Here is a 55,141-nt window from a genome sequence, read left to right as displayed (position 1 = left end):
CCAGTTGCGCACATCCTTGTAGCGCCACACCCATGGTTCATCATGGGCATAATCGGTGATCGGACTTCTGATCTGCGCCTCGGCTTCCTCGGGTGAGGCATAGTACCAGTCATAACCCTCGCCGCCTTCGATATTGCCGCGCAGATAGTCCAGATCATAGATCGAACCGTTCGAGGTTTCGATATCAAGATGAGCTTCCCCGTCACGCCAATCCGACAGCGGCATGTAATTATCGATGCCGATGAAATCGATATTCTCATCCGCCCAAAGCGGGTCGAGATGGAAGTACCGATCACCGCTGCCATCCTGCGGCTGATACCCGAAATATTCGGTCCAGTCGGCGGCGTATCCGATCTTGATCTCTGGTCCTAAAATCGCACGCACTTCGGCAGCCAGAGACCGCAATTCCGCAACCGCCACGAAACCCGATGCCCCGCGGATTTGCGTCAGACCGCGCATTTCCGACCCGATACAGAACGAATCCACACCGCCCGCCGCTTTGCACAAGGCCGCGTAATGCAAAATAAAGCGCCTCAATCCCCATTCATTGGGGCCGCTATAAGACACCGTTCCGCTGCCAACAGAAAAATGCGATGCGCGCGCAGTTCCAAAGAACGCCGCCACCTGTGCATCCGCATCCGCGCTCTGATCCGGTGACCCCGACCGCCCCGGAGCCACACTCAGCGTAATCCGCCCCCGCCACGGCAGATGCGGTTGATCGCTTGCACCAGACCAAGGATCAGGCAGGCCGTTACCTTCTGATTGCTCCATCAGGATGAACGGATAGAACATGACACGCTTGCCAGAACTCGTCAGATGCCGGATCGCCTGCACCACTGCCGCGTCAGCCGGGGTGCCGCCATAGACCGGGCGCCCATCCTCCCATTTCACCTGCCCTGCCGCCGCACGGGACAAGCCCGAAACACTCCAGGGCATGTTCTTGCCCTCGATATTTTTGCGCTCGACCTTTGGGCGGATCTGGCACTCGGCGCAGCGCAGATCATCACCAAACCACGACACGATCAACGAGGCCGCCTCGCAACCCGGCAATTCTTTATCAAGCGCCCGGGTCGAGGTCACAAGATCGGACCTTCCCGAAGGTGAATTAACATTCGCCGCCCAGCTGCGACCTCGACCTTTGGTGTAATTCACCTGAGTTGAGGCCAGCGCGTACTCGCCCGTCCCCGGCATCAGCGCTACGCCCTTGATGATCCGCGACAGCGCATCATCGGCATCCGGCATGGCGTCCTGCTCCTGTCGCACCACTTCGAACGAGAATTGAGGTACGCGATTACCATACGGGGCCAGCGCAAGATCTTCGATTACCACATAGGCAGTGCCACGATAGGCAGGAACCGTACCTGCGCCCTCAACCGCTTCGATCAAAGGATCAGGTAGTTGCTCGTGATCGCCACGATATATCCGCATGTTCAAGGTTCTGCGCTCAACCTCCTCGCCATCCGCCCAGATGCGCGTGATGTCAGCAACCGCGCCCGCGCCGACAGCAATCGCCAGAGACACCGAATAGCTGTAGCTGTGCGTTGTTGTTGTCGTCGTGACCTCAACAGGTTTTGGCTTCCCCTTGCCGCTTCCACCTCCGCCCGAGGTTTGCGTCGAAGTCGAGGTAGATCGGGTTTCCAGAAAATCCGAGGCCCAGATGACCTGACCTCCAACCCGCATTCGGCCAAACACCGTCGAAACCGGTGCTCCTTCGCCGGTTTCAGTCAGGCGAAAGCGATCCAAACGTCCGGTCTCGACCACTTCGCTGCCGCCACCCATCACTGATTGGCTCGCCATCAAGCGGTTGTCGATCACGCGCCCTAGCGTCGCCCCTACCGCGCGTCCAATCACCGCTGTCGACAGACCTGCGACCGAACCGCCGATCGAGCCACCAATTGCCGCACCGGCGGCAGACAGAAGTATAGTAGCCATCAGAGGTCCTCCAGCGGGAATTCGAAACAGGCAACAACGCGGCGACGCCACGGTTCGCTCAGCGTGTTTTCGACAACGCCATGCCCGGTATAGGCGTGGATGAACCGCATTGGGTCCCGGGCACTGACGATGCCCAGATGTTTGGCAACTGCCGCATCCCGCATCCGGAACAACAGCACGTCCCCCTTGGCCATCTTCTCGGGTGATTTCTCAATCAGATGACGGCGGGCAGCAGCCCACATGCGTTCCTCGCCCTGTGGTTCTGACCAGTCCATGCTGTAGACCGGCACCGCTTCGGGCTCATGCCCCATCACGCTGCGCCAAACGCCCCGCAGCAGGCCAAGGCAATCGGCACCTGCACCACACACCGACGCCTGATGCACGTAGGGCGTACCCAGCCATGCCCGCGCTTCTTTTACGATATCTTGCTTTGTCCGCATCACCGCCTGCTCCCCCCTTTGTGTTGGCTGCTGCGCTTGGGAACAGCCATAACCCAGTCCTCGTGCGGCAGATCGGGGAAACCTTGAAAATTCAGCATGTTATTGAATTTCAACCGACAGGTGGTCATGCGTTTGTCGCAACCCGCGGTCAGTTGGACTCGATCTCCTACTGCCAGCCCGCCGCCAATCGACGACCACAGCGTGACATTGCGCCCATCTTTGACCTGTTCATCCAGCTTGATCGAAGCCCAAAGGCCTTGTGCGGCACCGTCCAGCACATCCAACCTGTCCCGCTCGAACCACCCCCCGTCAGAGCTCTCAGCACCTCGCAAACGCAGGACCTCCCCGTCCAGCGCATCAATTTCAGCCTCGGCACGATAGCCAGGCGTATCCAAGGCAAAACGGCACGCACCATCCCCCAGCACAGCCGTACAGGGCTTCTGATAAATCCGCCCCAATGGCCGGTTCAGCAAGTCGGTCAGCCCACGCAATTCCGCGTGAAATGCCCCACCTGCGCGACGCAGTTCTCCGATCGAGCCGCGAAACTGCAGCATCCGCTGCGCAGCATCAGCCCAGTTGACCAACCAGGCCCGCACCTCTGCGCCGTCAAAGCGGCCGGCCTCTATGTCTTCTTCCCGGACCGAGGCATCAGACAACGCACCCATTGCCTCGGTGTTGTCGATCGACAGGCCGGTTGCCTGTTCGATTGCTGCTGCTGTCAGTCCGGTGCTGGCCTTGAACGCCAGCCCGTCAAAACTCAACTCCATATCGTGATCGGTGAAACCAAAGGTCTGTCCGTCGCTGCGTGTGATCGCCCAGCAGCGGCATGTCGTGGTCAATCCACTCTGCAAATGCGCCTGCAGCGCTTGTCTGGCTCCGTTCATCAGACCCGCACCTCGACCACCGGCACGTTCGGGACATCTCCGGCCTGAAAACTGGCGACACTCGTCTGGATCTTGTCGGTGTCGAACCGTACCGGCACGTCAAACTCAAACCCGGCGGTGATCTCGACCTGCTCGGGCGGTGGTGTGGTAAGGGTCACGCGCCCGGTCACAAGATCGACCTCAAAGTCCACGCCCTCGCGCTGCGCGTCCTGATCCAAACCCAGCTTTACGGTCCCCAATACTGGTTTCAGAATAGGTCTGACATAGCTGAAACCACCCGAGCTATAGGTCTTGACCAACTGAAACGAGGTCGTTTCGCCATCCCCGCGCGCAATCACCTGATCGCCCTTGTCCACCTCGACCGAGGCCGCACCGGATTTAAAATCCGACCAGTCTTTCCAGCGGAACCCAAACATCTGGCCCTGCCGCGCCTCGAAGAACGAGATCAGCGTTTCAACATCATCCAAAGACCGCATCCCCAGCCCCGCGTCATAGCGCCTGCGCGAATGCGCCCAAGGCGTGTTGCGTTCTTCAAACCCGTTGGCCAGCGTCACGATATCCGTGCGCCGTTCCGGTCCCCCGACCGAGCCAAAGCTCAGGCTGGCGGGAAATCTCACCTCGTGGAAATTCATCACCTGCTCCCCTTATCTGTTCCGATTGCCGCGACCCAAGGCTCGGCTCATCTGCGCCGCGATCTGGCCCTGCGAGCGGCGGAACCCCTGCACATCGGGCGTCGAGATATTCATCACCACGTTGACCGCCCGGCCACCGCCCTGCGTTCGAACACCCAGCTTGCCATCCGCGCCACGCGCCAGCGGCATGATCGCCTCGGGACCCGCCTCACCCATCAACCCGGTGCCGCCTCGCATCGGGAACATGGTCGGGCTGCTGACCACGCCGCCATTGGCAAACGGCATCACGCGCCCTTGCGAAAAACTGCCGCCATCCGCAAACGGCAGAATCCCCTGCACCAGACCGCCAACCCCATTTGCCAGCATCCCGCCGAAATGATCCGTCACCGGCTTGATCGCCGCAGTATAAGCCGTACGGATCATCGAACTCTTCAGCACGTCCAGCGCCCCCGACAGGTTCATCCCATCCAGCACCACGCCATCAAACGCCTTGCGCAGACCGCCGGACATGCCGCGCTCCAGCGTGGCCACATCCTTTCCGGTCTCTTCAAACGCAGCCTTGATCCGCCGCATCTGACCATCAAACGCCGAGGCCATGGTCGCGGCGTCCCCCAGCGCATCACCCAGCGCCTCCCCCCGCTCCTGCAGGTCGTCAAATCCTTCACGATCCGTCATCACGCTCTCCTTGTTCCTTGTCCGGATAGGCCGCCTGCAGCGCATCCAGCCCCGCCCGGTTCATCGCTGGCATCCCAGCGCCCTGCCCCAGCATCAGTCGCAGCTCGGCGGGGGTAAGACGCCAGAACTGCTCGGGCGTCAGACGCAAGCCGAGGAACCCGGCCCGCATCAGGACGGGCCAGTCGAACCCGCTCACTGCCCCGGCACCATGAAGGCGCGCGCCAGCAACTCTGCGGCGGCCTTGGCCCCGGCCATCGGCCCGCCTTCGATTTCCGCACGCAGCAGGTCGGCGCGCGTGACGTCAGCTCCACCGCCTCGCAGACCAGCCACGATCAGCGCCAGCACATCACCGCTGGAATAGGCCCCGCCCTCAAACCGCTGCACCAACTCCACCAGAGACCCGGCCTGCAATTCCTGCTCCAATTCCGCCAAAGCACCAAAAGTCAGCTTGAGCACCCGCCGCTCCCCATCGATGGTCAATGCCACCTCGCCCGTCCACGGATTGGCCATCAGAGCGCTGTAAAGCTCAGCGCACCGGCGCTTGCCATGCTCATCTCATAGGTCGCCTCACCGTTATGCGAGCCCGCATATTCGATGCTGCTCACCTGAAATGGGCCTTCAACGATGCCGAATTCCGGGATGATCACCTGAAATCCGGGCGTCTCACCGTCAAAGAACAGCTGACGCGCACGCTCATCCGTGCCCGCATCCTTGAACACGCCCGAGCCCGAGATCGCGGCGGATTTCACCCCCGCCCCCGACAGCAGTTCACGCCACCCGCCCTGACTTTCCAGGCTGGTCACATCCACGCTTTCCGCATTGAAACTGATCCGCGTGGCGCGCAGGCCCGCGATGGTCTCGAACAGACCGGTGCCGTTCATATCCACTTTGACCAACAGGTCTTTTCCGTTCTGGGCAGCCATATGCTCTCTCCGTTGATTGCTTAGTCGTCTTCCACGCGGGCGCGGAACTTCAGATCGATCTGGCGGATCGCACCGCCGGTTCCGGTGCGTCTGGCGCGTGCACGTTCGAACCACAGCCCCACCAGATGACCCCGGTCCAAGGACAGCGCCGCCCCTTCCAGTGCGTCACACACCGCCCCGGCCAGTGTCTTGGCCGCACCAAAACCCGCCGCTTCTGAGACGATGGAGACCGTGAACCGATGCACCGCCCCCGCGCCGGACCGGTCAGAGGCATCACGCACCTCCTCCGGGCCCAGCGTCACATAGGTCTGCGGTACCGTCCCCGCAGGCACCGCGTCATAGATCGCACCGCCTGAAAGCGTGCTGACCTGCGCGTCGCCGGAAAGCTGTTGGAACACCGCCGCCTGCAATGCGGCTGAAACGCCATAGCTCATGCCGCCACCTCTTCATCCGCAAAACAGGTCAGGTACTGGCCACGCGGGTCGCGTTCAGCCACGGCGCGAATTACAAACCGACGCGCGCCCTCGCGGAACCGCTGATCCGGCGCGGGTCGCATCGAAGATCCCTCGGGTGCACCCCGCACCACGATGCGATAACCGACACGCGAGACCGAGGCACCGCCCACTGCGCGTTCCGACCCGCTGCGCGCCGTGACTTCGGCCCAAAGCGTTCCCAGCGCGGCCCAGGTCTCGGTATAACCCCCCGCGCCATCGGCGCTGCGGACCGGAGCCTCCAGCACCAGCTTGCGGTTCAATCGCGGCGCGCTCATTGCATCACCCCTGCGCCGAAGCGCACCGTGCGATAGCGCTGGATCAGGCTGGTCACGCCAAAGGGCATGCACCCCGCACCCAGCGCCGTCTCATCGCGATATTCATAGTAATGCGCCGCCAACAGCAGCACCGCCTGCCCAAGATCAGCAGGCAAGCCGCCCCAATCCACAGCCATTCCGGCCGTGAAGACGATCTTCACCGATCCGCCTTTCTGCACCATTGGCAAGCAGGCCCCCGCCGGACGCAACCGAGGCCGTTGCGTGTCACGCTCCAATCGATAGGTCGCGGCATCCAAAACGGTTTCGGTCCCCAACGCATCGGTCAGTGTGACCGAGGCAGCCGCAACCACCGGAGACACGGGCAGTACTTCACCAGCCGGATCACGCCAGCCATTCAGGTCCCACGAGAAATCCCGCTCGATCAACACCTTGCCTGTGCGCGCCTCGATCGCTGCGATGGCCGCGCGCAAAAAGCTATTTAGCACCTCGTCCTGCACATTGCCTTGGGCAAACCCCGTGCCCAGCCGCAAATGCGCCTTGAACTGATCCACCGGCAGCGCCGCATCCGCGATGGCGGTTTCTTCGATCAACATCATCCATACTCTCCGCAATCTCGGACCCTTCCGGGGCCAACTTCAGGAAAATGACGGGCACGCGCCGCCCCACGTTGCTCGGACGGAGGGGAGCAGCTAGACAACGCAGGGGATCTCACCCCGGCCCGCGCCCGCCGTCAGAAGGGCCAATGGCCCCCCGGATTCGTCACCGCTTAGGCAGTGCCGAATTTCAGCAGTTTGATTGCAGCAAAATCGCTCACATCGCCGCCCACGCGCTTGGTCGCGTAGAACAGGACGTGCGGCTTGGCGCTGAACGGATCGCGCAATACGCGCAGATCGGGACGCTCGGCAATGGTGTAGCCCGACTGGAAATCACCAAACGCGATTGAGAAGCTGTCAGTCGCCGCATCCGGCATGTCCTCGGCAATCAGCACCGGATATCCCATCAGACGCGCAGGCTCACCCGCGGCCAGACCATCCGACCACAGGAAGCGGCCATCGCTGTCCTTCAGCTTGCGGATCAGACCGGCGGTTTTCGAGTTCATCACGAAGGTGCCGTTCACCCGGTACTGCGCCCCCAGCGCATAGACCACGTCGACAATCGCGTCAGCTTCGACGCCACCGTCAATGCCGGTTGCGATATAGCCCAGGCTGTCCCACCCCCAGCTGTCATTTTCCATCGCACGGTGGTTCATGATACCCTTTGGTTTGTCCACGCCATCCCCATTGATGAACGCGGCCGCCTCGGCGCGGGCGAACTTGTCGGCAATACGACCGGCCAGCCAGCCCTCGACGTCAAACGCACTGTCATCCAGCAGACGTTGCGAGGCTTTCGGCAGCGCGCTCAACTCGTGCAGCGGGATTGAGATACGATCAATCGACGGGGTTGCGGTCTCCGCCGTGGCCGAATTTTCATCCGCCCAACCCGCGCCAACATCAGTGTGGTCGATTAACACGTCGAACGAGTTCGCCTCGACATTCACCACCGACGCAATCGAACGGATCGAAGCCGTCGAATTCAGAACTGACTTGACCATCTCGGCGGTTTGCGGATCGACCAGATAGCCGCCATCGCTGTTGACCGCGCTGGAAAGCGATTTGGTTTCCACCTCTAGGCCACGCAGCGCGTCATCATCACCGCAACGCACATATGCGTCAAAGGCCTTCTGGTGCGGCGCGCCGTCTTCGATAGATGCCGCAAGATGCGGACGTGCCGCGATGGTTGATTTACGATCCAGCATAGTCAGTCGCTCTTCTGTCTGTTTCATATTGGTTTTAACTTTAGCCTTCAGGCCCTTGAATTCATTAACGAAGCCAGCCATCGCCTGCTTCACCTCCTGAACCAGGGGCGCACCCTCTCCGGTCAAGGCCGGGCTCTCGGTCTTGCTCATCAGCATGTCCTGTTTTTCGGTGGGGTTTGAGGCGCGCTAGGTTCGCGCCAGCTCCTGCCGGGCATCGTTGAACACCTCGGCAATACTGCGCCAGGTGTTCTCGGCCTCGGGGTCGCTCCCCTTCGCCGCCACCCGCGCACTGGGCAGCATCGGGAAGGTCACCAACGACACCTCCCACAGCTCCAGTTCGGTCAGGACCCGCTGGCCCTTATCGTTCTTCACGGCCCGTTTGGTGCGATAGCCGATCGACAGGCCATCCATCGCACCCGCCCGGATCAGCTCGGCCGCCTCACGACCCTTCTGCGTGCTCTCCAGCAGACGCCCCTTGACCCACAGGCCCTTGTCGTCCTCACGCACCTCGTCCCAGACGCCGATGGGCTGCGCCGGATCATGCTGCCACAGCATCTTGACCCGCTGACCCGCCTTGGCGAGCCCGTCAAGCGAGCTTTGATACGCCCCGCGTTGCACCACATCGCTGCCCTGATCGACCTGCCCAAACAGGCTGGCATAGCCTTCGATCACCGCATCCTCGGACACGGAAAGGCCATCGCCAAACCGCGCAAACTTATGTTCTAAATCCATGAACTTCTCCATGTAACTCACTGAACTCATGGCGTTACCACCAGCAGAGACTGAAACGCCTGCGCCAGGATCACCGCCACAACGCCGTAGACCGTCAGCCATAACCGCTTTTCCAGCCGCTCCATCATCTCTTCGATTTGATCCAACCGCCTGCACAAATGCGCATGCTGAATCTCGGCCACCCGTTCATGCGCGGCCAGACGCAGGCCGGGCGCACACTCGAACGGAGGATACCCGTCACCCATCGGCACGCTCCGGCAGCCCCAGCAATGCACGCTTCTCGGCATCGCTCAGGAAATCAGCCCCATTGACCCGTGCCCATTGCGCGTCCCGCTCCGCTGACAGCGCAGGCACCTGATCCAGATCGGGTTTCAACACCAGATCCTCACCCGAGAACCCCGCCAGCCAATCCGACACCGCCGCCGCCACCCGCGTCACCAGGGGCAGCACGGTCAGGCGATAGAACGCCCGGTTGGCCTCCTGATAGTTCGAATAGGTCGCGTCGCCTTGTATCCCCAGCAGCATCGGCGGGACCCCAAAGGCCAGCGCGATCTCGCGGGCGGCGGCTTCCTTGGTCTTTTGAAACTCCATGTCAGAGGGCGAGAAACCCATCGGCTTCCAATCCAGCCCTCCTTCCAGAACCATCGGACGACCAGCATTGCGCGCCCCGCGATAGTTCTGCTCAATCTCGTCCGAAAGGCGCCGGAATTGATCCTCGGCCATCACCCCATGGCCATTACCGCCCTTCCAGACAAGCGCCCCCGAAGGCCGCGCCGCATTGTCCAGCAACGATTTCGACCACCGAGACGCGCTGTTATGCACATCAATCGCCATCGCCGCCGCCTGCATCGGCGAGAACCCATAATGATCATCCTGCGGGTGGAACGATTTGATATGACAGATGTTTTCCGCCGCAAACCGGTGCTTCTTGCCGCCGACCGCGTAGTCATACGCTTTGGGCCACCCATCCGCCCCTGGCACCACGCTCATCCGGTCCGAGCGCAAAACGTGCAGCTCAACCGGCAAGCCTTCTTCAGCCTGTACAGCCTCAACATAGGCATTGCCCGACAGCAGCAGCTGCCCGAACAGCGCCTCCATCAACTCCGCCCGCCCCTGCGCCGCATTCGGACGGCGCATGAGGCTCAGGATCGGATGCACATCAAAGCGCTGCGCCTGATCCTGCAGCACCAAAGGCAGTGCCGCCGCCGCCTCAGCAATCAACTTGACCGAGCGGAACCCCACCGGGTTTCCCGAAAACCCCGTCCGCGTCAGCGACACCGCATCCCTGGGGCTCCACGCCACGCGCCCGCCCGTCTGCCACGCCACCACAGGCCCCGCCGCGCTCGCCTTTGCCTCGGGTGCTGCCTCAGCCGATCCACGACGCAAGAAATCGAATACCATCTGTGCTCCTTTCTGCCGCCGCTCTGCCCGGCTTGTTGAAAGGAGTTATGACGCAAAGAAGTTTAAGCCTCGGGAATGGGGCGTACGGAGGGTAGGCAACGGGTCGACATCCGTCAAAGAAATGCTCAGAGCACCAAAGGCTTAACCGCCGATGCTAGTCGTCGTCTCGCATGCCTACAAAGTAATGCCTTGTTAGACCTGCGATTACCAATGCTGTAGCCAGCAAAGTTCCCATTCTGTGCTTCCCAGTGAAGCCGGGCTGATCAAAGTACCAAAGCGCGCCGAAACACCCAAGGAGCACCAAAGTAACAAGTAAAAAATAGGTTTTTCTGTAGGACATTTCCAGCACCCTCAGATTGCACACTCCAAACCCTTTACAACTTGGCGCGCTGATGTCAATTGAGGGCCATATTCGAAAGTTCCGCGCTTTTGCAAACGTTTATAAGGATCTGAGTCTTTGATGATTAATCACGTCAGAATGGCCTCACTCCTAATTTCTCTGTTGGCCTTGAATTGCAACATGGCGCTTGCCGAAGACGTGCAATCATCGCTTGCTCAAAAGATCAAAAAATTTTCCGAAACACGACAGGTTCAAGGAGGAAACAAAATTGGCAATCGCGTTTGGTTCCCCGAAATTCGTTTCCGGCAATATATCAAATTAGACGGCTGCAATCTGACTGCCGAGAATGAAGAAACGACGACACAAGGCATACGAACTCATGGCATCACTTTTGATCTCACAAAAACTGTACTACCAGATCCCAGTGATCCGGACAGCGCGGATTGGGGTATAGTCAGTTTCACGGAGGGTGTTCAGTGGGGAGAGATAGTGTTTAGGTTTATCAAACCGTACACTCCTACTCCATATGGAACCGGAGATCTTTACGGTTCCATGGAGTTTTCTCCTGTGAAGCTCTACTTGTTTGGGATGCAAGAATTGCAGGACGTTGAGCAACCTCATCGCCTTCTGGTATTACTTCAACATTATCAAACGCAGTACTGCGCCTTTATCGGATAGCTGCGGTCTATATATTGGACTTCGAATCTTTGGTGGCGCTGTGACGTTCGTTAATGATCCTCACAAACTCCGCACCCGAGGCCGCCGATACGCCCCCGCTGGCCCCACAACCAACTCATGCAGCGCCCAGACCAGCGCGTCGACCCGGTCGGGCGAGCCCTGCCCCTCGAACCCCCGCGCGGTCATCTGGCACATCTGTTCTTCCAGCGCGCCCAGCCCGGCCAGATGCGCCACCCGCCCCTGCTCGTACAACGCCGCCACAGGCTCGGCCCGCGCCACCTTTCCGCGTGAGGCCCGCACCGCCCGATAAGGCACCAAAGGGTCCACCTGCCGCACGACCTCTTCCACCAGTTGCCCACCCTGATTGACCTCGGCAACCAACCGCTCGGCCCCAAACTCATCCATCGCGTCAATCGCCGCCTGCGCCCAGCCCGCCGGGCCAACGCCTTGCACCGTCCGGTCGGCCAGCACATAGGCGCGCCACTCCTCAGGCGGCCCCTGCAACCGCGCGCCCACGACCACGATCCCGCAGGCATCCGCATCCGCCCCCGCCGTCACCGCCGGGTCCAGCGCCACGACGATGCGATCCAACGCGGGCACCTGCGCACAGCGCGCCGCCTCCAGCATCGAACCTGTCCACAACGCCCCCTCGGCATCCGACAGCAGCACTCCGTCCAGCTCCTGCCGCCCCAGCCGCGTGCCTGCATAGCGTGTGCGCACCTCTTCCAAGAAGGAGCCCGCCAGATTTGCCCGGTTCGCTTCGGTCGGCGCATGGGTCTGCACGGTGGACGGCGACGCCAGCAAATCCTTCAAAACCTTCACATTGCGCGGCGTCGTGGTCACACAGACCCGAGGCCGATCCCCCAATCGCAAAGCAAATTGCAACATATCCCAGGTCTCGCCCGCCTTCTTCCATTTGGCCAGTTCATCCACCCAGGCCGCATCGAACTGCGGCCCGCGTAACCCCTCGGGATCATGCGCCGAAAACGCCTGCGCCTCGGCCCCGTTGGGCCAGACCAGTTTCCGTTCTGATGCTTTCCACACAGGCCGACGATCCGGCGGTGAACACTGCAAAATCCCGCTATCGCCAAAGATCATCACATCGCGCACTTGATCGAATGTCTCACCGACCAAAGCCACGCGACACGCCTCACCCTTATCCAGCGGCAAAGACCCTTCTACCACAGACCGCACCCATTCGGCCCCGGCGCGCGTCTTACCAGCCCCGCGCCCGCCCATGATCACCCATGACCGCCAGTCCCCCTCGGGCGGCAGTTGATGCGGCAGAGCCCAGAACTCGAACAGGAAAGGGAGGGCACACAGCCCCCCCTCCCCGATCTCACTCAGAAATCTATCCTGCACCGCAGCAGGCGCGGAGGCGAGCCAGCCTGCACCCGATCTCAGATCGTGCCCGATCAAGGTCGAGCGCATAACCCCCTTGGGCAATTCCGGCTTGTCTGTGATGTTGTTCGACAAAGCTTGTCTCCACTTTCTGGCAACTTCGGATCAGCCCCTCTAGCTGTCCAAGTTGCTTGCCTGTTCCGGCAAGGTCTGCATCCTCCCCGGCACCGATCTGTTTTCGCAGTTCTTCCGCTGCATTGCGCAGATCGCGAATGGACCTCTCAAGCGACACCAACAAGTCAGCCGTCTGGGAAATCCGCTCTTCCGGGGTAATCAAAGTCATGTTTGCCTGTGACCTCATGCGTGAGTTTTTCCGCACGAGAGAAACGAAAAACGGCCACCGGGTCGCCCCGGGGCCGTTGCCCACTTCTTCTAGCATGACACAAGTTATACGTGATTAAGTTCGCAAAGTCAATGTGTTACGCAACACCTACGCAACAGAGAGCGTACGGTGGTGGTTAACAATTGGTTGCCGGATGCTCTTAGTTACCACCCGTCAGGTCTTGCGCCAGCATCAGCGCATTTCTATCCGGATCATAGAAAGTGGCCGTGCTGACCATCCCTTCGACCGTTTCAGTGGCACCGTCGAATGCCACCCCGTCGGCCTCCAAAGCGCCGCGCGCCGAGGCGATATCGGCGACCTCAAACACCGGAACGCAATTGCCCGGTACAGGCTCAGCCTGTTCACCCAGACCCAGTGTCACGCCTTCCACATTGGTGCGCATCTCGCTCCAACCCGCCTCGTCTATGTGATGGGTCAGCTCAAACCCCAACTTGGCGCTGTACCAATCCGCGCTTGCATGGCGATCCCGAACTGAAATCGCAAACGTAATGGTATTTTTTAGTGAAACGAGCGGCATCAATCTTCCCTTTCGGTATAATTTATAGTTACTATACTTTATGGACATCAATCTACTTGTCAAGCTGACTTCACGCGCATGGTCATTGAACATACTCGCCCTGCTGCATTCTGGTATTGCGGGTCGGCAGGCACCTTTGCTATCCGCCACCAGCGCAGGCAGAACTGCCTTTGCGGCAAGTCTCGATCATCTTCTGCAGCTTGGACTGATCGAGCGGAATCCGGGCCATGGTCATCCGCTACGCCCGGAATTCAGATTGACTTCTGCCGGGACTCAAGCCGCGAAGATGGCCAGCGCCATCGTCAACGCAGTACCCAATGATAGCGAATTCAGGCTCATACGAAAAACATGGACCGTGCCGATCCTGGCGCTCACCGGTGCGCCATATCGCTTTTCCGCCATCAGGGCGGATCTGGTGACAATCACAGACCGGGCTTTGTCTTCTTCTCTACAACAGCTGGAGGATCGGGACTGGATTCAGCGTGACATTAAAACCACCGGGCGGATGCCTTTTCCGACTTATCGGGCAGTGAGAACCGGTTTCGCGATCAATCAGGCGGTCGGTCTGACAGTTTTTTAAGGCCCCCAGCCGCCACTTACCAATCAGAAGCCATGCTTTGCTCAAGACAGAAACGGCAACACTAAGCTTGACATTTTGCCTCTCAACCCGCATGTGCCCCTCAAACAGCGCTGAAGCGTGAGCATTGGCGGGCTGCCTTAGCCCCACAGCGCCCTATCAATCCCATAGTTCCCATTCACGCAGGGTTCTTGACGCGACGGCCAGACGCCGCAGGAAACGCCTGCACGTCCCGAGGTCTCGCACAACCCTTGCCGGCTACGCGCATCGCGTGGCCAGTACCGACTCGTCCGCTGGCAATCCTGCGGATTACAAAGGAATATTATTTGTTCGACTTCGATATGCTTGGCCTTGCGCCAGCCCTGAACGACGCACTGAAAGACGCGAAATTCACCCAACCTACTCCGATCCAGAATCAGGCCATTCCATTGGCACTGAACGGTCACGACATTCTTGGTCTCGCCCAGACCGGCACCGGCAAAACACTTGCCTTCGGCCTGCCGCTGATCGACCACCTGCTGGCCCAGCCCGGCAAACCCGCGCCCAAAATGGCGAAATCACTTATCCTTGCGCCCACCCGCGAACTGGTCAACCAGATTGCCGACAGCCTGCGCAACCTCACCAAGAACACCAGACTGCGCGTCGCCACCGTTGTGGGCGGCCAGTCGATCAACAAACAGATCATGTTCCTGTCGCGCGGCACCGACATTCTGGTAGCCACTCCGGGTCGCCTGATCGATCTGATGGATCGCCGCGCTGTTGATCTGAGTTCGGTCAAGCATCTGGTTCTGGACGAGGCCGACCAGATGCTGGACATGGGGTTCATCCACGCGCTGCGCCGCATCGCACCGGAACTGGGCACCCCGCGTCAGACCATGCTGTTCTCGGCCACTATGCCCAAACAGATGGAAGAGCTCAGCCGCGCCTACCTCACAAACCCACAACGGGTTCAGGTCTCGCCTCCCGGCAAAGCAGCGGACAAGGTCACGCAATCGATCCATTTCGTTGAAAAGCCTGCGAAACCCAGCAAACTACGCGAGATCCTCTCAGCTGATATGGACGCGCTGACGCTGGTGTTTTCCCGCACCAAGCACGGGGCCGAGAAATTGATGAAAGGCCTCGTCGCAGATGGTTTCAACGCAGCCTCGATCCATGGCAACAAAAGCCAGGGCCAACGCGACCGTGCCATCAAGGCGTTTCGCGCGGGCGAGATCAACGTTCTCGTCGCCACCGATGTTGCCGCGCGCGGCATCGACATTCCCGGTGTGGCTTACGTGATCAACTACGACCTGCCCGAAGTGCCTGACAACTATGTCCACCGTATCGGACGTACGGCCCGTGCGGGCCGTGAGGGTGAGGCCATCGCTTTCTGTTCAGCTGAAGAAGTTGATCTGCTGCGTCAGATCCAGAAGCTGATGAAGACCGAGATTCCGGTGGCCAGTGGTGTGATGCCCGAAGCCATCGCACCCAAGAAGCCCGCGCGCCGTCAGAACAACAATCGTCGTGGCCCGAAACCTCAGCATTCCGGTGCGCCCAAACCGGGCGGCCAGAAACGCCGCCGCCCGCGTCGCGCCAAAGCGGCCTGAACATGAAACGGCCCGGTCGATTGACCGGGCCGCTACTTTGTTAAGGTTGGAAATCCAAGTTGTACAAGTCAGACAAAACGCCGTTCTAAACCTGTACAACTCAGACGATCAGATCAGTTTCCCGAATTCCGCTCAGCCTCGATCTCGCGCCACTTTGCAACGTTGCGATTGTGCTCCTGCAAGGTTTCGGCGAAGGCATGACCACCGGTCCCATCAGCAACAAAGAACACAAAGTCAGTGTCGTCCGGTGACACCGCGGCCTCAAGGCTCGCAAATCCCGGGTTGGCGATCGGTGTGGGCGGCAGCCCGTCGATGACATAGGTGTTCCACGGCGTCACACGACGCAATTCGCTCCGCCGCAAACCACGACCCAAGGTGCCCTGCCCCTTGGTGACGCCATAGATTACGGTTGGGTCTGTCTGCAGTTTCATACCCTGATTCAGCCGGTTGACAAAAACGCTGGCCACCTGACCGCGCTCTGCCGGCAAACCGGTTTCTTTTTCGATGATTGACGCAAGTATCAGCATCTCTTCAGGGCTGTTCAGAGGCAATCCTTCCTGACGGCCTTCCCAAGCTGCATTGATTCTAAGCTGCTGCTTTTCCTTCATATCTTCCAGAACGGCATTCCGATCCGCACCCGGGATCACTTCGTAGCTGTCCGGGGCCAACATCCCCTCGGCAGGTAATTCCGCGACATCACCGGTCAGCAGCTCGATTGATTTCAGCGCCTCCACGATTTGCCAGCTAGTGACACCTTCGGCCAAAGAAATTCGATAGCGCGTATCAGCCTCACCTCGTTTCTCGTCATATACTTCAGGAATTTCACCCTCGCCCAGCTCGAATGCTGCGACCTCAACAAAATCCAATGTCGCCGGATCAAGCTCGCGCACACGGGTCTGAGTCCGGGTCACGCCGATGCGGTATTCGATCTCGGTCCCACAAGTGCTGGCTCCGCTGCTGGTGATCTCGTCGACGATCTGCTCCATCGACGATCCTTCACGCACCAGAAAACTACCCGCTTTCAACTGCTGAGACTTGTCCGCGTAATCTGCTGCCAACCGGAAGATCAAACCGCTGCTGATCGCCCCCTGATCTTCCAGATTGCGACTAACACGCGTCATGTTGGAGCCGGGCTTGACCTGCAGGCAGATCGCAGTTTCCAGAGGACCTCCGGACTTATATTGCGACTGTCCCCACAAGACGACACCGCCCATCAGGAACAGGCCGACGATCAGAATAGTCAGCGCGTTCGAAGCGAGTGCGCGCCACATTAGCTGACCTTTCCGAAGATCACACTTGCATTAGTGCCGCCAAAGCCAAACGAGTTCGACAAGGCTACATTGATCTCACGCTCACGCTTGGCATTCGGGGCCAGATCGATCGACGTTTCAACCGCCGGGTTGTCCAAGTTGATAGTGGGCGGTGCAACCTGATCACGGATCGCCAGAATCGAGAAGATTGCTTCAATCGCCCCTGCAGCACCCAACAGGTGACCAGTGGCCGATTTGGTCGAGGTCATGGTCGCTTTGTTGGCATGATCGCCCAACAGACGCTCAACCGCGCCCAGCTCAATCGTATCCGCCATGGTCGAAGTGCCATGTGCGTTAATGTAGTCCAGATCTTTCGGCTCAAGGTCAGCGCTACGCAGCGCTGCCTTCATCGAACGTTCGGCCCCGTCGCCATTCTCGGACGGAGCGGTGATATGATAGGCGTCACCTGACATGCCATAGCCGAGCACTTCAGCGTAAATCTTGGCGCCACGTGCTTTGGCGTGTTCGTAATCCTCAAGAACCACGATACCCGCGCCCTCACCCATGACAAAACCATCACGATCAATGTCATAGGGGCGGCTCGCCTTTTTCGGATCATCTGCATACTTGGTCGACAGCGCCTTACAGGCATTGAAACCAGCGATACCGATTTCGCAGATGCAGCCCTCTCCGCCGCCCGCGATCATCACGTCTGCGTCTCCGGCCCGGATGATGCGGCTGGCGTCACCAATCGCGTGAGCACCGGTCGAACACGCGGTCACAACCGAATGGTTCGGCCCCTTGAACCCATGGCGGATCGACACCTGCCCCGAAGCAAGGTTGATCAAAGCACCGGGAATAAAGAATGGGGAAACCCGGCGCGGGCCTTTGTCGCGGATCAGATTGGCCGTATTGGCAATGGACCCAAGGCCGCCAATACCGGACCCGATCAGAACGCCCGTGCGCAGACGGTCTTCTTCATCCTCGGGCAGCCAGCCTGCATCTTTGCAGGCCATCTCGGCCGCAGCGATCGAATAAAGGATAAAATCCTCGATCTTGCGCTGTTCCTTTGGTGGCATCCAATCGTCGGGATTGAACGTCCCGTTGGTGCCATCTCCGCGCGGAACTTCGCAGGCATAGGTCGTAGTGACCCCGCTTGCCTCGGCGTCGAAATGTGTAATCGGGCCTGCACCGGACTCACCGTCCAGCAGCCGCGACCATGTTTCTTCAACCCCACTGGCCAAAGGAGTGACCAATCCAAGACCGGTTACAACGACTCTGCGCATGAAGTGCCTCTTGCCTGCTTCCTGTTATGAGAACCGCTCATACCCCGGCCCGGGGTGCGGGGGCAAGAGCAACGGCGTAATCTGAACCGGCATCATGTTGCCATGACCCATTCTAATACTCTGCCAAACCCATAAGAATCGCCCCCGCAGCAAAAAACCCGCCCATTCCTCAGTGCGGAAATGGCGGGTTTTCTTATGTACGGCGACTACTGGAATTCAGCGACCGGCTCATGCGCCGATTTTGCAACGTCCAGAGCTTCGGCCAAATCGACGGTCTTGCGGAACAGCGCCCGGCCTACGATCGCACCCGAAATATTCGGGATATATACGAGACGCGAGATATCATCAGCGCTGCGTACCACACCGCTTGCAATGATCGGCGTGCGTGACTTCTCTGCCAGACCCGAGATCAGACCCAGCTGCGCCTCGACATCTTCCATGTCACTATCGATATCGGTGACCAGAATTGCGGCAAACGGTGCATCTGCAAACGCTTCAATGAATGCTTCCGGAGTAAAGGCGCTTTGACTACGCCACCCTTCGGTCATCACCTGCCCCTGCCATACATCCACCGCAAGCACGATCTGGTCTGGATACAACTTGGCCAGTTCTTTCACCAGATTCGGATCCCAGGCCGCCAACGTTCCGATGACGATTCGACCCGCACCCTTGTTGATCCAGTATTCGACCTGCTCGCGGGTTCGCATACCGCCCGCCAACTGCACAGACATCTCGGCAGTTCGGATAATCTCTTCGACCAGTTCGGAATTGGTGTCGCGACCTTCGATCGCATCAAAATCCGTCAGTTGCATCCATGTTGCACCAGCCGCAGACCAGCTGCGTGCTGTTTCTACCGGATTCACATGCCAGATCATCGCATCGTCCAGACGCCCTTTGTCCAGCGTAACACAGCGACAGTTCTGCAATTCCATCGTGGGGTAAATTCTCATGAGCCTTCTCCTCCGCTCACTCAAATGGCAATTCCACGATACCATATCGCCACCGACCCGCCCATCATTTCCCGGGATCGGCACAGTAAATGCCGTTTGCGGCATCCATGTAATGAATGCGTTTCACACCCGTGCCGGAGGCCCATTTCGAAGAAACAGATGAACCCGGGTCTCACAATACTCGGCCTCACGCAGCAACTTGTATCCAAGCTTTTCAGCCAATCTCTGTGATGCAGTATGATCGGCATCGATCAGTGCGACCAGTGGCCCGGGAATAACTCTGTCAAACCAGTCATGTGCAGCCTGGGCGGCCTCGTGCCCGTACCCCTGCCCCTGCATTTCAGGGGCCAGAACCCAACCGGCCTCGGGAAAGCCGTCGAAGTCCTCTCCAAGCCCTCGGTTGCCATAGAAAAACCCGGCCTGCCCTATCAGTGTGCGATTCGATTGCAGCATCACACCCCATTGGCCGAATCCGGCCATCTGCCAATGCCCGGCGTTGCGCAGAAACGAATCCCATGCCTCGCCGCGTGTCTTTGGGGTGCCGCCGATGTGACGTACAACTACGGGATCACGCCAAATCTCGGCGAACCGGTTGAAGTCCTCGGGGCGCATCGCACACAAGGTCAGACGCGCCGTGTTTATCATCGGGGTGGATCTTATCATGCCCTTGCCCGCTCGAAAATTTGCCTCAGATTTCAGAGTGCAAAGTACAATCTCCTCAAAGCAAGCGCGAATTGTGGCAGAGCATAAAAAAACGGCGCCTCCGTTGCCCGGAAGCGCCGCTTTTCTATCAGTCGGGGAAGCTTAAGAAGCTTCGCTGATGAATTTGACCGCGTCGCCAAACGTCTGGATGGTTTCGGCAGCGTCATCCGGAATCTCAATACCGAACTCTTCTTCGAAGGCCATTACCAGCTCAACGGTGTCCAGGCTGTCTGCGCCCAGATCGTCGATGAACGAGGCGTTTTCGGCAACCTTGTCCTCTTCAACACCCAGGTGCTCAACAACGATCTTCTTAACGCGATCTGCGACGTCGCTCATGTCTATTCCTCATTTCATTTCAGGGCTGTCCGCCCGGTTCTGCCCTTGCCCGTTCGGGGTGGACTTGTTTTGCCCATTCCGGGCGGTTTGGGTCCCGGGTGCCCGGGAAATCAGAGAACCGGCCCTTCGACCGGTCCCTGCGCATACGCGCCGCCTATAGCACAGACAACGCGCAAGGCAAACGCTTTCGCATCCGCCCCAAATTGCGATTACAACATGGCCATACCGCCATTCACATGCAAGGTGCTTCCGGTCACATAACCTGCTTCGGGGCTTGCAAGATACAGCACGGCGGCAGCAATTTCCTGCGGATCGCCCATACGGCCGGCTGGAACTTTGAGCAGCAGACCTTTCTTTTGCTCTTCGGTCAGCTTTTCAGTCATCGCTGTGGTGATAAAGCCGGGGGCCACCGCGTTCACGGTAATGCCACGGGTTGCAACCTCATGCGCCAGCGCCTTCGAGAAACCGATCATACCGGCCTTGGACGCGGCATAGTTGGCCTGCCCCGGGTTCCCGATTGCGGCCACAACTGACGAGATATTTACAATCCGGCCCCAGCGCGCCTTCATCATGCCCCGGATCACGCCTTTGCACAGCTTCATCGTGGCGGTCATGTTCACGTCAATCACACTCTGCCATTCCTCGTCAGACATGCGCATGAACAGGTTGTCGCGGGTAATACCGGCATTGTTGACCAGAATATCAACCGAACCCATCGCCTCGGCAGCCTTTTTGGGCAGCGCTTCAACCGATTCAGAATCACTCAGGTTGCAAGGTAGAACATACGCACGTTCACCCAAACTGTCGGCCAGCGCCTGAAGCGGCTCCACCCGCGTACCCGATAAGCCCACCGAGGCACCAGCATCATAGAGCGCGCGGGCGATATCACCGCCAATTCCACCCGAAGCACCAGTGATCAGCGCATTCTTACCTGTCAAATCAAACATCTATAGTCCCTCTCTGACCGCCGAGACCGGCGACTGTTCTTTGTTCAAGCGCCGGGGTTAACGGCTTTTTGTACATCCTCGGGCGTCCCGACCGCTGTACAGGTCAGAGCACGATCAATCTTGCGGATCATGCCAGACAGCGCTTTGCCCGCGCCGATTTCCCAGGCTTCGGTCACGCTTTGCGCAACCATGTACTGAACGCTCTCGCGCCACCGAACCGAACCCGTGACTTGTTCGACCAGCAGCTGCCGGATCACATCCGGATCGCTCACAGCTGCAGCCCGAACATTGGCGACCAGCGGCACAGCCGGTGTCTTGATTTCGACGGCAGCCAGAGCTTGCGACATTACATCTGCCGCAGGCTGCATCAGCGCACAGTGAAATGGAGCACTTACCGGCAACATAATTGCGCGTTTAGCGCCTTTTTCCTTGGCAATCTCAGCAGCGCGTTCAACTGCGGCCTTTGCCCCCGACACAACAACCTGAGTCGGATCGTTGTCATTGGCGGCCTGGCAAACTTCACCCTGCGCAGCCTCTTCGGCCACCGCACGCACATCGTCAAGGTTGAGGCCCAGAATCGCGGCCATCGCGCCCTCGCCCACCGGCACAGCACTTTGCATGGCCTGCCCGCGCGTGCGAAGCAGGCGCGCAGTATCTGCGACCGTCAATGCGCCGGCAGCGGCCAGCGCCGAGTATTCCCCCAGCGAGTGCCCGGCCACATAAGACGCCATCGAGATCGAAGCGCCTTCTGCCTCAAGCGCGCGCATCGCCGCCATCGAGGTCGCCATCAGCGCGGGCTGTGCGTTCTGCGTCAGTGTCAGGTCAGCAATTTCTCCGTCCCAGATCAGACCGCTCAGCTTTTCGCCCAAAGCTTCATCAACCTCATCAAAAACGGCACGGGCCTCGGGATAGGCCTCGGCCAGGGCCTTGCCCATTCCGATGGTCTGGGCGCCCTGCCCGGGGAAAACAAACGCGCGTGTCATTGGTGCCTCTTGCGTGACGTCAGGTTGCGGCGGGGTGTAAACTGACTGACGGCGCGGCACAAGCATTGCCTGCGCCCTGCATTTGGACACCATAGCTGTGCATTTCTCTGCCTTGTGTCCATGCCACATCCCATTAACCTATCCGGGAACCCAGTAATCCAGAGAGCGTAACTGATGCCCCTTAAAAACACCCAGTCCAGCTATGGCGGCTTGACCAAGGTATTTCACTGGCTTACCGCCCTGCTTATCCTGACCGCGTTGCCTTTGGGGTGGATTGCGAATGATCTGGCTCATGCGATCTATGATCCCAGCATCGCCACTTCCGAGGATGACATCGCCCGCGCGGCACGGCTGTTTTCGCTGCACAAAACCATCGGCGTTACGGTGTTTTTCGTCGCGTTGGCGCGAATCCTCTGGGCGTTGACCCAAACCAAACCCGGTCTGTTGAATGCCGATAACAAGCCCGAGGCCTTTGCCGCAGAAACCGTTCACTGGCTGCTCTATGGTGCACTGGTACTGGTGCCACTTTCGGGCTGGATTCATCACGCCGCAACCGAGGGCTTTGCTCCGATCCTGTGGCCCCTTGGCCAGAACCTTCCGCTGGTACCAAAGTCGGTTCCACTGGCCGAGTTTACTGCCGATCTTCACTGGCTGTTCATGTGGGTGCTGGTCGGATCGCTGGCACTTCATATTCTTGGCGCCCTAAAGCACCACGTTGTGGACAAGGACAGCACCTTGCGGCGTATGCTGCCTGGGATATCAAACGCCCCCGAACCGCCCGAACAGCAACACTCGAACATACCAGCCTTTGCCGCAGTGGCGGTTTGGGCAGCGGTTCTGATCGGGGGCTGGTCGATCGGTGTATTCTCTCATCATTCGGGCGCTGCGACTGACACGGCGGAACTGACCGAGGTTCAATCGGACTGGCAGGTTCAGGACGGCGCGCTGTCAATCACGATCAGCCAGCTAGGAAGCCCGGTTACGGGCAGTTTCGCAGATTGGACTGCGGCGATCGCCTTTGACGATCCCGCAGAGCCCGGGCTAGCCGGGTCAGTGGACGTGGCGGTTGCCATCGGTTCACTCAGTCTTGGCACGGTCACGGATCAGGCAATGGGTGCAGATTTCTTTGACAACACCCAGTTCCCGACCGCTCAGTTCAAGGCTGACCTGTTCAAAACCGAAACCGGGTTTGAGGCACGCGGGCCTCTGACCATCAAGGGAAAATCACTGGATATCGTGCTTCCCTTCACGCTGGAAATGGAAGGCGACACTGCTCGGATGGTTGGTTCTGCTGACCTTAACCGGCTGGACTTTGATGTGGGCACCTCGCAACCAACAGAAGAGTCGCTGGGCTTAGCCGTCAAGGTTGGAGTGAACCTCACCGCGTTACGCGGCGAGTGAAACGAAAAACCGCCGGAGGGGATACCTCCGGCGGCCTGTCTTACCTGTCAATTCCGGTTTATTCGGCTTTCTGTGCCTCGACCGAAATGCGAACTTCAACCTCGTCACTCACGAACGGCGCGAACTGGCCAAGATCAAAGTCGCTGCGTACCAACGTGGTAGTGGCATCAAACCCAGCCCAGGGCTTGTTGGCCATCGGGTGATCTCCAACCTGGTTCAGCTTGGCATCCAGAACCACCGGCTTTGTAACGCCATTCATGGTCAGATCACCTGTGATGTTGGCAGTATTCTCGCCGGTCACTTCGATACTTGTCGAGGTGAAAGAGATAAGATCGCCTTCGGTCACACCAAAGAAATCTTCGGTCATAAAGTGATCTTCACGGGGCTTCCAGCCGGTGAACATTTCAACCACTGGCATCGAGACGGTAACGCTCGACGCGGCGGGGTCTTCCTGATCGAACATGATCTCGCCTTCAAAGCCCGAGAACATTCCGGTCGTGGTCGAAAATCCAAGATGGTTGTAGCTGAAGACAACCTGGCTGTGGCTGGAGTCCAGTGTATATTTTTCTGCGCTGGCAAATGCTGTGGTCGCCGATACTGCGAGAGCGGCGGCAAGTAGGGTGGATTTCATGACAATCTCCGCAAATTTGTTTATTCGCAAACCGGATGGGTTGCTTACAAACAAAAATGTGCCGCCCAAGGGCGGCACACAAGTTCTTTTGATTCACAAACTCTGTTCCTTTTTGAACAGAATAAAAATCAGGCGAAAATTGTTACGTTTTGGCTAAGTTGCCCCTTCAGAGCTGAGCCGACATCCGCCGATTCCAGCGGCAGCTTCATCAGCAGGCTACCGTCGACATCGAACAATTCGACCTGATCGTCCGCAAAACGCGCTCCACCCAGCGAGTCGTAGCTGCGGCGCAGAACAGTTTGAGGGCGACCATTTTCATTCTTCTGAAGTATACGCACTTCGCGGCGGATCGGATCGAAATATGCGTCGGGGCGTGAATCCATCACCTGAATTGTCAACAGGCTGACACCAACGATCAGGAACATCAGCGAGGCGACCAGTTTCAGCGGCCAGACCTCGGCGCCCATCACTCCACCTGGCATCAGCCACATCGAAAAGGCCGATACGATCAGGAACGCACCCGCTGCCTTCATAAGAAACATCCGGGCGCGCCAATTCGGAGCAAAAGTGATCAGAACGGGTACGGATTTTTCGAATGCCGCGCGCGGCGCCGATTGCTCAAAAGTATTTGTGTTCATGACGGCCATTGTCTTGCCCTGTCTTCGTTTTCCGAGTTGCCGGGTTTTCCCGACTTCATGAACAACCTCGGGGCGAAAAACGTCAGGAATTGGGCACACCAATGGAAATAGGGCGACTTCACAGAGGCATATGTGGCAGGGCTTGCCCCGCCTGCTCAAACGTGTATATGGGGCCATCCTTCGCAAGAAAGTGAACCGCGCAGCCTCTCGTGGCAGGGTCGCGAAGGACAAATTGGCCCCGCCTTTGAAATGCGCCTTGATAGAAACAGGAGTGCACATGCCACTGTATGAGCATGTTATGATCGCGCGTCAGGACCTGTCCAACGCGCAGGCAGAAAGCCTTGTCGAACATTTCGGTACCGTTCTGGCTGACAACGGCGGCAACGTCGTCGAAAGCGAGTACTGGGGCGTCAAGACGATGGCTTACAAGATCAACAAGAACCGCAAGGGCCATTACGCCTTTCTGAAGACCGATGCCCCCTCGGGCGCGGTTCAGGAAATGGAACGCCTGATGCGCCTGCATGACGACGTTATGCGCGTTCTGACCATCAAGGTCGACGAGCATCCCGAGGGGCCTTCGGTCCAGATGCAAAAGCGCGATGAGCGCGAAGGCCGCCGCGAGCGCCGTTGATCCACGCCTGACGAAAGGACTTAAACCATGGCCGCAAAACCATTTTTCCGCCGCCGCAAGGTCTGCCCGTTCTCGGGCGACAACGCGCCGAAGATCGATTACAAAGACACCCGTCTGCTGCAGCGCTATATCTCTGAGCGTGGCAAAATCGTGCCTTCGCGCATCACCGCCGTTTCGGCAAAAAAGCAGCGTGAACTGGCCCGTGCTATCAAGCGCGCCCGCTTCCTCGCCCTGCTGCCCTACGCCGTGAAGTAAGGAGAGACTGATATGCAAGTTATCCTTCTGGAACGCGTTGCGAAACTGGGTCAGATGGGCGACGTCGTTGACGTCAAGTCTGGCTACGCCCGCAACTTCCTGCTGCCCCAAGGCAAAGCGCTGAGTGCATCCGACTCGAACATCGCCTCATTCGAAGCCCAGAAAGCGCAGCTGGAAGCGCGCAACCTTGAGACCAAGAAAGAAGCTGATGCTCTGGCTGAAAAGCTGGACGGTCAGCAGTTCATCGTGATTCGCTCGGCATCGGATGCCGGCGCTCTGTACGGCTCGGTCACACCTCGTGACGCCGCGGACGCTGCAACCGAAGCAGGCTTCACCGTCGACAAGAAACAGGTCATCCTGATCGCCCCGATCAAAGATTTGGGCCTGCACTCGGTCGCGGTCAAGCTGCACCCCGAGGTTGAAGTCGGTATCAAAATGAACGTCGCACGCTCGCAAGAAGAAGCCGAACTGCAGGCGTCGGGTAAATCGATTCAGGAACTGGCTGCTGAAGAAGAAGCCGCTGCTGAATTCGAGATCGCCGAACTGTTCGACGACATCGGCTCTGCCGCTTCGGAAGACGAAGATCTGGTTGCCGAAGAAGCTCCGGCTGAAGAAGACGAAGCCAAAGCCTGATCCAGCGCTACTTCAAAAGACAAGGGGCCGTGCTATCGCGCGGCCCTTTTCTGTTTTCCGGGCAACAGGCAATTTATGGCCAGATTGCCCTGCTGGTCTTGCAGATAGGCGAAGGTTTCCTATCATCGCCTTTCGCAATCCGGAGTATGCAAATGATCCCCTTCCTTCGCCGCTATGTTTTGACCTTGTTGTTGATGGCTCCTCTTGCCGCGTGTGGTGGCCCCGACAATTCCGGTGCTGGCGACACTTTCGATCCGCCCCTTTACCCTAATGAAACATCGGAACTGCGTGCGTCGATCAACACATGGGCTGACCATTACGAAGTGCCGCGTGAACTTGTGCACAAGCTGGCCATCCGTGAAAGTACACATCGGCCCTGGGCGGTAAACCGGCCCTACTATGGCCTGTTGCAAATTCTTCCCGCAACGGCCCGATCAATGGGCTACACCGGAAACGCCGAGGGCCTGCTGGATGCCGATGCCAATCTGGAATTTGCTGGAAAATACCTTCGCGGTGCGTGGCTTTTGTCCGATGGCGATCAGCAGCGCGCCATCTTCCTCTATGCCAAAGGCTATTACCCTGAAGCTAAAGCAAGAGGCATGTTGGTTGAGACAGGTCTGGTTTCCGCCACAGAATAGGCATGTTTAGTTCGCATTTGCACTATATTGCACGCACATAATAATCGATAGACACGGCGAATCCCATGACCAACTTTACAACTGAGACGATAAACCTTGCTGAAGATGTGCAAATGTGTGCCTGAAAGGCACATTTGCCTATAAAAGGCAGACATTTACCACATGTTCTTGTCATAATAGACGAAATGTGGTGTGCTAATTGACGTCAGGGAAGACAGTATCATTTTCCTGGTCAAAGGGATCCGCCCGCTCACTCGGGTCTAACTGGTCGTTACCGTATGGATATTGTTGATCTCAGCACCCTTCCCGAACAGGATTCTCGGTATGACGAGTTCCTGCGTCAGGTTTGCGATAAGTACGAAATGGATCACGCAGCCTATGCGGGTATGAACCCCGCTGCGGGTACTATCCACGGCCATGTGACCTATGGGGATGATTGGAAGGTCCACTATCAGGAACAAGGCCTGCACCTTATCGATCCCACCTTGCATATGAGCCAACGCAGCATTGCTCCGGTAGACTGGAGTCGTCTTGAACGCGGCAAGGACTTTCAGCGCGTGTTCCGTGATGCGCATGATTTTGGCATTCCGGATCAGGGTATTACCATACCGGTGCGGGGCCCGTACGGAGATATTGGCCTGCTAAGTGCAACGCGTGAGTGCAGCCGGGATGAATGGAAAAAGCTGGTATCCAGCGTGATTAGCGATCTGCAGTCGTTAGCCGTGCACATTCATGACAACGTCATGACGTCGGATACGATCAGCCGGATGCTATATCATCCGACCCTCTCCAGCCGCGAGTTGGAGATCTTGCAATGGGCTGCTGCAGGCAAATCGCAGCAGGATATCGGCGATATCCTGTCGATTTCGCATCGCACGGTTGAAGTGCACTTGCGTTCTTCGCGTGAAAAGCTTAATGCACTGACGACTCCGCAGGCAGTCGGCCGCGCCATTGGAATTGGCCTAATTTACCCAGGCTAAAGCCAAATCCCTCTTAATGTTGGCAAAAAAAAGCCAAAATTACGGGAAACCCCCAATAGATTCGCTGTGGAATACGAGTAACGTCTTAACCACAGACAGATCACTCGAAGGGGGTTAATATGATTTTGGTAGTTGATGGGCTGAACAGGCATCTGTTCACCGAAGTTCTTGACGATATGTTCGAACTGCGCGCTCGGGTTTTTGGCGGGCGACTAGGTTGGGACGTAAATATCGAAGATGGTAAAGAAATCGACCAGTTCGATCACCTGGATCCTGCATATGTAATCGGCCTCGACGATGAGGGGAACGTCGTAGCCGCAGTACGTGCACTCCAGACCACTGGTCCACACATGCTTTCGGATGTGTTCTCGGATATCTTATGCGGCGAAGCACCAATGCGCAGCGCCACCATGTGGGAATCCACCCGATTCTGCGTCGACACGCAGCGCCTGACACGCGGTAAAGAGAAGAACTCAGTCTCTTATGCGACCTGTGAGCTGATGATCGGTTCTCTGGAATACTGCCGCAACGCGGGTATTCAGGACATCATCACCGTGATCGACCCGGTTATGAACCGCGTCCTGAAACGTTCGAACTGTGCGCCCTACGACTATGTGGGCGAAACTGTTCCGATGGGTAAAGTCCCGGCCATGGCGGCCTTGCTGGATTGCTCCGAAGAACGTATCTCGGGCCTTCGTGAGTTTGCGGACATCCGACACGATGTCTTTATAGAAGAAGAAAAGGCGCTGGAAATGATCGAGGCTATGAAGGCCTCGAAAATCAGCCCCGCAAACCGCGATCACAAACCACTTACTGATCTTGAGAAGTACTTTGTCGAACAGATGAGTGCAGCCAAGACGGAAGATGAAAGACAAGCAGTGCTGAAACTGATCGAAGCGCTGTCTGACACATTCACCCCAGAGCAGAAGACCGCTCTGTTACAGACCCCCCGTGCTTTTGCTCATGAGGCCTGACCCCCTCACCTCATAGTACAAAGCCACCCACGCGGAGCCGTCTAATTTTAGACGGCTCCGCTTTATTGTGGCTCCGGATAAGGAGAAGGAAGAGGATTACTCCTCTTCCAGTGCCTCAACGGCTTTCTGCAGGTCGTCTTTGTTGACTTCTTTGTCCGCGACCTGAGCCAGTTCGAAAACGTAGTCGACCACCTTGTCCTCAAAAATCGGCGCGCGCAGCTGCTGCTGCATCTGGGCGTTCTGCTGCACGAACTCAAAGAACTGACGTTCCTGACCAGGGTACTGACGCGCCTGGGTCATAATCGCCTGTGTCATCTCTGAATCAGACACCTCAACTTCGGCCTTCTGGCCCAGCTCGGCCAGCAACAGACCCAGACGCACGCGGCGCTCGGCCAGTTTGTTATGCTCGTCGGTGGGCTCAATCTCGGGGTGATCGTGGCCTTCGACGTCAGGGTTTTCTTCGTGCCACAGCTGATGTGCAATCTGCTTGGCTTCGGCGTCAACCAGCGACGGCGGCAGGTCGAATGACACTTTCTCGTCAAGTGCGTCCAGCAGAGCGCGCTTCATGACCGCGCGCGATGCACCAGCGTATTCAGCTTCCAGACGCTCAGCAATCTGGGATTTCAACGCAGCCAGATCCTCGGCGCCGAATTTCTTGGCCAGCTCATCGTCAAGCTCGGCGGCGACGGGCTCTTTCACCTCTTTGATGGTGCAGGTGAAAACGGCGTCTTTACCGGCCAGATGCTCGGCACCGTATTCTTCAGGGAAGGTGACGTTGACGTCTTTTTCTTCCTCAGCCTTCGCACCGACCAGCTGCTCTTCAAAGCCGGGGATAAAGCTGTTCGAACCCAGAACCAGCGGATAGTCTTCGGCCGAGCCGCCTTCGAACTCTTCGCCGTCAACCTTGCCGACAAAATCGAACACGACCTGATCGCCGTCTTTTGCTTTCGAACCCTTGCGGCGCGCTTTGAAGTTCTGCGCGGTCTCGGCCAGGTTGTTCAGCGCTTCTTCAACGGCTGCGTCATCGGCTTTAACAACCAGCTTCTCCAGCTCGACCGATTTCAGGTCAACCTCGGGGATCGCGGGCAGCGCCTCATAGGACATCGCAACTTCTACGTCGTCGCCTTCTTTCCAGTCTTCGTTGGTCATCTTGACCTCGGGCTGCAGCGCGGGTCGTTCGCCGCTGTCCTCAAAATGCTTGTTCATCGCACCGTCGATGGTTTCCTGCATCGCTTCGCCAAGCAGGCGCTGGCCAAACTGCTTTTTCAGCAGCGCCATCGGCACCTTGCCTTTGCGGAAACCCTTCATCTCGACTTCGGGCTGCGCTTCGGTCAGTTTTTCGTTAACCTTGTCGTCCAGCTCAGCTGCAGTCACAACGATGTTGTAGCCGCGTTTCAGACCTTCGTTCAGCGTCTCGGTAACCTGCATTATGGTAGTCCCCATAGGATTCGGGGCGCGCGAATAGGGCGCGCCAGGCAAATTTGACGCCTTCTATTTGCCCAGCCGCCTGCGTGCAAGAGGCAAAGGCCCTTTCAGCCCGGTTTTGCCCATATCACAGACGAAAAAACGCCCCGGCGCAGGCCGGGGCGTTCTGTCAACAAAGAGTTGCGAAATCAGAACTTCCAGCGGGCACCCAGCACCCAGGCTTCGTTGTTGTCGAACGAAGCACCATCTTCGAAGTCGTGATTACGGTATTTCAAGTAGGCATCGGTATTGATGCTGTCGATACGCTGAACAACTGCGATACCCCATGCGTCCGTGCTTGAACCGTCGTTCTCGAAATCAGAGCCCGAGAAGTAGTCGATCCCGATGCCGGTCTTGCCCCAGGACACCCACTGATCCTCGTACGCAATCTTGCTGTAGAAGTAATTCGGATCGGAGGCACCATCCGCATCATTATCGCGCGTCCCTGCAGCGACCGTAAAGCTCAGACCATTTTGCAGCAGAACCGAGGCCGAACCGATTGTATCTTTGCGGTCTCCTGATCCATCGTCAGCTGAGCGAACCGCATAAGCCAGAGCCGCAGCAAACTCGACCCCGCCACCGAAGGTGTTGTTATACCTCAGGCCGATGTCGTAGTAGTCGTCGTCATCGTCGCTGGACAGAATGTTCTGACCGTAAGCAATCCCACCGGTGAAACCGCTGAATGTCGGCGTATCATAGCGTACGCGACCACGGCGAGCCCCGTCAAAGTTGCTGCTGGAATCGCCAACTGTGATATCGCTCAGAAGGCCGTCAGTGCCGCGGTAGAAAAATCCACCATTCTCGTCATTGGTAAACGAATACAGTGCGGTCCCAACATAGGACAGGTCCGCTTCTGCGGCTCCATCCGATACCATGCTGCCCTGACCGGCCGAGAATTTACCCCAATCCCCCGCCAACGCAAAGTCGACATGGCGGATATCTTCACGGGTCCAACCGCTGAAATCGGTGCCCAGCTGGTTCCACTCGCTTGAATTCGGCAGTCCAAGCGCGGTTTCAAAGCGGAAGGTGAAATCGTTACTACCGAAGGGTTGCAACAATTCAAGCCCGACCCGGCTGTTTGACAGGTCATTGTCCAACACGCGGGTCTCGGTCTCTTCTCCGTCATCGACCGAAATCAGAGCCGGATGCAACTGCCCATAAAGCAGGACATATCCGCCCGTATTGTTTTCGTATTTCAGTTCTGCGGCGGCTGGGATTGCGGTCGTCGCAACAAGCGCCGCCGCTATCGAAGTCAGCTTAAATTTCACTGTCATGTCATTCACCATTAATTGGTCAGGTTTCCGATACTGTCGATATGCTCACGAGGTTTAAGGGTTCCAATGATCGCTGAACCTTCTGGGTTCAGCATTGTATTTCTGCCACAGGCCGCACCGACTCTTTAGAAGAAAAAATTTTGTTATCAATGCATTGATCCGAACCGAAAAGAGTGCCCGGCGGTCCCGCAAAACAATTCTGGCGTCGCGCGTTGCAGCTTGCAAACATCCGCTATGCACCCACTGGGATCGAGCGGCAAAACCTTGCCGGTTTATCCCCCTATCGGCTAAAATTTGCTCACAGCGCCGTGGCATCAGGTTGTGCGAATACGGATGGCACCAGTTCCGGCAGATCTTCGGCAATCAATCCCGGCCCAAAATACCTTGCGCACTCTACATGAAGCCATGCGGCAGATACAGCGGCACACATCGGGGGAAACCCGCGCGCCATAAGACCAGTAATAAATCCTGCCAAAACATCACCAGATCCTGCAGTCGCCAACCATGGCGCCGCGCGCTCATAATGCGCTGCGTTGACAGCACACTGCCCATCCGGCGCAGCAATCACCGTATCAGGGCCCTTGTACAAAACCACACAACCCGCCCGTGCTGCTGCCGCGCGCACGGCGTCTACCTTGGAATAGGCAGGCCCCTGGCCTGGCATGGCCGAGAGCTTTTCGGCGATATCCGGGAACAGCCGGGCAAACTCGCCCCCGTGCGGTGTTAGAACACATTTGCCGTGCAGAAGCTCCAGTAACGCTGCGGTCTCATCCGCAAACGCCGTCAGCGCATCCGCGTCCAGCACCACCGAACGCTGCGAAGCCAGCGCCGCGGGAACCAAGTCCTGCGCGCGCGCCAATCCCAGACCCGGCCCGAGGCAGAGCGCATTCAACCGCGCATCCAGTAACGTTTCGGATAAATCTTTACCCCCTTCGATCCGCTGTATCATGAGAGCGGTAATCTGCCCCGCCACCTCCATCTGCGCAGATGGAGGGACACCTAGCGTCACCAACCCTGCACCAACCCGCAACGCACCCCGCGCCGCCAGTCGCGCTGCACCCGTTTTGCCCACTCCACCGGTCAGGACAAAGGCATGACCATGCGTGTATTTATGAGCATGTTCCGTCTTGCAAAAAGAGGGGCTAGATGGCCGTTCGGCAGATTTTACGATCTCAGCGTCGTCAACCTCAAGGCTCAACCCGATATCTTTCACGACCAGCCGACCACAAAAGGATGGCCCCTCGCCCAGAACATGCCCAAGCTTGCGCGCGTGGAATGAGACAGTCAGAGCGGATCGGGCGCAACGGCGACCATACTGCGGAAACGCCCCCCCAAGTACTTTGCCCGAATCCGAGCAAAGACCAGACGGCAGGTCAATTGCGACCGTACGTGGCGGGACAATATCAGTGCCCGAACCACACCTTCGCATGTCCCACGCATCTTCTGCATCATCATGCACCCAAAGGTGTTCCCACAATGCCTGATCTTCGATTGACCGCGTCAGGCCGGTTCCGAATAGCGCATCAATGGAGAGATCAGGATGCTTTATTTTCGCCTGAACAAAATCGGCTACGCCTGATGTCGTCCCCTCCCATCGTTCGTAATTCACCTTTGCATCCGGCGGCAGCTTGGCCGGGTCACCGAATAGAAGCGCCTCGACCTCCCACCCCTGCTCACGCAGTAACCGTGCGACCACAAAGCCGTCACCGCCATTATTACCCGGCCCGCACAGCACAACCGCGCGACCGGCAGAGCCCCCCAGTTCCGGCCATTCTTCGAAAATCGCCTCGACAACGCCTCGCCCGGCCCGCTCCATCAGCTCCAGACCAGTCACCTGGCCGGTCTCAATCGCAGCCCGTTCGATCATCCGCATCTGTGTCGCTGTCAGCAATTCCGCCATCTAAAACCCTCGTGCGATTCATTTCTGATTACATTTTGTGCAAGCCGATCAAAATTTCATCCACCGCCCGATTTCGCTGCACCACGCACCGACCAAATCCGCCATCCCATTGCCGCATGATCTTAGACGTGATCATTGCCATCGTGACAACCATGCAAGGTAAGCCGGAATGAAAAAGATCGAAGCGATCATCAAGCCGTTCAAGCTGGACGAAGTGAAAGAAGCGCTGCAGGACGTAGGTGTTCAGGGTCTCAGCGTGATCGAGGTCAAGGGATTTGGCCGACAGAAAGGTCACACCGAACTCTATCGCGGGGCTGAATACGTTGTCGACTTTCTGCCCAAGGTAAAAGTCGAAGTCGTTCTGGACGATGATCAGGTTGACGCTGCCATCGAAGCCATCGTCGGCGCCGCCAAAACCGACAAGATTGGTGACGGTAAGATTTTCGTCTCCCCCGTAGAACAGGCCATCCGCATCCGCACCGGTGAGACCGGCTCGGACGCACTTTAATTCAACCGAATACAAACATATCTATCAGAAGGACCAAGGGAATGAGCGTAGACGCAGTTCTCAAGACACTCCGCGAAGAAGACGTCGCCTATGTCGATATTCGCTTCACTGACGTGCGCGGCAAGCTGCAGCATGTAACCGTCGACGTCGATCTGGTTGACGAAGACTTCCTCGAGGAAGGTTTCATGTTTGACGGCTCGTCCATCGCGGGCTGGAAGTCGATCGAGAACTCGGACATGAAACTGATTGCCGATACCACGTCGGCCTATATTGATCCGTTCTATGCCGAAAAAACGCTGTGTCTGCACTGCTCGATCGTTGAACCGGACACAGGCGAAGCGTACAGCCGTGACCCACGCGGAACCGCGCAGAAGGCCGAATCTTACCTGAGATCCTCGGGCATCGGCGACGTTGCCTACATGGGTCCTGAGGCCGAGTTCTTCCTGTTTGATGACGTTCGTTTTTCAAACACAATCAACAAGGTATCGTTCGAAGTTGATGCTACTGACGCATCCTGGAACACTGACACCGAGTATGAGATGGGCAACATGGGTCATCGCCCCGGTGTCAAGGGTGGTTACTTTCCGGTCAACCCCATTGACGAAGCACAGGACCTGCGTTCCGAGATGCTATCGACCATGAAACGCCTTGGCATGAAGGTCGACAAGCACCACCACGAAGTGGCGTCGTGCCAGCACGAATTGGGCCTGATCTTTGACAGCCTGACCAAACAGGCGGATGAACTGCAGAAATACAAATACGTCATCCACAACGTAGCGCATGCATATGGCAAATCGGCGACATTCATGCCCAAGCCTATCTATGGTGATAACGGCACTGGTATGCATGTGAACATGTCGATCTGGAAAGACGGCAAGCCCTTGTTCGCGGGCGACAAATACGCTGACCTGTCGGATGAGGCTTTGTATTTCATCGGTGGCATCCTCAAACACGCCAAAACTCTGAACGCGTTCACCAACCCGGCAACCAACAGCTACAAGCGCCTGATCCCCGGATTTGAGGCCCCCGTCCTGCGCGCCTACTCGGCCCGTAACCGTTCGGGTTGCGTACGTATTCCGTGGACCGAAAGCCCGAAAGCCAAACGCGTCGAGGCCCGCTTCCCCGATCCAGCAGCCAACCCCTACCTGTGCTTTGCTGCCCTGCTGATGGCCGGCCTGGACGGCATCAAGAATAAGATCGATCCCGGCGAAGCAATGGACAAGAACCTGTACGATCTGCCCGCCGAAGAACTGGCAGACATCCCGACCGTCTGCGGCAGCCTGCGTGAGGCACTGGAAGCGCTGGCATCGGATCACGACTTCCTGTTGCAGGGCGACGTGTTCACCAAAGACCAGATCGACGGCTACATCGCTCTGAAGATGGAAGAAGTCGAAACTTACGAGCACACACCGCACCCGGTTGAGTACGGAATGTACTACAGCTGCTGACCAAAAGTTTTCGACGAAAATTCTCGCGGGGCGCCTATTGGGCGCCCCTTTTTAGTATCACATTTGACGGAATGCGGGCGGCCCTCCAAACTTGAGGCAAAGCCAGTACAGGAGAGTCCGCATGACCCAGGATACGCTATTCTCGCAATTCTCGGACTTTGTGACCTCAGCCGAGGAACTTGAGCGGATCACCGGCGCTCCGTTGCCGCAGATAATAGCCAAAGAGCTTTCGGCGCTGGATCAGATGTGTCGCGACTTTATCGCATCTTCACCTTTCTGCTTGATCGCTTCGGCGAACCCGTCCGGGTACCTTGATATCTCTCCGCGCGGAGACCCGGCAGGGTTTACCCACGTCATCTCAGATACTCTGATCGCCCTGCCCGACCGTCCCGGAAACAAGCGTACAGACACATTCCACAATGTCCTGAAAGACCCACGTATCAGTGTAATATTCTTTGTACCCGGGAAAATGGAAACACTGCGTCTGCGTGGTTCGGCACGTATTTGTGTAGACCACGAGTTGCTCGCGTCGATGGCATTTGGCGGCCACACCCCAAAACTGGCCCTGTTGATTCATGTAGAGACCGTTTTCGCGCATTGCCCCAAATGCATCATCCGTTCAAACCTGTGGCAACCGGATGAATGGCCAGAGTCATCTCATCTGCCCAACATGAACACGATGATGGTCAAACAAGCCAAGATCGACAAAACCCCAGAAGAATGGTTCGTAAGCTTGAAAGGCACAGGAGAGCTTGACCTGTATTAAACCACTTTGCGGCATGTTGAACTCAGCATAGTCTGAGTGGAGATTTTTCTGCTATCGGATTTTCGCCATGTTTCGCATTCTCAGCTTCGCCGCGCTCGCTTTTCTAGCACCCACGTTGGCCCTGTCCGCCCCGTGCGGGAACACCAGCAGCGGGTTCGAGGCTTGGAAAGCTGATTTCGCCAAAACCGCGAAACGGGCGGGTGTAAAGAAAAAGGGCTTGCAGGCACTCTCGCAAACAAACTACGCCACGCGGACCATTTCAGCAGATCGCAATCAGAAGAGCTTTAAATACTCACTGGACAAGTTCATGCAGGTGCGCGGCGCAAACACCATCGTTGCGCAGGGACGCAAACGCAAAGCCCGCAACCCGCAATTTTATGCCGCGCTGGAACGCCAATACGGCGTTCCGGCAGGTGTACTGATTGCCATTCACGGCATGGAAACCAGCTTTGGCGGCTTCATGGGAGACAGCCAGGTTGTTTCCGCAATCACAACATTGGCCTATGATTGTCGCCGATCCGAGTTCTTTATCCCCCACGCCATCGGCGCCCTGAAACTGGTCGATAAGGGCAGTCTCACGATGGCGACAAAAGGGGCAAAACATGGCGAGCTGGGTCACACACAGTTCCTGCCCGGCAATGCTCTGACTTATGGTGTGGACGCCACCGGCGACGGCCGCGTCGACTTCTACAACATGACTGACGCTCTGGCCTCGACCGCGAATTTCTTACGTAAGAAAGGGTGGAAGGCAGGTCGTGGCTATCAGCCGGGTGAGCCGAATTTCGTAGTGATACAGCAGTGGAATGCGGCCTCGGTCTACCAACAATCCATCGCAATTATGGCTGCGCGAATCGACAACTGAGGCGAACCAGGGGTTGTGCCCGGCGCACCCGATTTCGGCCACATTGTTGCCACACAATATTAAGGAAACCCCAATTTTTATGGTTTCCAAAGCGTAATCAATAATCGAAAATATCGACTTTTCTCCATTTTCGTCAAAATTTGCACCATTTCGCCGGTTACTCTGTTGTGAAGTTTATTACGGCGAAGGAACATGCTGTGACTGCGAAACATACGTACCACGGTGGTCTTCAGTTCGATGGCTCTGCGGATGGCACGCTCGAGCGTCTGTGCGAGGTCGTGTCGACCACGCTCGGGGATTATGGCCATCTGGTCGAACGCAAGACGATTCTCAGCACCTCCGAAGCCAGCATCGTCAGCAGCCAGTATCTTGTACGCCTGACACTGGATTCGGAACCAACAGAGCCCGATCACAACCATCACGAACGGATGGACAGAACAGCGGGCCTCAAGACCATGACGCGCCCCGCCGTGACACCGCCGGGCAACCGCCTGACGATTTCGATTAATCCAGTGTCGAAACTGCTCGACGACAGCGAAATTTCCGAATTGATGCTCGTCGTGATCCTTTATCGAATGGTCGACATCTGTACGACCCGACGTGTCGAATGGTTGTCACCCAAAACGGTCTTGACCATCGAACAATTCATGAGCGCGTTTGATTCAATGGCCCCACGCAGTTCCCGAAACCGCAAACAGGTTTTTGAAGCGGTCAGTGGCCCCTTTGCGGGTCTCGATCTGCCCGATCCAGATCCTGCACTTGCGGAAGTTGAGCAAACCAAGCCGCGCCCGATCCAACTGAGCGATGATCAGCTTCTCAGCATCGCTTTTCGCACCGAAACCGAGATCCCCAAGCCGGCAGCAGTTCTTCAGAAAACGGAAGATGGGGAAGATCGCCCGAGTGACATTCTGCGATTGACAAGCTGGGGGATGACCGGTGCGATCGCAAGTATTTCGACGCCGATCGCCCTGTCTCTGGCCGCCGTCAATCTGATCCGGGGTGAGGATTTCCGCCTGAACACCCAAGTGTTGTCTTTTACGGCAGCAATTTATGGCTTGAACGTCACCAATGCATTTGCCGAGGTCGCCAGCGTCATTGGCATATAACCGAATTACCGAAGACCCTCCTAGGAGACCCCGCCATCAGGCGGGGTTTTCCATTTCAGCGATCCGCGCGGCTGACATTACATAGGTATGGATAGCGAAGATCACAGCTTTGGTTTGTGGTAGACGCAGAAGAGTTTGACGTTCACTGCGGAGATATCGGGCCGAGTATTCGTCACGGGGTTCGCGCCGATGATGGATGCTGCGCGGCTGGAACAGCTCAGCGTCATGATACCAAAGCGCATTGAACCGCCACAGTGGACGATCGGGCTGAATGCCATCGAACAAGCGCTGAACCCTGCGGGCTATGTTGTCATCGTAGGCATCGACAGTTTCATGGATTGCAATCAGCGGGCGCATGTACTTTTCAGAAAGCATCCAGCTTGCGGGAAAGCACAGGATCGCGCCAGTCAGAACGTGCTCATCCCCTTGCTTTTGCAGAATGCAGAAATCCTCCTGCACCAAATGGCCCAACGTTTCCAGCGGGTGATCCCGGTCAATCTCGACCCTTACTCCGTCGGGCCGAACAACTTGGCTGGGCCCATCCGGGTAGGCTTGCTGCAGAACCAATTCCAACAGTTCGCGCGCGGGCTGCAGCGCCTCGGGGCTTTGGGCCAGAACATCTGATCTACGCTCTGCCAGCAGGTCGGCGCGCCGTTGCATTTGGGCGGCAAAGGCGTCATCCCGGTGCAGCCAGTTCGTGGGATCGGCCGGCTTTATGCCAGGCAGCGGGTTCGGCGCGCGCGGGTCATACGGTATGGCTTGCTGCAATATCACTGTCATGACCGAGGCATAGCACTCTGCTTCGGCTCTGTCGGTCAAAAAGCGACCCGAAGACGGTCGCAAATCATCAAGACGCAACGCGTTGTGCTTTGCAGGCTGGACAGGCAAGCAGAAAGGCCCGCCCGTGAACACGCCCTATCGCGACACCCGCAAGATTGACCCGACCAGGGGTCCCACTCTCGGCGACGGAACCCCGAACGACAATGACAGGATCGAGATCGGACCAACCCAGCTTGCCTTCGACGAATGGGCTGCCGCGGGGCTGAGCCTGCCCAATCTGGAGCGGATGCGGGAATATCGCTGGAAACGACTGACGCAGGGAATTGTCAATCGGGACTGGGGTGGCATTCTGCTATTTGACCCTCTCAACATCCGCTATGCGACCGACAGTACTAACATGCAGCTTTGGAACACTCACAATCCGTTCCGGGCCGTGCTGGTTTGTGCGGACGGGTATATGGTCATCTGGGACTACAAGAACTCTCCTTTCCTATCGAAATTCAACCCGCTGGTGCGCGAGCAACGCTCGGGTGCGGATCTGTTCTATTTCGACCGGGGCGACAAAATAGACATCGCTGCTGATGTGTTCTCGAACGAAGTGCACGCGTTGATCCGCGAGCACGGCGGCGGAAACATGCGGCTCGGCGTTGACAAGATCATGCTGCACGGACTGCGCGCGCTTGAGGCGCAGGGGTTCGAGGTTATGGAGGGCGAAGAGCTTACCGAGAAAACCCGCGCTGTCAAAGGCCCCGACGAAATCCTCGCCATGCGCTGTGCCAGCCACGCCTGCGAGACGGCAGTGGCCGAGATGGAGCGCTTCGCACGCGCCAATGTAGGAGATGGAAATACATCCGAGGATGACATCTGGGCCGTATTACATGCCGAAAACATCCGGCGCGGAGGCGAGTGGATCGAGACCCGGCTGTTGGCCTCAGGCCAGCGCACCAATCCCTGGTTTCAGGAATGCGGACCGCGTATCACGAGGCAGAACGAGATCATAGCGTTCGATACAGACTTAATTGGATCATACGGCATTTGCATCGACATCTCGCGCACCTGGTGGATCGGAGATCAAACGCCGCGCCCTGATATGATTTACGCAATGCAGCACGCGCACGAACATATCATGACCAATATGGAAATGTTGAAACCTGGCGTTATGATCCCTGAATTGACCGCAAATGCGCACAGGCTGGACGAAAAGTATCAGACACAAAAATACGGTTGCCTGATGCATGGAGTAGGGTTGTGCGATGAATGGCCATTGGTGGCATACCCAGACAAAGCGGTCGAGGGGGCGTTTGACTATCCGCTGGAACCCGGAATGGTGTTGTGCGTCGAAGCAGCTGTGGGAGAGGTTGGCGGCGACTTCTCGATCAAGTTGGAAGATCAAGTCTTGATCACGGAAGACGGGTACGAAAACCTCACAAAATATCCGTTCGACGCACAGTTGATGGGCGCAGGCTAGGCACTAGTTCGGCCAGTTTGACCGTCTGACATTGCCGTGCCAATCCTCGGGTACGGTGACGGTAAGCGTGTCCCGAGGGATATTTCCTAACGGCCAATTTTGACCCAGCGCAAATCCAATTGCGCCCGTCAGCAAAATTGCAAACAGAACTCCGGGGCGAATTTTCGGACTCAGCGGTGCAGATGAAATATGTGCCATTTTGACCTCTGCTTTGGTTACGAAGGATACCTGCAATTTGGGGTGCGCTCATAAATAAGTAAAATGAATGTTTAATCTTACTTTCATCAAGATAAGTGATGAATTAATCTTCACCCTAAATAGAGGCAGCAAGGTAGGCTCGGCCACTCAACGGGTTCCCGAACCCTCACCTTCCCGTTACGCGATTGACACATGGGTTGAGCCGGCTGCCGGCAGCACACAGTATTGTCGAAACTCTGATCACCAAGGATTCATCATGCCCACCGAACGTATCTCATTCGCCGGTCACGACGGCAGCCAATTGGCCGCGCGCCTTGATCTGCCGGACGGGCCGGTTCTGGCAACGGCATTGTTCGCGCATTGCTTCACCTGCTCCAAAGACATTCCTGCCGCGCGGCGCATCTCGGCGCGGCTGGCGGCTATGGGCATCGCGGTTCTTAGATTTGACTTTACGGGTCTTGGCCACTCGGATGGTGAGTTTGCGAATACGACCTTCACCTCGAATGTCGAAGACCTGATCGCCGCTGCGCACTATCTGTCCGGGCGCAACCTAGCGCCCGCTCTGCTGATAGGTCATTCTCTCGGCGGTGCGGCTGTTTTAAGAGCGCGGGCGGGCATCCCATCGGTCAAAGCTGTCGTCACGCTTGGCGCTCCGGCGGACCCAGGGCATGTCTCTCACCACTTCGATGCCGCCCTGCCCCAGATTCAATCGCACGGCAGCGCCGAAGTCTCCCTGGGCGGGCGCCCATTCCGTATTGGCAAGGCTTTTGTCGACGATATCTCGGAAGCCGCGCTCGCCCCGTCCATCGCCGAGCTGAAGGCCGCCTTGCTGATCCTGCACGCACCGCGCGATGAAACCGTCAGCATCGACAATGCCAACACCATCTTTCTGGCCGCGAAACACCCCAAAAGCTTTGTCACACTCGACGATGCCGATCACTTGATCACACGCGCGGCGGATGCGGATTATGCAGCCGATGTCATCGCGGCCTGGGTCTCTCGCTACGTCAAACTGTGCCCTCCGGCACCGCCGCCCGGCGCTCCGGAAGGTGTCGTCCGCGTGACCGAAGCAGACCCGTCGGGTTTCCTGCAAGACATCCAATCAGGCCCGCGCCACCACGCGGTCGCGGATGAACCTGCCTCGTACGGCGGTTCGGATCGGGGCATGTCACCTTATGGGTTTGTGTCTTCCGGGTTGGGGGCATGTACTTCGATGACCATTCGAATGTATGCCCGTCGCAAGCGCTGGCCTCTGACGGGTATCACGGTCGATGTCTGTCACGACAAAGTTCACGCACAGGATGCCGGGCTGGCGAGCGAAGGCAAGGTTGACCAGTTTCGCCGGAAAATCCGGCTGGAAGGCCCGCTGGATGCAGAACAAAAGGCCAAGCTGCTGGAGATCGCCGATAAATGTCCGGTGCATAGAACCCTTGAGGGCTCAGCCCATATCACAACTGAACTTCTGTCGTGACACTCGGTTGGATCAGGGATTTTTCCACTCGGTTGAGTGCGTCTCTCGACGTCTTGTTGCGCCAAGACCGCGCTTGACCACACCAACAACCGAAATCGAATAGACGCACCCCCTCTGATCAAATGAAATCTCCATAAAGGCATCGCGGATATCTTTTCCAAACGGTCCGCGTGGGTGGCCGGCAAAGCCAAATTCGCCCATGTCATCTTCTATTTCATCAATTATGTCTTCGGGAATGGCCTTGGCATTTAGATTGATGCGATACGGGTTCGGCAGATCGATGTTGGGCACACTCAGGATACCGCAGAACGCGGCTGCAATGGCTCTTAGCTGTTCTTCTGTCAGCATCGTCGTCTCCTATTGGCAAAGATCGAGCGGGCTATGACATTCGATAGGTGATGGCTACAACGGATCTCATGAACCAAGCCCGCGCAGATTTCATTCTAGCACAGACTTGGAATTCACATAATCAACCGGGCTTGAGGGGCCATTCCCTCTGACCAAATGGGTTGCTGTCGGGGCAGACCAAGCTGCCCCGGAACCATCAGCGACGTCTTGGCGACGGCCGATGGATCGGTGGTCGTGCCGCCGGAGGACGCGCCACCGGAGGATGCGGGCGCGAGGGCGGTTTGGCGATCGGCGGTTTCGGCCTTGCCGGAGGATTTGGGCGGTCAGGTCTGTCGGGCCGATTGATATCCACGTCTACATCTACGTCGCGATCGTGGTAGTAATCGTTCCACAGCATCGAGTCATAGTACGGGTCATAACCCACGCCATACCCTACCCCGACCGTTACGCCATCGCAGGCTGACAATGTGAAGGTTGCGGCTCCGAGTCCCAGCGCCAGAACAGACCGTTTCATAACTTTGCGAGTCATCCGAACCCCCTTACTGCAAAGACCGGAACGACACGAAAACGGCGTTCAAGGCATCAACATAAGACGGATCTGCCCCGTCCCGCAGGATAGCTACCCCGATAGCTACACGGTCACGCGGCAGATCAATTACCGTTGCAGTAAAGTTCACGCCGCGCCCATCCCGATTGCCGGTGCCTCGAACGACATGAGCGGGCAGTCCGCCAATCCGGGTATCGCTGGTGCTGGTCACGGTCGGGTCTTTAACAAGGAACTTGTCGATATCCTCAAGATAGCGCAGCCCCCCCTTAATGCTGGAAACACGCGAAGGTGAGACAAAGCCCATCCAGACATTATCATCGGTAACTGGCTTGATCCCCATGACGCGCGAAACGGCGCGGGCGTCGCCCAGGTCGGTATCTTCAATCTCACGCGGGCCGCCGGTCCGCAGGGTCCAGAAATCTGGAACGTCAAAGCGGAACAAGGCCCGCCCTTCGTCGGTATAGGTCACAGGCGTGTCCGCCAGCGTCGGCGCGCCGAGCAGCCAAGTCGCAGCACAAGCGGTCAGCGCCATACTTAATAAATTTCGCATATCTCAATAACCTGATCAGTTTTCTCGCATCAGGTTGGCCCAAACAGACCAGATTCGTCCAGTATCCTGTTCTGCTAACAACAAAAAACCGCGCTCGGATCGCTCCGAACGCGGTTGTAATCTTGTTTGACGCGGCAGGATCAGGTGCGTGCGTCGCCCAGCAGTTTCCACAGACCAGGGATCAACAGCGCCGCCAGCGCCAGTTTGATCACATCACCCACGAGGAACGGTGTCAGGCCCCATTCCAGGATCGGGTTTTCCCAGCCGTAAAGCTGACCCAGCCACAACAGGCCCGGCACATAGATCAGCACATTGGCCAGCACCAGCGCCAGCGCCAGCTTGCCGACCGAACGGTCCCAGCCACGTGCCGCCAGTGCACCCAGCAGTACGGTCGCCATCAGGTAACCGACTAGATAGCCTCCGGTGCCGCCCATCATGTAGGTCAGGCCAAATTTCTCGGCCGAAGAACCTGCGAATACGTCAAAGCCCAGTGCGCCAACCAGCAGGTAACCCAGCATGGTGATCAGGCCAAGGCGCGCGCCATAGGCTGTACCGATGGTCAACACAGCGAATGTGCCCATGGTGATCGGAACCGGCCACATCGGCACTTTGATTTTGGCAGCAACAGCCAATGCAACGATACCCAGGGCAACGAGAGCCACCTGCTTGACGCGCAGCGCCGTCCCCTCACGCGGGCCAAAAGCATTGGCCAGTACGTTTGCGTTCATCTCATTTCTCCACATTCGGACTTATTTGCACATGCAGCAATGCCCGTTCCGAGGCGTTGCTGCAAGATGATTACGCTATCGTAGCGCGTATTTGGTTTCCATTTCATAGGATTTTCGCGGTCCGGACACTTTCCAGCAGACCGTCCAGCGCGGCCATCCCGAGAAGTCATATCGTGCATCATAGCTGTCAGGTGGGCAATCGTGGTGATCGTCCGAACGGGTTTGACCCAGCTTGAGCGCGTGAAAATACCGATCATCATCAAAGTGAATGGCGATCTTGTCGCCTGCATCGCGCCAAAGATAGCGCCGCGTTCCGGTCATCGCAGGCTGCCCAGGGATGCGCAGTGTGACCGTCTCATCATAGGTCAACCCATGCGCGTCGAGCTGCAATTCTGCCTGTCCATCCGCTTGAATTAGCTGTCCCGCACGCGCATCCCGGATCAGGCGCGTGAGGCTCCAAACCCCTTGGAAATCTTCGATATTCAGTGGCAGGTTCACTTGACGTAGGTACCGTCTGTCGTTTCTCCGGCATCATCCACAAAGCGGATTGTCTCGCCACTTTGTTCAACGTCATAGCAGGCCCAGATATCCGATGGCGGCCAGACAGAACAATACCGATCAGAACGTACCGCCCAACGTCCGGTGCTGGGGCGAGTTGAAAAGTAACTGGTCTGCATACTGTCTTCGAATGTCTGACTGATACCTTCGCCGTAATCGAGTTTCTTGCCCAGTAGGGCCACCAGAATTTCATCCCCTGTCAGCCGCTGAAACTCTTCCGCGGTCAGAATTCCGGGCCAGAGCAACAAAATCAGGGCAAACCGTCTCATCCCAGCACTCGCGCCTTGTTCCTTGGTGCATGCACGGCTAAACCCCGCGCCAACGCCTCATCCCAATCACAAAAAGGTGCTGCCGCCAATGATTCCCCGCTATTCCCGCCCCGACATGGTTGCCCTCTGGTCGCCCGAGACCAAGTTCCGCATCTGGTACGAGATCGAAGCTCATGCCTGCGACGCCATGGCCGATCTGGGCGTGATCCCGCGTGAAAACGCCGAGGCAGTGCGGAAAGCCAAGGACGTCGAATTCGATGTCGCCCGCATCGACGAGATCGAGGCGGTTACAAAACACGACGTGATCGCCTTTTTGACCCACCTGGCCGAACATGTGGGCAGTGATGAGGCCCGGTTCGTACATCAGGGCATGACTTCTTCTGACGTGCTGGACACTTGCTTTAACGTGCAGCTGACTCGCGCCGCCGATATCCTGATCGCTGACCTCGAAGGTCTGTTGGCTGCCCTGAAACGTCGCGCAATCGAACACAAAAACACAATCCGCATTGGTCGCAGCCACGGTATCCACGCCGAGCCGACTACCATGGGCCTGACCTTCGCTCGCTTCTATGCCGAGATGGATCGCAACCTATCCCGTATGCGCGACGCCCGCGCGGAAGTCGCTACCGGCGCGATCAGCGGCGCGGTTGGGACCTTCGCCAATATCGACCCACAGGTCGAAGAGCATGTCTGCGACAAGCTGGGTCTGGTGCCCGAACCGATCAGCACGCAGGTCATCCCGCGTGACCGTCACGCAGCATTTTTTGCGACACTCGGCGTCATCGCCAGCAGCATTGAAAACATCGCTATCGAAATTCGCCACATGCAGCGCACCGAGGTTCTTGAGGGGGCCGAATTCTTCTCGATGGGCCAGAAAGGCTCTTCGGCGATGCCGCACAAGAAGAACCCGGTGCTGACCGAGAACCTTACCGGTTTGGCGCGCATGGTGCGCGCGGCGGTGATTCCGGCGATGGAGAATGTGGCGCTCTGGCATGAACGCGATATCTCGCATTCCTCGGTCGAACGCATGATAGGTCCAGACGCCACGATCACTCTGGATTTTGCACTGGCCCGTCTGACAGGTGTGATCGACAAGATGCTGATCTTCCCCGAGAACATGATGGAGAACATGAACAAGTTCCCCGGTCTTGTGATGAGCCAGCGGGTTCTTCTGGCGCTGACACAGGCAGGGGTCAGCCGCGAGGATGCTTATGCCATGGTTCAGCGCAACGCGCTGAAGGTCTGGGAGCACCGCACCGATTTCAAAGAAGAGCTGCTGGCCGACGCCGATGTGACAGCCGCGCTAAGCCCGGATGAGATCGAAGAGAAGTTCGACCTCGGCTACCACACCAAACACGTCGATACGATTTTTGCCCGCGTATTCGGCGAATAAAGCAAATTTTGACGATGCTTAGACAATGGCCCGGTCTGTTCGCTACAGGCCGGGCCTTGTTTCTTTGCCAGATTGGCAAAAATCAGATATTCTGCCAGCACATTTTCCGCGAAAGGGAAACACGATGCTAAGAACAGCTCTCTGCGCGATTGCGCTTGTTTGTGCGGGCACCGCTGGACTTGCCTGCAACGGCCACACCAAGCAAACCCAGTCCTGTGCAGAAGGTGCAATTTGGGACAGCGAAAGCCAAAGCTGCATGAAAATCGTAAACAGCTGACACTTTTCTTTCCTGCTTGTGAATAAAAGCGAGGCCGCGATTGTTAGCCTTTTATCAAATCGCACTATGCTTGATGAGAGCAGCCCATATAACGGAGTAGGAAAATGCGCCTCGTATTAGTTTCAGCTATTGCCCTTCAGGCATTTGTTTTTGCACCTGTCGCATATGCTGCAGGCGGTGGAGGCAGCACCGCACCAAAGCCGACCAATACAACCAAGAAATGCCTGTTTGGCCGCGTCTACGACGAGTCCGCCGGGCGCTGCGTAAAGCCCGATAAGTCCAACTTTACCGAAGACCAGCTGTACGACGCGGTGCGCGAGCTCGCCTATGACGGGCAGTACCAACATGCGCAGGGCATTCTGCGCGTTATGGATCAGGAAGACGACCGGGTACAGACCTACTGGGGCTTCACCTATCGCAAAATGGGCAAGCTGGAGCTGGCCAACGCCTTCTATCAGAAAGCCCTCAAGACCAACCCCGACAACATTCTCGCCCGCAGCTATATGGGCCAGGGGTTTGTCGCCGAAGGTAAAACCGAACTGGCCATCGCCCAATGGCGCGAGATCAAGGCACGCGGCGGCGAAGGTACCTGGGCCGAGGCATCCCTTCGCGAGGCCATTCGTACCGGTCTGACTTACAGCTACTGAGTTTCAGGGTTTCTTTACCCGACTCTCGCTAATCTGCCTGCAACGCAATTTTGGCAATGCAGGCAGATGCAGGATACGAACCTAATGGTGCAGATGTCTCCGGGTGCACAAGCCCCGGCGACCGAACAAGAAACCGACGCCCCGCGCGTCGTGCCGCGCAATCTTAGCAACCGGGAAAAAGCCGCTGTTGTGGTCCGGCTTCTTCTGAACGAAGGCGCAGACATCCCGCTTGAGGAACTACCTGACCTGCTGCAAGAGCAGCTGACGCAACAGCTTGGTCAAATGGGGCTGGTTGATCGTGTCACGCTGGGCGCCGTGGCGCAGGAATTCGCCGACGCGCTGGATGGTGTCGGCCTCTCGTTCCCACATGGTTTGGCGGGCGCACTGGACGCCGTGAACGGCAAGATCGCCCCAGCCACCGCTGCGCGTTTGCGCAAAGTGGCGGGCGTACGCCAGATTGGCGATCCGTGGCAAAGGTTGCGTGAAGTTCCCGCAGAAGATCTGGCTGAAATGGCAACGGCAGAAAGCACCGAGGTTGCGGCTGTTATGCTGTCAAAACTAGAAACCGCCAAAGCCGCGCAATTGCTGAGCCACTTGCCCGGCCCGACAGCTCGCCGGATCACTTATGCGGTTTCAAAAACCGCCAACGTGACGCCCGAGGCGGTCGAGCGGATCGGCTGGTCTCTGGCCGCGCAATTGGATCAACGACCCGAGCCAGCATTTAGCGACGGCCCTGGCGCGCGGGTTGGTGCAATCCTCAACCAATCCGCCGCCGCGACGCGCGATGGTCTGCTGACCGCGCTGGATGAAGAAGATGCCGAATTTGCCGACACCGTACGGCAGTCGATTTTCATCTTTTCGCATGTGCCCTCGCGCATCCAGCCGCGCGATATCCCCGCGATTCTGCGCGGCGTGGACCAAGCGGTTCTTGTCACGGCACTGGCCGGGGCCGGCACAGGTGAAGATCTTGCAGCGGTAGAATTCGTTTTGGCCAATATATCCTCTCGTATGGCGGACAACCTGCGGGAAGAAATGGCTGAACGCGGCAAAGTCAAACATTCCGATGCCGAAGACGCGATGTCACAGATCGTGGCCGCCATTCGCGCACTTCTGGACGAAGGCACGATCTCTCTGGTTGAGACGGACGAAAGCGAAGAATAATCCTATGCGGCACGGCCACTTGTGATCGCACTTTGGGGACTATATGTCTGGTCACGCAGTTCACAACACTCAGGTGTCCCTCCCCATGCCCGTCGAAAAGTCGGAACTGAGCCGATTTGAGCTTGGAAAATACTACGTCGCCAATCTGTTTCTGACCGGTGTGATCGGCGCAATGCGTCTGCTGCCGTATGAGCGTCGCATTGCTGCAATGGGCACGATTGTTCGCTGGCTTGCACCCGTGGTCGGGTTTCGCACTCGTGTGCGCCGCAACCTGAAACTCGCCTGCCCTGACCTTCCCGACGCAGAAGTGAAACGCATCTGTAACGCCGTGCCGGACAATGCCGGGCGCGCGATCATGGAGCATTTCTCGGCTGACGGTTTCGTCGAACGGCAAAGCAAGGCCAAATTATCGGGTGCTGGCGTCGAGGCGTTTGACAAGGCGGTGGCCGAAGGGCGCCCGGTGATGATGATCACGGCGCATTTTGGGCATTATATGGCCGCCCGCGTCGCACTGCAGGTCCGCAGCGGGCAACCCATCGGCTGTCTCTATCGCCGGATGGCAAACCCCTATTTCAACGACATGTATGTGAAGGCATTCTACGAGATTGGCTCACCCATGTTCGAACAGGGCCGTCGGGGGATGGTTGAAATGGTTCGCTCGCTCAAAAGCGGAGGCATCATCGCAATCGTGTCCGATCTACACGCGCACGGTGGTGAGGAGCTGACCTTTTTTGGCAAACCCGCCGTGACTTCGGTGTTGAATGCAGAACTTGCAATCAAATATAAGGCCGTGCTGATCCCCTGCTATGCGGTTCGTCAGCCCAACGGGATCGATTTTGAGGTCATTCTGCACGATCCGGTCCCTCATACTGATCCTAAGACTATGACCCAGTTCATAAACGACGACCTGGAGGTCATTGTGCGTCAGCATATGGGGCAATGGTTCTGGATTCACCGCCGTTGGAAAGCGTGGAGAGGACTGGGCGTTCAGCCCAAGGATATGCCCTGATTACTCGACCCGTGCCGCAGCCACGATTGGACCGTGCCCCGCACGCTGGATCAGAACAACAGCTGGCAAATCCGAGCGCAGTGATGCTGTAAAGCTCTGCGGTGCTTGGCCATCCCAATGACCGGCGACTTGCCAGTCTTCTACCACATTCGCATAATCCAGTTCGTGACCCGCCAATTCCCCGCGCCGGATCGAGGCGTGGCGCACTGGTGAGTATTGCACAATCCGAACCTCGTAGATTTCTTTTTCCGGCAATTCTACCGGGACGACATTCATCGTCACTTCGTTTCCGGTACGTGTGGCGCTGACTTCGGCCTCGGGTACCGCTGTCAGATGGGTGTCGATCAACCGGTTCAACTCGAACGACTTGGCATCGACCACATCCTGCTGCCCATTTACCACCATCTGCGGCGTATAGATCATCGTGCGCCCACCTTGGCGCGCATATGCCCGTTGACGCACCGTGTGGTCGGGATCGGCATATTCATCTTTCCATCCGATGTAGTCCCAGTAATCCACATGCAAGGCCAGCCCGATTACGTCATCCCGTTTGGCCAGTTCATGCATGATCCGGTCCGCTGGCGGACAGGATGAACACCCCTGCGAGGTAAACAATTCGACCACAACCGGATCTTCCTGAGCCTCTGCAGAGGCTGCCAGAAAAAGTGAAACGAGCGCAGTTGCAGCGGCTGATCTGAGCATTTTTCCTCTCGGTTTTCGCTGAGTGTTCAACAGCTTTAGATCGGAACCGAATAAACTGCCAATCAAGGTTTCTTGAGACAGAAGGCAATAATTTCCGAGAAAGTGTGTGCAATGGTATACAATATTGCAAGTATGTGACCCGTTGCACCTTGAAACGACGGGTGCGGTAATGCAGATAAACCTTAGCGAATCCCATAATCCAAGTCATTTGAGAGGGAGGCCATAGATGCCCATCAAGGTCGGACAGGACACCGCCAAGACACGCCGCAGCCTGAACGTGAATGGCAAATCCATTTCCTATTATTCAATTCCAGCAGCTCAGGAAGCAGGCTTAGGCGATTTCTCGAACCTACCCGTCTCGCTGAAAGTGGTGTTGGAGAACATGTTGCGGTTCGAGGATGAAGGGTTCTCGGTTTCCGTCGACGACATCAAGGCGTTCGCCGAATGGGGCGCCAATGGTGGTAAGAACCCGCGTGAGATTGCCTATCGCCCTGCCCGTGTGCTGATGCAGGACTTTACCGGCGTTCCGGCTGTGGTTGACCTGGCTGCAATGCGCGATGGCATCAAGGCGTTGGGCGGCGACGCGCAGAAAATCAATCCGTTGAACCCGGTTGATCTAGTCATCGACCACTCGGTCATGATCGACGAGTTCGGCAACCCGCGCGCCTTCCAGATGAATGTGGACCGCGAATATGAACGCAATATGGAGCGTTACCAGTTCCTGAAATGGGGTCAGGGCGCGTTCAACAACTTCCGCGTTGTCCCGCCCGGCACCGGTATCTGCCACCAGGTGAACCTTGAATATCTGGCCCAGACCGTCTGGACCGATACGGATCAGAGCGGAGAAGAAGTCGCCTATCCCGACACGTTGGTCGGCACCGACAGCCACACCACCATGGTCAACGGCATGGCCGTTCTGGGTTGGGGCGTTGGCGGAATCGAGGCCGAGGCCGCAATGCTGGGCCAACCGATCTCGATGCTCATCCCTGAGGTGGTGGGATTTGAGCTGACCGGCTCGATGGTTGAAGGCACCACCGGCACCGACCTTGTTCTGAAGGTCGTCGAGATGCTGCGCAAAAAGGGCGTTGTCGGTAAATTTGTCGAGTTCTTCGGTGAAGGACTGGACCGGCTGCCGCTGGCTGACCGCGCAACAATCGCCAACATGGCTCCTGAATACGGTGCGACCTGTGGTTTCTTCCCCATCGACGACGAAACCCTGCGTTACATGCGCAACACCGGGCGTGATGAGGATCGCCTGGCATTGGTCGAAGCTTATGCCAAGGAAAACGGGTTCTGGCGGGATGAGAACTATGCTCCGATCTATACCGACACGCTGTCGCTGGATATGGGTACAATCGTTCCCGCGATCTCGGGCCCCAAGCGCCCGCAGGATTATGTCGCACTGACCAATGCCAAAGCCGCTTTCACCAAGGAAATGACCGAAACCTTTAAGCGCCCGATGGGCAAACAGGTAGTGGTTAAAGGCGAAAACTACGGCATGGAGTCCGGTAAGGTCGTGATCGCCTCGATCACCTCCTGCACCAATACTTCGAACCCTTATGTGATGATCGGCGCGGGTTTGGTGGCGAAGAAAGCTCATGAGCTGGGCCTGAACCGCCAGCCTTGGGTCAAAACGTCTCTGGCCCCAGGGTCGCAGGTGGTATCTGAGTATCTTGAGGCCGCTGGCCTTCAGGAACATCTGGACGCGATAGGCTTTAACCTTGTGGGATATGGCTGCACCACCTGTATCGGGAACTCCGGCCCGATCCAGAGAGAAATCAGCGAAGCGATTTCCGAGGGTGATCTGGTCGCGACCTCGGTCCTGTCAGGGAACCGCAACTTTGAAGGCCGTATCTCGCCTGATGTGCGCGCCAACTATCTGGCCTCGCCGCCGCTGGTTGTCGTTTATGCACTGGCAGGAACCATGGATATCGACCTGACGTCCGAACCGATTGGCAAAGACAAAGACGGAAACGATGTCTTTATGAAAGACCTCTGGCCGACCCAAAAGGAAATCGCCGATCTGGTTCAGGAAACCGTGACACGCGAGGCGTTTCAGTCGAAATATGCCGATGTTTTCAAAGGCGACGAGAAATGGCAGGCGGTTGAGACCACCGATGCCGAAACTTATGACTGGCCACCCGCGTCGACCTATATTCAGAACCCTCCCTATTTTCAGGGAATGGGGCCGCAGCCAGGCACAATCACGAACATCGAAGGGGCGAAGGTCCTGGCCGTTCTGGGTGACATGGTTACGACCGACCACATTTCACCTGCCGGGTCCTTCGCAACAACAACTCCTGCCGGCAAGTATCTGATTGAACGTCAGGTTCAGCCACGTGAGTTCAACTCGTACGGCTCGCGCCGGGGCAACCACGAGGTTATGATGCGCGGCACATTCGCCAATATCCGCATCAAGAACGAGATGCTGGATAGTGTCGAAGGCGGCTATACCAAAGGCCCCGACGGCGAGCAGACATCAATCTACGATGCATCGATGGCCTATCAGGCCAGTGGCACACCGCTCGTTGTCTTTGGTGGCGAACAGTACGGGGCGGGTTCGTCTCGTGACTGGGCGGCTAAGGGCACAGCGCTGCTGGGCGTCAAGGCCGTGATCGCCGAAAGCTTTGAGCGTATCCACCGCTCGAATCTGGTTGGCATGGGTGTCATCCCGTTTGAGTTCACCGGTGGCGATACACGCAAGACGTTGGGCCTGAAAGGCGACGAAACCGTCTCGATCGACGGTTTGGATACGATTGAACCGCTGCAGGAAGTGCACTGCACGATCGTTTACGGCGACGGCACCGAGAAAACGATCATCTTGAAGTGCCGCATCGATACCGCACCCGAGGTAGAATACATCGAAAACGGTGGTGTGCTGCAATACGTGCTGAGGAACCTCGCAAAAGAATCGTAACGCAATAACTTGAAAGCAAATCTTAACCCCTGGCCTTGCGCTGGGGGTTATGCTTTCTGGTCATTTATTCAAAAATCTGAAACTGTTGGGCAAAGCCATATATGGAACTCGATCACCATGAAAAAGCCCAACGCCCTGCTGGTCTGCTCCCTTAGCGTTATTGCGGTGATCGGGATATGGGGTGTCATCGACATCCAGAGCTTGGTGGCTTGGGCCAACGGAATCGTGCAGCAAACCTTCCGCAGCCGTGGCTGGTTCGTGATGCTCGCCGCTTCGGGCATGTTGATCGGATGTCTGTTCTTGGCGTTTTCCCCTTACGGAAATATCCGCCTTGGCCAAGATGATGAACAGCCGGAATTCTCGACCGTAACGTGGATTTCGATGCTGTTCTCTGCTGGAATGGGCGTTGGACTGTTGTTCTGGGCCGTTGCCGAACCCCTGACCCATTTCAACTTCATTTCAGGCATGGCGCCGGATTTTATCGCCGCGCAGCAGGCCATGTTGGCGACAAATTTTCACTGGGGGCTGCACGCTTGGGCGATATACGGCTCGACCGCGCTGACGATTGCCTATTTCAGCTTTCGGCGCGGGACGGGCATGATGGTCAGCGCCCCGATCAAAGACCTGTTCCCCGGCGAACGTTGGGCCGAGTGGGTCGGGTGGCTGTCGGACTTCAGCGCCATTGTCGCCATTGCCATCGGTGTCGGCGGCTCGATGGCAATGGGCGTGTTTCAGGTGGCCGACGGAATTGCGGTTCTCGGCGGCCGGGAAACCGTCGGAGCACTGCTGATTGGCATAGTCTTTCTGGCAATGGTCGTGGCCTATATCCCTGCCCTGTTGATCGATCTGGGCCAAGGCATGGCGCGTCTGTCCAATGCGGCAATGCTGATCGCGATCTGCCTTGTGGCCTACACGGTGGTCCTCGGACCCACCGAGTATCTGTTGAACACCGTGGTTCAGGGGTTCGGCGATTATGTCACCAATGTCATCCCTCGGGGCTTTCAGACCTTCACATTCTTTGGCGATGACGTCGCCAAATGGTTCAGCGACTGGACCCTGACCTACATGGTCTGGTGGATCGCCTGGGGACCGTTCGTGGGCGTATTCGTCGCGCGCATCTCACGCGGTCGCACGATCCGAGAATTCGTGATCGGAGTGCTCTTCGCACCCACACTGTTTTCGATCCTCTGGTTCGGCGCTTTTGGCGGCATCGGTCTGTTCGAGGCCCTGAACGGTGCCGGAGAGTTGTTGACCTTGACGCAAACAAACATCGAGCGTGTAACTTTCGCCCTGCTCGACCGTCTGCCCTTGTCCCTGATCACCACGCTCGCCACCGTATTGGCAGCGTTTCTGTTTATCGTGACCAGCGTGGTCAGCGCGGCTTTTGTTTTGGGCACTTTCTCGACCGACGGGGATGAAAATCCGCCCCCGCGCGTGCGTCTGATCTGGGGTGCATTGTTGGGTCTTTTGAGCGTCGCGATGATCCTGTCAGGGTCAGTGGAATCGGTCAAAATCCTGATCTCACTGGGGGCGTTACCCTTTGTGTTCATCTCGGCTCTGCTGATGGTATGCCTGTTCCGCGGTCTGCGAGAGGAGGGTCAAGACCATGCTGATCGGTGATCTGACTGACACGTTGATGAACCTGACCACATTCGCCTTTATTGGAGCAATGATCTGGATTCTGTTGCGGAAATAGGCGGTCATCCAAGCCTCGCCTCATGAAGATCGGCATTGAAACCCGCGTGGATTAGAGATCTTTTGGTCGACATGAAGAAAGTTGCCCTGATAACCGGCGGAGCGCGCGGCATCGGTCGCGCCATCGTCGAAGACCTGAGCCGCGATCATCTGATCGCCTTCACATGGCTGTCGTCGAAACCTGATGTGACGCTGATGCAAGGTGATAGGTTGGCAATCCGGTCAGATCTGACGG

Annotated in this window: 62 protein-coding genes (2 of these 62 cut by a window edge); 24 read left to right on the top strand and 38 right to left on the bottom strand. The window is 57.4% G+C overall.

Annotated elements, in window-relative coordinates; all coding sequences use genetic code 11:
- The 15 genes from BLU89_RS02055 to BLU89_RS01985 form a co-directional block, all read right to left on the bottom strand.
- Window positions 1–1,932, bottom strand: partial view of a baseplate multidomain protein megatron gene (locus BLU89_RS02055; RefSeq protein WP_074734061.1) — the beginning only. Its footprint begins 2,049 nt before the window's first position; the window shows 1,932 of its 3,981 coding nt (coding positions 1–1,932); the start codon lies at window positions 1,930–1,932; the stop codon falls past the left edge of the window.
- Window positions 1,932–2,372, bottom strand: a complete 441-nt coding sequence (locus tag BLU89_RS02050) for an NlpC/P60 family protein (protein WP_074734059.1) — start codon at window positions 2,370–2,372, stop codon at window positions 1,932–1,934. Before BLU89_RS02050 ends, BLU89_RS02055 begins: the two co-directional genes overlap by 1 nt.
- Window positions 2,372–3,256 carry a DUF2163 domain-containing protein gene (locus tag BLU89_RS02045; protein ID WP_074734057.1) on the bottom strand — a complete coding sequence of 295 codons (885 nt, stop codon included), beginning with the start codon at window positions 3,254–3,256 and terminating at the stop codon, window positions 2,372–2,374. Before BLU89_RS02045 ends, BLU89_RS02050 begins: the two co-directional genes overlap by 1 nt.
- Complete coding sequence (locus tag BLU89_RS02040; RefSeq protein WP_074734055.1) at window positions 3,256–3,888, bottom strand: DUF2460 domain-containing protein; 633 nt, start codon at window positions 3,886–3,888, stop codon at window positions 3,256–3,258. Before BLU89_RS02040 ends, BLU89_RS02045 begins: the two co-directional genes overlap by 1 nt.
- Before the next feature lie 12 nt (window positions 3,889–3,900).
- Complete coding sequence (locus tag BLU89_RS02035) at window positions 3,901–4,563, bottom strand: phage tail tape measure protein (RefSeq protein ID WP_074734053.1); 663 nt, start codon at window positions 4,561–4,563, stop codon at window positions 3,901–3,903.
- Complete coding sequence (locus BLU89_RS02030; RefSeq protein ID WP_074734051.1) at window positions 4,550–4,759, bottom strand: rcc01693 family protein; 210 nt, start codon at window positions 4,757–4,759, stop codon at window positions 4,550–4,552. Before BLU89_RS02030 ends, BLU89_RS02035 begins: the two co-directional genes overlap by 14 nt.
- Entirely contained in the window at window positions 4,756–5,073 is a 318-nt protein-coding gene (locus tag BLU89_RS02025) for a gene transfer agent family protein (protein ID WP_074734049.1), read from the bottom strand. Before BLU89_RS02025 ends, BLU89_RS02030 begins: the two co-directional genes overlap by 4 nt.
- A complete protein-coding gene (locus tag BLU89_RS02020; RefSeq protein WP_074734047.1) occupies window positions 5,073–5,486 on the bottom strand; it encodes a phage major tail protein, TP901-1 family in 414 nt (137 codons plus the stop codon). Before BLU89_RS02020 ends, BLU89_RS02025 begins: the two co-directional genes overlap by 1 nt.
- A 20-nt stretch (window positions 5,487–5,506) precedes the next feature.
- A complete protein-coding gene (locus BLU89_RS02015; protein WP_074734045.1) occupies window positions 5,507–5,920 on the bottom strand; it encodes a DUF3168 domain-containing protein in 414 nt (137 codons plus the stop codon).
- Window positions 5,917–6,255: a phage head closure protein gene (locus tag BLU89_RS02010; RefSeq protein ID WP_074734044.1), complete on the bottom strand. Its 339-nt coding sequence runs from the start codon at window positions 6,253–6,255 to the stop codon at window positions 5,917–5,919. Before BLU89_RS02010 ends, BLU89_RS02015 begins: the two co-directional genes overlap by 4 nt.
- Window positions 6,252–6,851, bottom strand: coding sequence for a head-tail connector protein (locus BLU89_RS02005; RefSeq protein WP_074734042.1), 600 nt, complete (start codon window positions 6,849–6,851; stop codon window positions 6,252–6,254). The genes BLU89_RS02010 and BLU89_RS02005 overlap by 4 nt, the downstream gene beginning before the upstream one ends.
- Window positions 6,852–7,021: 170 nt before the next feature.
- Window positions 7,022–8,200 carry a phage major capsid protein gene (locus tag BLU89_RS02000; RefSeq protein WP_074736305.1) on the bottom strand — a complete coding sequence of 393 codons (1,179 nt, stop codon included), beginning with the start codon at window positions 8,198–8,200 and terminating at the stop codon, window positions 7,022–7,024.
- Between the two features lie 36 nt (window positions 8,201–8,236).
- On the bottom strand, window positions 8,237–8,782 hold the full coding sequence (locus BLU89_RS01995; protein WP_176797647.1) for an HK97 family phage prohead protease: 546 nt from the start codon (window positions 8,780–8,782) through the stop codon (window positions 8,237–8,239).
- A 26-nt stretch (window positions 8,783–8,808) separates the two neighbouring features.
- Window positions 8,809–9,027 carry a GTA head formation protein, RCAP_rcc01685 family gene (locus tag BLU89_RS01990; RefSeq protein ID WP_074734039.1) on the bottom strand — a complete coding sequence of 73 codons (219 nt, stop codon included), beginning with the start codon at window positions 9,025–9,027 and terminating at the stop codon, window positions 8,809–8,811.
- Window positions 9,020–10,183, bottom strand: coding sequence for a phage portal protein (locus BLU89_RS01985; protein WP_074734038.1), 1,164 nt, complete (start codon window positions 10,181–10,183; stop codon window positions 9,020–9,022). Before BLU89_RS01985 ends, BLU89_RS01990 begins: the two co-directional genes overlap by 8 nt.
- A gap of 520 nt (window positions 10,184–10,703) precedes the next feature.
- Between BLU89_RS01985 and BLU89_RS01975 the strand changes: the two genes are divergently transcribed.
- Complete coding sequence (locus BLU89_RS01975) at window positions 10,704–11,201, top strand: hypothetical protein (protein WP_143030507.1); 498 nt, start codon at window positions 10,704–10,706, stop codon at window positions 11,199–11,201.
- A gap of 60 nt (window positions 11,202–11,261) precedes the next feature.
- Here the strand turns inward: BLU89_RS01975 and BLU89_RS01970 are convergent, their stop codons facing one another.
- Both BLU89_RS01970 and BLU89_RS01960 read right to left on the bottom strand, forming a co-directional pair.
- Window positions 11,262–12,632 carry a DNA-packaging protein gene (locus BLU89_RS01970; protein WP_176797677.1) on the bottom strand — a complete coding sequence of 457 codons (1,371 nt, stop codon included), beginning with the start codon at window positions 12,630–12,632 and terminating at the stop codon, window positions 11,262–11,264.
- A 452-nt stretch (window positions 12,633–13,084) separates the two neighbouring features.
- A complete protein-coding gene (locus tag BLU89_RS01960; protein ID WP_074734031.1) occupies window positions 13,085–13,462 on the bottom strand; it encodes a VOC family protein in 378 nt (125 codons plus the stop codon).
- A 40-nt stretch (window positions 13,463–13,502) separates the two neighbouring features.
- Here BLU89_RS01960 and BLU89_RS01955 point away from each other — a divergent pair, with 40 nt between their 5' ends.
- Both BLU89_RS01955 and BLU89_RS01950 read left to right on the top strand, forming a co-directional pair.
- Window positions 13,503–14,042: a winged helix-turn-helix transcriptional regulator gene (locus BLU89_RS01955; RefSeq protein ID WP_074734030.1), complete on the top strand. Its 540-nt coding sequence runs from the start codon at window positions 13,503–13,505 to the stop codon at window positions 14,040–14,042.
- 323 nt (window positions 14,043–14,365) lie between these two features.
- Window positions 14,366–15,625, top strand: coding sequence for a DEAD/DEAH box helicase (locus BLU89_RS01950; protein WP_074736301.1), 1,260 nt, complete (start codon window positions 14,366–14,368; stop codon window positions 15,623–15,625).
- Window positions 15,626–15,738: 113 nt separating this feature from the next.
- Here BLU89_RS01950 and mltG read toward each other — a convergent pair whose 3' ends face one another.
- From mltG to fabD, 7 genes are all read right to left on the bottom strand, one after another.
- Window positions 15,739–16,896: an endolytic transglycosylase MltG gene (gene mltG / locus BLU89_RS01945; protein ID WP_074734028.1), complete on the bottom strand. Its 1,158-nt coding sequence runs from the start codon at window positions 16,894–16,896 to the stop codon at window positions 15,739–15,741.
- Window positions 16,896–18,161 (bottom strand): beta-ketoacyl-ACP synthase II, encoded by a 1,266-nt coding sequence (gene fabF, locus BLU89_RS01940; RefSeq protein WP_074734027.1) that lies wholly within the window; start codon window positions 18,159–18,161, stop codon window positions 16,896–16,898. Before fabF ends, mltG begins: the two co-directional genes overlap by 1 nt.
- 206 nt (window positions 18,162–18,367) lie before the next feature.
- Entirely contained in the window at window positions 18,368–19,111 is a 744-nt protein-coding gene (locus tag BLU89_RS01935) for a 1-(5-phosphoribosyl)-5-[(5-phosphoribosylamino)methylideneamino]imidazole-4-carboxamide isomerase (RefSeq protein ID WP_074734025.1), read from the bottom strand.
- 123 nt (window positions 19,112–19,234) lie between these two features.
- Window positions 19,235–19,774 carry a GNAT family N-acetyltransferase gene (locus BLU89_RS01930; protein WP_074734024.1) on the bottom strand — a complete coding sequence of 180 codons (540 nt, stop codon included), beginning with the start codon at window positions 19,772–19,774 and terminating at the stop codon, window positions 19,235–19,237.
- Window positions 19,775–19,915: 141 nt separating this feature from the next.
- On the bottom strand, window positions 19,916–20,149 hold the full coding sequence (locus BLU89_RS01925; protein WP_008756330.1) for an acyl carrier protein: 234 nt from the start codon (window positions 20,147–20,149) through the stop codon (window positions 19,916–19,918).
- 209 nt (window positions 20,150–20,358) lie between these two features.
- Window positions 20,359–21,096 carry a 3-oxoacyl-[acyl-carrier-protein] reductase gene (gene fabG, locus BLU89_RS01920; RefSeq protein ID WP_074734022.1) on the bottom strand — a complete coding sequence of 246 codons (738 nt, stop codon included), beginning with the start codon at window positions 21,094–21,096 and terminating at the stop codon, window positions 20,359–20,361.
- Between the two features lie 44 nt (window positions 21,097–21,140).
- On the bottom strand, window positions 21,141–22,079 hold the full coding sequence (gene fabD / locus BLU89_RS01915) for an ACP S-malonyltransferase (RefSeq protein WP_074736299.1): 939 nt from the start codon (window positions 22,077–22,079) through the stop codon (window positions 21,141–21,143).
- Between the two features lie 174 nt (window positions 22,080–22,253).
- Here fabD and BLU89_RS01910 point away from each other — a divergent pair, with 174 nt between their 5' ends.
- Window positions 22,254–23,480: a cytochrome b/b6 domain-containing protein gene (locus tag BLU89_RS01910; protein ID WP_074734020.1), complete on the top strand. Its 1,227-nt coding sequence runs from the start codon at window positions 22,254–22,256 to the stop codon at window positions 23,478–23,480.
- A gap of 58 nt (window positions 23,481–23,538) precedes the next feature.
- Here BLU89_RS01910 and BLU89_RS01905 read toward each other — a convergent pair whose 3' ends face one another.
- A complete protein-coding gene (locus BLU89_RS01905) occupies window positions 23,539–24,111 on the bottom strand; it encodes a YceI family protein (RefSeq protein WP_074736297.1) in 573 nt (190 codons plus the stop codon).
- Between the two features lie 128 nt (window positions 24,112–24,239).
- Window positions 24,240–24,749 (bottom strand): hypothetical protein, encoded by a 510-nt coding sequence (locus BLU89_RS01900; RefSeq protein ID WP_245709638.1) that lies wholly within the window; start codon window positions 24,747–24,749, stop codon window positions 24,240–24,242.
- A 277-nt stretch (window positions 24,750–25,026) separates the two neighbouring features.
- Here BLU89_RS01900 and rpsF point away from each other — a divergent pair, with 277 nt between their 5' ends.
- The 6 genes from rpsF to BLU89_RS01870 all read left to right on the top strand — a co-directional run bounded on the left by rpsF (window position 25,027) and on the right by BLU89_RS01870 (window position 28,860).
- Entirely contained in the window at window positions 25,027–25,380 is a 354-nt protein-coding gene (gene rpsF, locus BLU89_RS01895; RefSeq protein ID WP_074736296.1) for a 30S ribosomal protein S6, read from the top strand.
- Between the two features lie 27 nt (window positions 25,381–25,407).
- The gene (gene rpsR, locus BLU89_RS01890; RefSeq protein ID WP_005982441.1) at window positions 25,408–25,635 is read left to right on the top strand and encodes a 30S ribosomal protein S18; all 228 of its coding nucleotides are present in this window, start codon (window positions 25,408–25,410) and stop codon (window positions 25,633–25,635) included.
- Window positions 25,636–25,647: 12 nt separating this feature from the next.
- Window positions 25,648–26,268, top strand: coding sequence for a 50S ribosomal protein L9 (gene rplI, locus BLU89_RS01885; RefSeq protein ID WP_074734017.1), 621 nt, complete (start codon window positions 25,648–25,650; stop codon window positions 26,266–26,268).
- A gap of 152 nt (window positions 26,269–26,420) precedes the next feature.
- The gene (locus BLU89_RS01880) at window positions 26,421–26,906 is read left to right on the top strand and encodes a lytic transglycosylase domain-containing protein (protein WP_074736294.1); all 486 of its coding nucleotides are present in this window, start codon (window positions 26,421–26,423) and stop codon (window positions 26,904–26,906) included.
- Between the two features lie 278 nt (window positions 26,907–27,184).
- On the top strand, window positions 27,185–27,886 hold the full coding sequence (locus tag BLU89_RS01875; protein ID WP_074734016.1) for an autoinducer binding domain-containing protein: 702 nt from the start codon (window positions 27,185–27,187) through the stop codon (window positions 27,884–27,886).
- Window positions 27,887–28,005: 119 nt separating this feature from the next.
- Entirely contained in the window at window positions 28,006–28,860 is an 855-nt protein-coding gene (locus BLU89_RS01870) for an acyl-homoserine-lactone synthase (protein WP_074734014.1), read from the top strand.
- Between the two features lie 96 nt (window positions 28,861–28,956).
- Here the strand turns inward: BLU89_RS01870 and tig are convergent, their stop codons facing one another.
- The 3 genes from tig to BLU89_RS01855 all read right to left on the bottom strand — a co-directional run bounded on the left by tig (window position 28,957) and on the right by BLU89_RS01855 (window position 33,498).
- Entirely contained in the window at window positions 28,957–30,288 is a 1,332-nt protein-coding gene (gene tig, locus BLU89_RS01865; protein WP_074734013.1) for a trigger factor, read from the bottom strand.
- Between the two features lie 185 nt (window positions 30,289–30,473).
- Window positions 30,474–31,598 carry a porin gene (locus BLU89_RS01860; protein WP_074736292.1) on the bottom strand — a complete coding sequence of 375 codons (1,125 nt, stop codon included), beginning with the start codon at window positions 31,596–31,598 and terminating at the stop codon, window positions 30,474–30,476.
- Between the two features lie 298 nt (window positions 31,599–31,896).
- On the bottom strand, window positions 31,897–33,498 hold the full coding sequence (locus BLU89_RS01855) for an NAD(P)H-hydrate dehydratase (protein WP_074734011.1): 1,602 nt from the start codon (window positions 33,496–33,498) through the stop codon (window positions 31,897–31,899).
- Window positions 33,499–33,667: 169 nt separating this feature from the next.
- Between BLU89_RS01855 and BLU89_RS01850 the strand changes: the two genes are divergently transcribed.
- From BLU89_RS01850 to BLU89_RS01830, 5 genes are all read left to right on the top strand, one after another.
- On the top strand, window positions 33,668–34,006 hold the full coding sequence (locus tag BLU89_RS01850; protein ID WP_074734010.1) for a P-II family nitrogen regulator: 339 nt from the start codon (window positions 33,668–33,670) through the stop codon (window positions 34,004–34,006).
- 41 nt (window positions 34,007–34,047) lie between these two features.
- Entirely contained in the window at window positions 34,048–35,454 is a 1,407-nt protein-coding gene (gene glnA / locus BLU89_RS01845) for a type I glutamate--ammonia ligase (protein WP_074734008.1), read from the top strand.
- A 121-nt stretch (window positions 35,455–35,575) separates the two neighbouring features.
- Window positions 35,576–36,220: an MSMEG_1061 family FMN-dependent PPOX-type flavoprotein gene (locus BLU89_RS01840; protein WP_074734006.1), complete on the top strand. Its 645-nt coding sequence runs from the start codon at window positions 35,576–35,578 to the stop codon at window positions 36,218–36,220.
- A gap of 67 nt (window positions 36,221–36,287) precedes the next feature.
- Window positions 36,288–37,082: a lytic murein transglycosylase gene (locus BLU89_RS01835; RefSeq protein WP_074734004.1), complete on the top strand. Its 795-nt coding sequence runs from the start codon at window positions 36,288–36,290 to the stop codon at window positions 37,080–37,082.
- 197 nt (window positions 37,083–37,279) lie between these two features.
- Window positions 37,280–38,188: a hypothetical protein gene (locus BLU89_RS01830; RefSeq protein ID WP_245709636.1), complete on the top strand. Its 909-nt coding sequence runs from the start codon at window positions 37,280–37,282 to the stop codon at window positions 38,186–38,188.
- Between the two features lie 36 nt (window positions 38,189–38,224).
- Here the strand turns inward: BLU89_RS01830 and BLU89_RS01825 are convergent, their stop codons facing one another.
- Window positions 38,225–38,968, bottom strand: coding sequence for a heme-dependent oxidative N-demethylase family protein (locus BLU89_RS01825; RefSeq protein ID WP_074736290.1), 744 nt, complete (start codon window positions 38,966–38,968; stop codon window positions 38,225–38,227).
- A gap of 124 nt (window positions 38,969–39,092) precedes the next feature.
- Between BLU89_RS01825 and dddP the strand changes: the two genes are divergently transcribed.
- Window positions 39,093–40,436, top strand: a complete 1,344-nt coding sequence (gene dddP, locus BLU89_RS01820) for a dimethylsulfonioproprionate lyase DddP (protein WP_074736288.1) — start codon at window positions 39,093–39,095, stop codon at window positions 40,434–40,436.
- Between the two features lie 3 nt (window positions 40,437–40,439).
- On the opposite strand, the gene BLU89_RS01815 is transcribed toward dddP, so the two are convergent.
- Window positions 40,440–40,634, bottom strand: coding sequence for a hypothetical protein (locus BLU89_RS01815; protein WP_074734000.1), 195 nt, complete (start codon window positions 40,632–40,634; stop codon window positions 40,440–40,442).
- Between the two features lie 256 nt (window positions 40,635–40,890).
- Here BLU89_RS01815 and BLU89_RS01810 point away from each other — a divergent pair, with 256 nt between their 5' ends.
- A complete protein-coding gene (locus tag BLU89_RS01810) occupies window positions 40,891–42,105 on the top strand; it encodes a bifunctional alpha/beta hydrolase/OsmC family protein (RefSeq protein WP_074733998.1) in 1,215 nt (404 codons plus the stop codon).
- 12 nt (window positions 42,106–42,117) lie between these two features.
- Here the strand turns inward: BLU89_RS01810 and BLU89_RS01805 are convergent, their stop codons facing one another.
- The 6 genes from BLU89_RS01805 to BLU89_RS01780 form a co-directional block, all read right to left on the bottom strand.
- The gene (locus BLU89_RS01805; RefSeq protein WP_074733996.1) at window positions 42,118–42,453 is read right to left on the bottom strand and encodes a hypothetical protein; all 336 of its coding nucleotides are present in this window, start codon (window positions 42,451–42,453) and stop codon (window positions 42,118–42,120) included.
- Between the two features lie 196 nt (window positions 42,454–42,649).
- Complete coding sequence (locus BLU89_RS01800; protein ID WP_074733994.1) at window positions 42,650–42,982, bottom strand: hypothetical protein; 333 nt, start codon at window positions 42,980–42,982, stop codon at window positions 42,650–42,652.
- Window positions 42,983–42,992: 10 nt separating this feature from the next.
- Window positions 42,993–43,550: a hypothetical protein gene (locus BLU89_RS01795; RefSeq protein ID WP_074733992.1), complete on the bottom strand. Its 558-nt coding sequence runs from the start codon at window positions 43,548–43,550 to the stop codon at window positions 42,993–42,995.
- 140 nt (window positions 43,551–43,690) lie between these two features.
- Window positions 43,691–44,278: a biotin transporter BioY gene (locus tag BLU89_RS01790; protein WP_074733990.1), complete on the bottom strand. Its 588-nt coding sequence runs from the start codon at window positions 44,276–44,278 to the stop codon at window positions 43,691–43,693.
- Window positions 44,279–44,353: 75 nt separating this feature from the next.
- Window positions 44,354–44,776, bottom strand: a complete 423-nt coding sequence (locus BLU89_RS01785) for a DUF6314 family protein (RefSeq protein ID WP_074733988.1) — start codon at window positions 44,774–44,776, stop codon at window positions 44,354–44,356.
- The gene (locus tag BLU89_RS01780; RefSeq protein ID WP_074733986.1) at window positions 44,773–45,105 is read right to left on the bottom strand and encodes a hypothetical protein; all 333 of its coding nucleotides are present in this window, start codon (window positions 45,103–45,105) and stop codon (window positions 44,773–44,775) included. The genes BLU89_RS01785 and BLU89_RS01780 overlap by 4 nt, the downstream gene beginning before the upstream one ends.
- A gap of 88 nt (window positions 45,106–45,193) precedes the next feature.
- Between BLU89_RS01780 and purB the strand changes: the two genes are divergently transcribed.
- From purB to BLU89_RS01760, 4 genes are all read left to right on the top strand, one after another.
- Window positions 45,194–46,498 carry an adenylosuccinate lyase gene (purB, locus tag BLU89_RS01775; RefSeq protein ID WP_074733984.1) on the top strand — a complete coding sequence of 435 codons (1,305 nt, stop codon included), beginning with the start codon at window positions 45,194–45,196 and terminating at the stop codon, window positions 46,496–46,498.
- 381 nt (window positions 46,499–46,879) lie between these two features.
- Window positions 46,880–47,422 carry a tetratricopeptide repeat protein gene (locus BLU89_RS01770; RefSeq protein WP_074733983.1) on the top strand — a complete coding sequence of 181 codons (543 nt, stop codon included), beginning with the start codon at window positions 46,880–46,882 and terminating at the stop codon, window positions 47,420–47,422.
- An 84-nt stretch (window positions 47,423–47,506) separates the two neighbouring features.
- Complete coding sequence (locus BLU89_RS01765) at window positions 47,507–48,583, top strand: flagellar motor switch protein FliG (protein ID WP_083347664.1); 1,077 nt, start codon at window positions 47,507–47,509, stop codon at window positions 48,581–48,583.
- A gap of 85 nt (window positions 48,584–48,668) precedes the next feature.
- Window positions 48,669–49,592: a lysophospholipid acyltransferase family protein gene (locus tag BLU89_RS01760; RefSeq protein ID WP_074733979.1), complete on the top strand. Its 924-nt coding sequence runs from the start codon at window positions 48,669–48,671 to the stop codon at window positions 49,590–49,592.
- Here BLU89_RS01760 and BLU89_RS01755 read toward each other — a convergent pair whose 3' ends face one another.
- The gene (locus tag BLU89_RS01755; RefSeq protein ID WP_074733977.1) at window positions 49,593–50,294 is read right to left on the bottom strand and encodes a DUF1223 domain-containing protein; all 702 of its coding nucleotides are present in this window, start codon (window positions 50,292–50,294) and stop codon (window positions 49,593–49,595) included.
- A 226-nt stretch (window positions 50,295–50,520) separates the two neighbouring features.
- On the opposite strand from BLU89_RS01755, the gene acnA reads away from it, so the two are divergent.
- The 3 genes from acnA to BLU89_RS01740 all read left to right on the top strand — a co-directional run.
- Entirely contained in the window at window positions 50,521–53,211 is a 2,691-nt protein-coding gene (gene acnA / locus BLU89_RS01750) for an aconitate hydratase AcnA (RefSeq protein WP_074733975.1), read from the top strand.
- Window positions 53,212–53,328: 117 nt separating this feature from the next.
- On the top strand, window positions 53,329–54,831 hold the full coding sequence (locus BLU89_RS01745; RefSeq protein ID WP_074733973.1) for a BCCT family transporter: 1,503 nt from the start codon (window positions 53,329–53,331) through the stop codon (window positions 54,829–54,831).
- A 147-nt stretch (window positions 54,832–54,978) separates the two neighbouring features.
- A protein-coding gene (locus BLU89_RS01740; RefSeq protein ID WP_074733971.1) for an SDR family NAD(P)-dependent oxidoreductase crosses the window boundary here: on the top strand, window positions 54,979–55,141 show its beginning. It continues 539 nt past the right edge of the window; only the first 163 of its 702 coding nucleotides appear in the window; it begins with the start codon at window positions 54,979–54,981; the stop codon falls past the right edge of the window.

The organism is Ruegeria halocynthiae (assembly GCF_900106805.1).
GTDB lineage: Bacteria > Pseudomonadota > Alphaproteobacteria > Rhodobacterales > Rhodobacteraceae > Ruegeria > Ruegeria halocynthiae.
The sequence above is the reverse complement of the archived record's forward strand: the minus strand, read 5'-3'. Positions and strand labels throughout refer to the sequence as shown.

Excerpts from the sequence above, each read along its gene's own strand:
- BLU89_RS02050 (WP_074734059.1), bottom strand. The coding sequence starts at position 2,372 with ATGCGGACAAAGCAAGATATCGTAAAAGAAGCGCGGGCATGGCTGGGT.
- BLU89_RS02045 (WP_074734057.1), bottom strand. The coding sequence starts at position 3,256 with ATGAACGGAGCCAGACAAGCGCTGCAGGCGCATTTGCAGAGTGGATTG.
- BLU89_RS02040 (WP_074734055.1), bottom strand. The coding sequence starts at position 3,888 with ATGAATTTCCACGAGGTGAGATTTCCCGCCAGCCTGAGCTTTGGCTCG.
- BLU89_RS02035 (WP_074734053.1), bottom strand. The coding sequence starts at position 4,563 with ATGACGGATCGTGAAGGATTTGACGACCTGCAGGAGCGGGGGGAGGCG.
- BLU89_RS02025 (WP_074734049.1), bottom strand. The coding sequence starts at position 5,073 with ATGGCCAATCCGTGGACGGGCGAGGTGGCATTGACCATCGATGGGGAG.
- BLU89_RS02020 (WP_074734047.1), bottom strand. The coding sequence starts at position 5,486 with ATGGCTGCCCAGAACGGAAAAGACCTGTTGGTCAAAGTGGATATGAAC.
- BLU89_RS02015 (WP_074734045.1), bottom strand. The coding sequence starts at position 5,920 with ATGAGCTATGGCGTTTCAGCCGCATTGCAGGCGGCGGTGTTCCAACAG.
- BLU89_RS02010 (WP_074734044.1), bottom strand. The coding sequence starts at position 6,255 with ATGAGCGCGCCGCGATTGAACCGCAAGCTGGTGCTGGAGGCTCCGGTC.
- BLU89_RS02005 (WP_074734042.1), bottom strand. The coding sequence starts at position 6,851 with ATGATGTTGATCGAAGAAACCGCCATCGCGGATGCGGCGCTGCCGGTG.
- BLU89_RS02000 (WP_074736305.1), bottom strand. The coding sequence starts at position 8,200 with ATGAGCAAGACCGAGAGCCCGGCCTTGACCGGAGAGGGTGCGCCCCTG.
- BLU89_RS01995 (WP_176797647.1), bottom strand. The coding sequence starts at position 8,782 with ATGGATTTAGAACATAAGTTTGCGCGGTTTGGCGATGGCCTTTCCGTG.
- BLU89_RS01990 (WP_074734039.1), bottom strand. The coding sequence starts at position 9,027 with ATGGGTGACGGGTATCCTCCGTTCGAGTGTGCGCCCGGCCTGCGTCTG.
- BLU89_RS01985 (WP_074734038.1), bottom strand. The coding sequence starts at position 10,183 with ATGGTATTCGATTTCTTGCGTCGTGGATCGGCTGAGGCAGCACCCGAG.
- BLU89_RS01975 (WP_143030507.1), top strand. The coding sequence starts at position 10,704 with ATGGCGCTTGCCGAAGACGTGCAATCATCGCTTGCTCAAAAGATCAAA.
- BLU89_RS01970 (WP_176797677.1), bottom strand. The coding sequence starts at position 12,632 with ATGCGCTCGACCTTGATCGGGCACGATCTGAGATCGGGTGCAGGCTGG.
- BLU89_RS01960 (WP_074734031.1), bottom strand. The coding sequence starts at position 13,462 with ATGCCGCTCGTTTCACTAAAAAATACCATTACGTTTGCGATTTCAGTT.
- BLU89_RS01955 (WP_074734030.1), top strand. The coding sequence starts at position 13,503 with ATGGACATCAATCTACTTGTCAAGCTGACTTCACGCGCATGGTCATTG.
- mltG (WP_074734028.1), bottom strand. The coding sequence starts at position 16,896 with ATGTGGCGCGCACTCGCTTCGAACGCGCTGACTATTCTGATCGTCGGC.
- fabF (WP_074734027.1), bottom strand. The coding sequence starts at position 18,161 with ATGCGCAGAGTCGTTGTAACCGGTCTTGGATTGGTCACTCCTTTGGCC.
- BLU89_RS01935 (WP_074734025.1), bottom strand. The coding sequence starts at position 19,111 with ATGAGAATTTACCCCACGATGGAATTGCAGAACTGTCGCTGTGTTACG.
- BLU89_RS01930 (WP_074734024.1), bottom strand. The coding sequence starts at position 19,774 with ATGATAAGATCCACCCCGATGATAAACACGGCGCGTCTGACCTTGTGT.
- BLU89_RS01925 (WP_008756330.1), bottom strand. The coding sequence starts at position 20,149 with ATGAGCGACGTCGCAGATCGCGTTAAGAAGATCGTTGTTGAGCACCTG.
- fabG (WP_074734022.1), bottom strand. The coding sequence starts at position 21,096 with ATGTTTGATTTGACAGGTAAGAATGCGCTGATCACTGGTGCTTCGGGT.
- fabD (WP_074736299.1), bottom strand. The coding sequence starts at position 22,079 with ATGACACGCGCGTTTGTTTTCCCCGGGCAGGGCGCCCAGACCATCGGA.
- BLU89_RS01910 (WP_074734020.1), top strand. The coding sequence starts at position 22,254 with ATGCCCCTTAAAAACACCCAGTCCAGCTATGGCGGCTTGACCAAGGTA.
- BLU89_RS01905 (WP_074736297.1), bottom strand. The coding sequence starts at position 24,111 with ATGAAATCCACCCTACTTGCCGCCGCTCTCGCAGTATCGGCGACCACA.
- BLU89_RS01900 (WP_245709638.1), bottom strand. The coding sequence starts at position 24,749 with ATGAACACAAATACTTTTGAGCAATCGGCGCCGCGCGCGGCATTCGAA.
- rpsF (WP_074736296.1), top strand. The coding sequence starts at position 25,027 with ATGCCACTGTATGAGCATGTTATGATCGCGCGTCAGGACCTGTCCAAC.
- rpsR (WP_005982441.1), top strand. The coding sequence starts at position 25,408 with ATGGCCGCAAAACCATTTTTCCGCCGCCGCAAGGTCTGCCCGTTCTCG.
- rplI (WP_074734017.1), top strand. The coding sequence starts at position 25,648 with ATGCAAGTTATCCTTCTGGAACGCGTTGCGAAACTGGGTCAGATGGGC.
- BLU89_RS01880 (WP_074736294.1), top strand. The coding sequence starts at position 26,421 with ATGATCCCCTTCCTTCGCCGCTATGTTTTGACCTTGTTGTTGATGGCT.
- BLU89_RS01875 (WP_074734016.1), top strand. The coding sequence starts at position 27,185 with ATGGATATTGTTGATCTCAGCACCCTTCCCGAACAGGATTCTCGGTAT.
- BLU89_RS01870 (WP_074734014.1), top strand. The coding sequence starts at position 28,006 with ATGATTTTGGTAGTTGATGGGCTGAACAGGCATCTGTTCACCGAAGTT.
- tig (WP_074734013.1), bottom strand. The coding sequence starts at position 30,288 with ATGCAGGTTACCGAGACGCTGAACGAAGGTCTGAAACGCGGCTACAAC.
- BLU89_RS01860 (WP_074736292.1), bottom strand. The coding sequence starts at position 31,598 with ATGACAGTGAAATTTAAGCTGACTTCGATAGCGGCGGCGCTTGTTGCG.
- BLU89_RS01855 (WP_074734011.1), bottom strand. The coding sequence starts at position 33,498 with ATGGCGGAATTGCTGACAGCGACACAGATGCGGATGATCGAACGGGCT.
- BLU89_RS01850 (WP_074734010.1), top strand. The coding sequence starts at position 33,668 with ATGAAAAAGATCGAAGCGATCATCAAGCCGTTCAAGCTGGACGAAGTG.
- glnA (WP_074734008.1), top strand. The coding sequence starts at position 34,048 with ATGAGCGTAGACGCAGTTCTCAAGACACTCCGCGAAGAAGACGTCGCC.
- BLU89_RS01840 (WP_074734006.1), top strand. The coding sequence starts at position 35,576 with ATGACCCAGGATACGCTATTCTCGCAATTCTCGGACTTTGTGACCTCA.
- BLU89_RS01835 (WP_074734004.1), top strand. The coding sequence starts at position 36,288 with ATGTTTCGCATTCTCAGCTTCGCCGCGCTCGCTTTTCTAGCACCCACG.
- BLU89_RS01825 (WP_074736290.1), bottom strand. The coding sequence starts at position 38,968 with ATGACAGTGATATTGCAGCAAGCCATACCGTATGACCCGCGCGCGCCG.
- BLU89_RS01815 (WP_074734000.1), bottom strand. The coding sequence starts at position 40,634 with ATGGCACATATTTCATCTGCACCGCTGAGTCCGAAAATTCGCCCCGGA.
- BLU89_RS01810 (WP_074733998.1), top strand. The coding sequence starts at position 40,891 with ATGCCCACCGAACGTATCTCATTCGCCGGTCACGACGGCAGCCAATTG.
- BLU89_RS01805 (WP_074733996.1), bottom strand. The coding sequence starts at position 42,453 with ATGCTGACAGAAGAACAGCTAAGAGCCATTGCAGCCGCGTTCTGCGGT.
- BLU89_RS01800 (WP_074733994.1), bottom strand. The coding sequence starts at position 42,982 with ATGACTCGCAAAGTTATGAAACGGTCTGTTCTGGCGCTGGGACTCGGA.
- BLU89_RS01795 (WP_074733992.1), bottom strand. The coding sequence starts at position 43,550 with ATGCGAAATTTATTAAGTATGGCGCTGACCGCTTGTGCTGCGACTTGG.
- BLU89_RS01790 (WP_074733990.1), bottom strand. The coding sequence starts at position 44,278 with ATGAACGCAAACGTACTGGCCAATGCTTTTGGCCCGCGTGAGGGGACG.
- BLU89_RS01780 (WP_074733986.1), bottom strand. The coding sequence starts at position 45,105 with ATGAGACGGTTTGCCCTGATTTTGTTGCTCTGGCCCGGAATTCTGACC.
- purB (WP_074733984.1), top strand. The coding sequence starts at position 45,194 with ATGATTCCCCGCTATTCCCGCCCCGACATGGTTGCCCTCTGGTCGCCC.
- BLU89_RS01770 (WP_074733983.1), top strand. The coding sequence starts at position 46,880 with ATGCGCCTCGTATTAGTTTCAGCTATTGCCCTTCAGGCATTTGTTTTT.
- BLU89_RS01765 (WP_083347664.1), top strand. The coding sequence starts at position 47,507 with ATGGTGCAGATGTCTCCGGGTGCACAAGCCCCGGCGACCGAACAAGAA.
- BLU89_RS01760 (WP_074733979.1), top strand. The coding sequence starts at position 48,669 with ATGCCCGTCGAAAAGTCGGAACTGAGCCGATTTGAGCTTGGAAAATAC.
- BLU89_RS01755 (WP_074733977.1), bottom strand. The coding sequence starts at position 50,294 with ATGCTCAGATCAGCCGCTGCAACTGCGCTCGTTTCACTTTTTCTGGCA.
- acnA (WP_074733975.1), top strand. The coding sequence starts at position 50,521 with ATGCCCATCAAGGTCGGACAGGACACCGCCAAGACACGCCGCAGCCTG.
- BLU89_RS01745 (WP_074733973.1), top strand. The coding sequence starts at position 53,329 with ATGAAAAAGCCCAACGCCCTGCTGGTCTGCTCCCTTAGCGTTATTGCG.